20 protein-coding genes and 4 pseudogenes (1 of these 24 running past the window's edge) are annotated in these 57,671 nt (G+C 65.4%); 14 read left to right on the forward strand and 10 right to left on the reverse strand.

The window, feature by feature from the left end:
* The 4 genes from ACSVIK_RS10400 to ACSVIK_RS10415 all read left to right on the forward strand — a co-directional run.
* Positions 1-3,747: amino acid adenylation domain-containing protein (locus ACSVIK_RS10400; RefSeq protein WP_442444264.1), on the forward strand; the 3,747-nt coding region annotated here is incomplete at its 5' end.
* Positions 3,748-3,910: 163 nt separating this feature from the next.
* Positions 3,911-34,657, forward strand: a complete 30,747-nt coding sequence (locus tag ACSVIK_RS10405) for a non-ribosomal peptide synthase/polyketide synthase (RefSeq protein ID WP_442444265.1) — start codon at positions 3,911-3,913, stop codon at positions 34,655-34,657.
* Positions 34,658-34,717: 60 nt separating this feature from the next.
* On the forward strand, positions 34,718-35,890 hold the full coding sequence (gene macA, locus ACSVIK_RS10410) for a macrolide transporter subunit MacA (protein ID WP_442444266.1): 1,173 nt from the start codon (positions 34,718-34,720) through the stop codon (positions 35,888-35,890).
* A complete protein-coding gene (locus ACSVIK_RS10415; protein WP_442444267.1) occupies positions 35,887-37,848 on the forward strand; it encodes a MacB family efflux pump subunit in 1,962 nt (653 codons plus the stop codon). Before macA ends, ACSVIK_RS10415 begins: the two co-directional genes overlap by 4 nt.
* Before the next feature lie 211 nt (positions 37,849-38,059).
* On the opposite strand, the gene ACSVIK_RS10420 is transcribed toward ACSVIK_RS10415, so the two are convergent.
* From ACSVIK_RS10420 to ACSVIK_RS10435, 4 genes and pseudogenes are all read right to left on the reverse strand, one after another.
* A complete protein-coding gene (locus ACSVIK_RS10420; RefSeq protein ID WP_442444268.1) occupies positions 38,060-38,884 on the reverse strand; it encodes a helix-turn-helix transcriptional regulator in 825 nt (274 codons plus the stop codon).
* A gap of 691 nt (positions 38,885-39,575) precedes the next feature.
* A pseudogene (locus tag ACSVIK_RS10425) lies at positions 39,576-39,734 on the reverse strand (IS5/IS1182 family transposase); the annotation flags it as partial.
* A gap of 114 nt (positions 39,735-39,848) precedes the next feature.
* A complete protein-coding gene (locus ACSVIK_RS10430) occupies positions 39,849-41,249 on the reverse strand; it encodes an efflux transporter outer membrane subunit (RefSeq protein WP_442444269.1) in 1,401 nt (466 codons plus the stop codon).
* A 63-nt stretch (positions 41,250-41,312) separates the two neighbouring features.
* A complete protein-coding gene (locus ACSVIK_RS10435; RefSeq protein ID WP_442444270.1) occupies positions 41,313-42,104 on the reverse strand; it encodes a helix-turn-helix transcriptional regulator in 792 nt (263 codons plus the stop codon).
* A 405-nt stretch (positions 42,105-42,509) separates the two neighbouring features.
* On the opposite strand from ACSVIK_RS10435, the pseudogene ACSVIK_RS10440 reads away from it, so the two are divergent.
* A pseudogene (locus ACSVIK_RS10440) lies at positions 42,510-42,632 on the forward strand (DUF4113 domain-containing protein); the annotation flags it as partial.
* A gap of 311 nt (positions 42,633-42,943) precedes the next feature.
* Here the strand turns inward: ACSVIK_RS10440 and ACSVIK_RS10445 are convergent.
* Entirely contained in the window at positions 42,944-43,816 is an 873-nt protein-coding gene (locus ACSVIK_RS10445; RefSeq protein WP_442444271.1) for an AraC family transcriptional regulator N-terminal domain-containing protein, read from the reverse strand.
* 139 nt (positions 43,817-43,955) lie between these two features.
* On the opposite strand from ACSVIK_RS10445, the gene ACSVIK_RS10450 reads away from it, so the two are divergent.
* Positions 43,956-44,711, forward strand: coding sequence for an SDR family NAD(P)-dependent oxidoreductase (locus tag ACSVIK_RS10450; RefSeq protein ID WP_442444272.1), 756 nt, complete (start codon positions 43,956-43,958; stop codon positions 44,709-44,711).
* Between the two features lie 315 nt (positions 44,712-45,026).
* Here the strand turns inward: ACSVIK_RS10450 and ACSVIK_RS10455 are convergent, their stop codons facing one another.
* From ACSVIK_RS10455 to ACSVIK_RS10475, 5 genes and pseudogenes are all read right to left on the reverse strand, one after another.
* Positions 45,027-45,503, reverse strand: a complete 477-nt coding sequence (locus ACSVIK_RS10455) for a nuclear transport factor 2 family protein (RefSeq protein WP_442444273.1) — start codon at positions 45,501-45,503, stop codon at positions 45,027-45,029.
* A 34-nt stretch (positions 45,504-45,537) separates the two neighbouring features.
* Positions 45,538-45,777 carry a hypothetical protein gene (locus tag ACSVIK_RS10460; RefSeq protein ID WP_442444274.1) on the reverse strand — a complete coding sequence of 80 codons (240 nt, stop codon included), beginning with the start codon at positions 45,775-45,777 and terminating at the stop codon, positions 45,538-45,540.
* 15 nt (positions 45,778-45,792) lie between these two features.
* The gene (locus ACSVIK_RS10465; RefSeq protein ID WP_442444275.1) at positions 45,793-47,847 is read right to left on the reverse strand and encodes a pyridoxamine 5'-phosphate oxidase family protein; all 2,055 of its coding nucleotides are present in this window, start codon (positions 47,845-47,847) and stop codon (positions 45,793-45,795) included.
* Between the two features lie 50 nt (positions 47,848-47,897).
* On the reverse strand, positions 47,898-48,524 hold the full coding sequence (locus ACSVIK_RS10470; protein WP_442444276.1) for a glutathione S-transferase family protein: 627 nt from the start codon (positions 48,522-48,524) through the stop codon (positions 47,898-47,900).
* Between the two features lie 139 nt (positions 48,525-48,663).
* A pseudogene (locus ACSVIK_RS10475) lies at positions 48,664-48,780 on the reverse strand (LysR family transcriptional regulator); the annotation flags it as partial.
* 923 nt (positions 48,781-49,703) lie between these two features.
* Here ACSVIK_RS10475 and ACSVIK_RS10480 point away from each other — a divergent pair.
* From ACSVIK_RS10480 to ACSVIK_RS10515, 8 genes and pseudogenes are all read left to right on the forward strand, one after another.
* Positions 49,704-49,844, forward strand: a pseudogene (locus ACSVIK_RS10480) (HAMP domain-containing protein); the annotation flags it as partial.
* 141 nt (positions 49,845-49,985) lie between these two features.
* Entirely contained in the window at positions 49,986-50,699 is a 714-nt protein-coding gene (locus tag ACSVIK_RS10485; RefSeq protein ID WP_442444337.1) for a methyl-accepting chemotaxis protein, read from the forward strand.
* Positions 50,700-50,968: 269 nt separating this feature from the next.
* Positions 50,969-52,765 (forward strand): thiamine pyrophosphate-requiring protein, encoded by a 1,797-nt coding sequence (locus tag ACSVIK_RS10490; protein ID WP_442444277.1) that lies wholly within the window; start codon positions 50,969-50,971, stop codon positions 52,763-52,765.
* Positions 52,765-53,862 (forward strand): enolase C-terminal domain-like protein, encoded by a 1,098-nt coding sequence (locus ACSVIK_RS10495; protein WP_442444278.1) that lies wholly within the window; start codon positions 52,765-52,767, stop codon positions 53,860-53,862. Before ACSVIK_RS10490 ends, ACSVIK_RS10495 begins: the two co-directional genes overlap by 1 nt.
* A 9-nt stretch (positions 53,863-53,871) precedes the next feature.
* On the forward strand, positions 53,872-54,846 hold the full coding sequence (locus ACSVIK_RS10500) for a hypothetical protein (RefSeq protein ID WP_442444279.1): 975 nt from the start codon (positions 53,872-53,874) through the stop codon (positions 54,844-54,846).
* Positions 54,843-55,484, forward strand: a complete 642-nt coding sequence (locus tag ACSVIK_RS10505) for a gluconate 2-dehydrogenase subunit 3 family protein (RefSeq protein WP_442444280.1) — start codon at positions 54,843-54,845, stop codon at positions 55,482-55,484. Before ACSVIK_RS10500 ends, ACSVIK_RS10505 begins: the two co-directional genes overlap by 4 nt.
* Positions 55,474-57,132, forward strand: coding sequence for a GMC family oxidoreductase (locus ACSVIK_RS10510; RefSeq protein WP_442444281.1), 1,659 nt, complete (start codon positions 55,474-55,476; stop codon positions 57,130-57,132). The genes ACSVIK_RS10505 and ACSVIK_RS10510 overlap by 11 nt, the downstream gene beginning before the upstream one ends.
* 16 nt (positions 57,133-57,148) lie before the next feature.
* Positions 57,149-57,671, forward strand: partial view of a glycoside hydrolase family 15 protein gene (locus tag ACSVIK_RS10515; protein WP_442444282.1) — the start only. Its footprint extends 1,334 nt past the window's final position; 523 of the gene's 1,857 nt are visible here — the first part of the coding sequence; the start codon lies at positions 57,149-57,151; the stop codon falls past the right edge of the window.

Raw genomic sequence — 57,671 nt, forward strand, 5'->3', positions numbered from 1 at the left:
CGCAGCGACGCCAGCCTGGAGTTCCTCGGGCGCAACGACTTCCAGGTGAAGATCCGCGGTCACCGTATCGAGCTGGGTGAGGTAGAGGCCCAGCTCGCCGGCTTGCCGCAAGTGCGCCAGGCTGTGGTCGGCGCACGGCCTGATGCCGCAGGCGATCTGCAACTGGTGGCCTGGTACACCGGTCAGCCACTGGCCGAGGCCGCGCTGCGCGATACGCTGAGCCAGGTGCTGCCAGCCTTCATGCTGCCAACACGCTTCATGCACCTGGACAGCCTGCCGCTGACCCCCAACGGCAAGCTGGATTGCAACGCCTTGCCGCTGCCGGAGGTGGACGCGGTGACCGATTACGTGGCCCCGCAGGGCGAGCTGGAAACCCGCCTGGCGGAGCTGTGGGCGTCACTGCTGCAGGTGCCGCAGGTCGGCCGCGAGCATGACTTCTTCGCCCTGGGCGGGCACTCGCTGCTGGCCATGCGCCTGTTGGCCCGGATTCGCGAGCAACTGGGGCAGGAACTGAGCCTGCGCACGCTGTTCGAGCAGCCCACGCTCAAGGCCATGGCTCGCCAACTGGCGCCGCTGCATGGCGGGGCGACGCCGGTGATCATCCCCACCGAGCATCAGGGCCAGGCACCGCTGACCTTCGCCCAGCAGCGCCTGCTGTTCCTGGCCCGGCTGGAGGGGGCCAGTGCGGCCTACCACCTGCCGGTTGCGCTGCGCCTGGAAGGCGTGCTGGACGTGCCGGCGCTGGAGCGTGCGCTACTGCGTATCGTCGAGCGCCATGAGGTGCTGCGCAGCGTTTTCCGCGACCAGGGCAGGCAGCACATCATGTCGGCGCCGGGCGGCTTTGCCCTGCGCCAGCTCGACTGGAGCGCGCGCACCGACAGCCAGGCGGCGCTGGCCGCGCTCGGCGAGGAATACGCCTGCAGCCCCTTCGACCTGGCAAATGGGCCGCTGCTGCGTGCCTGCCTGGTGCGCCTGGAAGAGCGCCAGCACGTGCTGCTGGTCACCCTGCATCACCTGATCGCCGACGGTGTGTCGATGGGCATTCTGACCGAGGAACTCAGCGCCCTTTATCAGGCCTTCAGCCAGGGCCAGGCTGACCCGCTGCCAGCGCTGCCGGTGCAATACGCCGACTACGCCGTCTGGCAGCAGCGTCTGCTGCAAAGCGACGCCTGGCAGGCCCAGGTGCAGTGGTGGGAAGACACCCTGAGCCAGGCGCCGACGCTGCTCAGCCTGCCCACCGACCTGCCACGCCCGGCTACCCAGAGCTATGCCGGGGCACGCCTGCCGGTGTGCCTGGATGCGGCCTTGACCACGCAGCTCAAGGCCTTCAGTCAGCGTCATGGCGCCACCCTGTACATGACCGTGCTGGCGGCCTGGGCGGTGGTGCTGGGACGCCTGGCCGACCAGCGCCAGGTGGTGATCGGCTCCCCGGTCGCCAACCGCGTCAGCGAGCAGGTGGAGGGCGTGATCGGCCTGTTCGCCAACACCCTGGCGCTGCCCGTCAGGCTCGAAGACGGTGTCGACAGTGTCACGCTGCTGCAACAGGTACGCGCCCTGAGCCTTGAGGCCCAGGCCCGCCAGGCGGTGCCGTTCGAGCATGTGGTGGAGCGCGTCAAGCCATTGCGCAGCCTGGCCTACAGCCCGCTGTTCCAGGTCATGCTGGCCTGGCAGAACCAGGCGTCCGGCGAACTGGCACTGGGTGAGCTGCAGTTGAGCAACCTGCCGGCGCCGACCGGCACCGCCAAGTTCGACCTGACCCTTGAGCTGGGCGAGTTCGACGGTTGCCTGCAGGGCAGCCTGGAGTACGCCACCGCGCTGTTCCTGCCCGCCACCGCCGAGCGTCATCGGGATTATCTGCAGCGCGTCCTGCGTGCGATGGTCGCCGAGCCAGAACGTGCCCTGGACAGTGTGGCACTGCCAGGCGCCGCTGAACTCGAGCAACTCAACAGCTTCAACGCCAGCGCCATGCCCTGGCCGCAAGAGCAGACCATTCACGGCCTGTTCGAGGCGCAGGCGGCGCGTACGCCTGCGGCCCAGGCCGTGGCGCATGGCGGCCTGGTGCTGACCTATGCGCAGCTCAACGAACGTGCCAATCGCCTGGCCCGATACCTGATCACCCAGGGCGTGGTGCCCGATGCGCGGGTGGGCATCTGCCTGCAACGCGGTGCGCCGATGCTGCTGGCCATGCTCGCCGTGCTCAAGGCTGGCGGCGCCTATGTGCCGCTGGATCCGAACTACCCGGCCGAGCGCATTGCCTACATGCTGCAAGACAGCGAACCGGCGGCGATGATCGGCCAGGACGCCACCCTGGACCTGCTTGGCGACCGATCGCTGGTAAACCTGGATGCCTTTGACTGGACGGCAGGTGATGATCAGGACAACCCGCTGGTTCCAGGTCTGACGTCCTCCAACCTGGCCTACCTGATCTACACCTCCGGCTCCACCGGCTTGCCGAAAGGGGTGATGATCGAGCATCGCAACACGGTGAACTTCCTCACCTGGGCTCAGCAGGCCTTCGAGCCTGAAGTGCTGCAGAGCACACTGTTCTCCACCTCGCTGAACTTCGACCTGGCGGTCTATGAGTGCTTTGCGCCATTGACCACCGGTGGTTGCGTGCATGTGGTCGAGAATGCCCTGGCGGCACGCGAGGCGAATGTCAGCCTGATCAACACGGTGCCGTCGGCCTTGAAAGCGTTGCTGGAATCCGGTGGCCTGAACGAAGGCGTGCATACCGTCAACGTCGCAGGTGAAGCCCTCAAAGGCTCGCTGGTGGAGAAACTCTTCGCCGAGACTTCGGTGCAGCGCCTGTGCAACCTCTATGGCCCGTCGGAAACCACCACCTATTCCAGTTGGGTGGCCATGGATCGGGCCGATGGCTTTGCCGCGCATATCGGTAAACCGGTGGGCAATACGCAGTTCTACCTGCTCGACGAACACCGTCAGCCGGTGCCTTTGGGCGTGGCCGGCGAGTTGTACATTGGCGGTGCCGGCGTGGCGCGGGGTTATCTGAACCGCGACGAGCTGACTGCCGAGCGCTTCCTGGCCGATCCGTTCAACGCTGAAGCGGGCGCGCGCATGTATCGCACTGGCGACCTGGCGCGCTGGCTGGCGGACGGCAACCTGGAGTACCTGGGGCGTAACGATGACCAGGTGAAGATCCGTGGTTTCCGTATCGAGCTGGGCGAAATCGAGGCGCGTCTGGCGCAGCACCCCGGGGTAACGGATGTGGCGGTGATGGCCCGCGAGGATGCGCCAGGCGACCTGCGTCTGGTGGCCTACCTGCGTGCCGAGCAGCCCCTGCAGCCAGAGGCACTGCGCGCGTATCTGCACGGGCAGTTGCCACAGTACATGGTGCCTGCGGCCTATGTGCAACTGGCCAGCCTGCCGTTGACCCCCAATGGCAAGCTCGACCGCAAGGCGTTGCCCGCGCCGGACGCCACGGCTTACCCAAGCCGCGGCTACGAGGCCCCGCAAGCGGGAACCGAGACGCTGCTGGCGGAGCTGTGGAAAGAGCTGCTGAACCTTGAACAGGTCGGCCGCCATGACCACTTCTTCGAACTGGGTGGGCATTCGCTGCTGGCAGTGACGTTGGTGGAGCGGCTTGAACGCCAGGGCCTGGAGGTGGATATCCAGGTGCTGTTCGGCCAGTCCACCCTGGCCGCACTGGCGGCGGCCACGCGGCCCAGCCAGGGCTTGCAGGTGCCGCCGTCGCGCATCCCCGCGCTGCAACGCAAACGCCGCATCTGATTCCACCTGCTGCGGCATCCGAGCAAAAGCCACGCCCCCCTGCGGCGTGGCTTTTTTGTCCCGGCTTACGGTGACAGACAGCCCCCTGGCGATCCCTTAGTTTTTCGCCACTGATCGGGCATGCCGCCGATTTTCCAGGGACTTTCACAGCGCAGGTACTTCGATGCTCTTCAATGACTTGATGGCAGCCATTTCCGGCCACCCGATCCGCCTTCAGCACGAGGACGGCGACCTGGTGATCCTTGGCGATGACCAGGGCTTCGACGAGGCGCTGGTGGCAGGCCTGCGTCTGCACAAACCGCGCTTGCTGGAACTGGTCGAAGAGCACGGCGGCGACTGGCTGAGCCCGGCGTTTCGCATCACCCCGGACATGCTGCCGCTGGCCGAACTGACTCAGGAGCAGATCGACCTGATCGTGGCCCAGGTGCCTGGCGGTGCGGCCAACTTGCAGGACATCTACCCGCTGGCCCCGCTGCAGGAAGGCATGCTCTACCACCACCTGACCGCCGCCCAGGGCGACCCCTACATCCTGCATACGCTGCTGGCCGCCGACAGCCTGGAACGCCTGCAGCAGTTTGCCCGTGCCTTGCAGGCGGTGATCGATCGGCATGACATCCTGCGCACCGCGCTGGTCTGGGAAGGCCTGGATGCCCCCATGCAAGTGGTGTGGCAACGCGCGCAGCTGGCCGTCGAGGAAGTGGCCCTGGACGCGGCAGAGGGGCCGATCGAGGCACAACTGCGCGAACGCTTCGATACCCGCCATTACCGCATGAACCTGCAGCAGGCACCGCTGATGCGCCTGGCCTATGCCCACGACCCGGCTGCCGGGCGCTGGGTGGCGCTGCTGGCGTTCCACCACATGGTGCTGGATCACGCCGCGCTGGAGCGGGTACAGGCTGAGGCCCAGGCCTTCCTGGTGGGCGCCGAGGCCAGCCTGCCGCCCGCAGTGCCTTACCGCAATCATGTGGCCCAGGTCGCGCACATGGCGCAGCGCGGCGGGCGCCAGGCTCATGAAGCGTTCTTCCACGAAATGCTCGGCGACATCGACGAGCCGACCTTGCCGTTCGGCCTGACCGACGCCCAGGGCAGCGACGAGCCGATCGAAGAAAGCGTGCTGCCGTTGCCGACATTACTGGCGCAGCGCCTGCGCGGGCTGGCCCGCGATCATGGGGTGAGCAGTGCCAGCCTGGTGCACCTGGCTTGGGCTCAGGTGCTCGGACGCCTGACCGGCCGCGATGACGTGGTATTCGGCACGGTGCTGATGGGCCGCCTGCAGGGCGGCGAGGGCGCCGCACAGGCGCTGGGGGTGTTCATCAATACCTTGCCGCTGCGCATTCGCCTGGACGGTGAGGGTGTAGCGGGCAGCGTCAAGACCACGCACCGGCGCCTGACCACGCTGCTCGGCCATGAACAGGCCTCGCTGGCCCTGGCCCAGCGTTGCAGCGGCGTGGCCGCGCCTACGCCGTTGTTCGGTTCGCTGCTCAACTATCGCCACGGCAGCGCCGCGCAGAGTGCCAGCGCCCAGGCCCGTGAAGCCTGGCAGGGCTTGCAGGTGCTCGGCGGCGAAGAGCGCAGCAACTACCCGATCACCGTGTCGGTGGATGACCTGGGCAGCGAGATGATCATCAGCGTGCTGGCCCTGGCCCGTATCGGCAGCCAGCGTATCGGCGGGTATCTGCTCAACGCCCTCGAGCAACTGGCCGCTGCGCTGCAACAGCAGCCCGAGTCCACTCTCGAGGCACTGGACATCCTGTCCGATCAGGAACGCCAGCAGCTATTGCATGCCTTCAACGACACCCGGTGTGCCTACCCGCGTGACAGCAGCGTGCAGGCGCTGTTCGAAGGCTGGGCCCGACGTCAGCCCGAGGCTCCGGCTGCGGTGCTCGATGGCGTGGTGCTGAGTTACCAGGCGCTCAACAGCCGGGCCAACCGCCTGGCGCGGCGCCTGCTGGCCGAAGGGGTGGAACCGGGCGAGCGCGTGGCACTGGCGTTGGAGCGCAGTTTCGAACTGCTGGTGGCCCAACTGGCAGTCCTCAAATGCGGTGCAGCCTACGTGCCGCTGGACGTCAACGCCCCCGACGAGCGTGTGCAGGCGATGCTCGCGGACTGCCAGGCACGCCTGTTGCTCAGCACCAGCACGGCGTCGGCCAAGCAGGGCGTGCGCTGCCTGGTGCTGGATGACGCCTTGCTGCAAGAGGGTGACGACAGCAACTTGGCAGCGCAGGGCGATGGCAGCAGCAGCGCCTACGTGATGTACACCTCCGGCTCCACCGGCACCCCCAAGGGGGTAGTGGTCGCACACCGTGGCATCACCCGCCTGGTGCTCAACAACGGCTATGCACAGTTCCACCGCAGTGACCGGGTGGCCTTCGCCTCCAATCCGGCGTTCGATGCCAGCACCCTGGAAACCTGGGCGGCGCTGCTCAACGGTGCGTGCCTGGTGCTGGTGCCGCAACCGGTGTTGCTGGCCCGCGAGCGTTTCGCCGCCTTGCTGCAGGAGCAGGAGGTGAGCGTGCTGTGGCTGACCGCCGGGCTGTTCCATCAGTATGCCGCTGGGTTGTATCCGGTATTCGCCAGGCTGCGCTACCTGATCGTCGGCGGCGATGTGCTGGATCCGGCGGTGATCGCCGGCGTCCTGGCCAATGGTGCACCTGAACACCTGCTCAACGGCTATGGCCCCACCGAAGCCACGACCTTTTCCACTACCTGGAAAATCGATTCGGTCGGCCCTGGGGCGATTCCCATCGGCCGCCCGGTGGGCAATGGCCAGGTCTATGTGCTTGACCGCCACCAGCGCCTGGTGCCAGTGGGCGTGGTCGGCGAGCTGTACATCGGCGGCGACGGCGTGGCCCTGGGCTACCTGAACCGCCCGGAGCTGACCGAGCAGGCGTTTGTCGCCGACCCGTTCAGCAGCGAGCCCGGCGCGCGCCTGTACCGCACCGGTGACCTGGGCTGCTGGCGTGCCGACGGCGTGCTGGAATACCACGGACGCAACGACGAGCAGATCAAGCTGCGCGGTTTCCGCATCGAGCTGGGCGAGATCGTCAGCCAGTTGCTCAAGTGCGAAGGCGTGGCCGATGCCGTGGTGGTGGCGCGCCAGGGCGACGCCCCCGGCGAGCAGAAGCGCCTGGTGGCCTATGTCATCGCCCATCCGGGTACCACGCCGACGGCGCAAGGGCTGCGCGAGGCACTGCTGGGCCGCCTGGCCGACTACATGGTGCCGGCCGCCTTCGTCATGCTCGATGCCTTCCCGCTGAATGCCAACGGCAAGCTCGACCGCCGTGCCTTGCCGGCCCCGGCGGCCGAGGCTTTTGCCAGCCGCGCCTATGTGGCGCCACAAGGTTCGGTCGAGCAGACTCTGGCTCGCCTCTGGCAGGAATTGCTGGGCATCGAGGCAGTGGGCCGTTTCGATCATTTCTTCGAGCTGGGCGGCCATTCGCTGCTTGCCGTGAGTCTGGTGGAACGCATGCGCCAGGCTGGGCTGCGTGCCGATGTTCGGGTACTGTTCAGTCAGCCGACCCTGGCCGCGTTGGCCGCTGCGGTAAGCGAAGAGCAGGCCTTCAGTGTGCCGGCCAATGTCATTGCCGAGGGTTGCACGCACATTACCCCGGACATGCTGCCCCTGGCGCAGCTCAGCCAGGCCAGCCTGGATCGACTGCTGGCGCAGGTGCCGGGCGGGGTGGCCAACGTGCAGGACATCTACGCCCTGGCGCCCTTGCAGGAAGGGTTGCTGTACCACCACCTGGCCGCCAGCCAGGGTGACCCCTATGTGTTGCAGTCGCTGTTCAGCCTCGCCGACCAGGCCAGCCTGAAGCGCTTCACCCAGGCCTTGCAGGCGGTGATCGACCGCCATGACATCCTGCGCAGCGCGGTGTTCTGGGAGGGCCTCGAGCACCCGGTGCAGGTGGTGCTGCGTCACGCAGCGCTGCCGGTCGAACAGGTCGAAGCAGACCCGGCGGCGGGCGATGTGGCGGCGCAGTTGCAGGCACGCCTGAACCCGCAGACCCTGCGCCTCGACCTGCACGCGGCGCCGCTGCTGCAGCTCAAGGTGGCGCATGACCCGCAACAGCAGCGCTGGGTCGCCATCCTGCTGTTCCATCACATGGTGCTCGACCATGCGGCGCTGGAAAGCGTGCAGCATGAAATGCAGGCCTGGCTGCTCGGCGAGCAGGCGCAACTGGCGCCTTCCGTGCCGTATCGCAACTACGTGGCCCAGACGCGGCGCAGCGCCGGCGCCGCCGAGCACGAAGCTTTCTTTACCCGCATGCTGGGCCATATCAGTGAGCCGACGCTGCCGTTCGGGCTGGTCAGCGCCGCCAGCGAGGCCGACCCGGTGCAACATGCACGGCAGTTGCTGCCGGCCGCACTGGCCCGGCAACTGCGCAGCCAGTCCCGGCAGTTGGGCGTGAGCCTGGCCAGCCTGCTGCACCTGGCCTGGGGCCTGGTGCTGGGCCGGCTGGCCGGGCGCGACGAGGTGGTGTTCGGCACCGTGCTGATGGGCCGCTTGCAGGCGGGCGAAGGCGCTGACCGTGCCATCGGGCTGTTCATCAATACCTTGCCGCTATGCCTGGACGCCGGCAGCGGCGGTGTGGCCGAGCGGGCCCAGGCGACGCACAGGCTGCTTACCGAATTGCTCGCCCACGAGCACGCCTCGCTGGCCCTGGCGCAGCGTTGCAGTGGCGTACCGGCGAGCCTGCCGCTGTTCAACGCGCTGCTCAACTACCGGCACAGCGCCACGGGCCAGGCCAGCCAGGCCGCCCAGAATGCCTGGGCCGGAATCGAAGGCGTGGCCGGCGAGGAGCGCACCCACTATCCCTTGACCCTGAACGTCGATGATCTGGGTGAGGACCTGTTGCTGGGCGTGCTGGCCCAGTCGGGCATCGATGCCCAGCAGGTGGTGGATTACCTGCAAACCGCCTTGCACAGCCTGGCCCTGGCTCTGGAGCAGCGCCCGCAGGCGCCGCTGCATACCCTGGCTATCGTGCCCGCAGCGGAACGCGATCGGCTGCTGGAGCAGTTCAATGCCACGGCCATGAGCTACCCCGAGCAGCAGACCCTGCAAGGGCTATTCGAGGAACAGGCAGCAAGGTCTCCGCAAGCCCCGGCGGTTGCGCATGGCGACACCGTCCTGAGTTACGCCGAACTCAATGCCCGCGCCAATGCCCTGGCGCAGCACCTGATCGCCCAGGGCGTGGTGCCGGATGCGCGGGTGGGCATCTGCCTGCAACGCGGTACTTCGATGCTGGTGGCCATGCTCGCCGTGCTCAAGGCTGGCGGCGCCTATGTGCCGCTGGACCCGAATTACCCGGCCGAACGTATCGCCTACATGCTGCAGGACAGCGAGCCGGCGGCAGTGATTGGCCAGGACGCCACCCTGGCGCTGCTTGGCGAACGATCGGTGGTAAATCTCGATAGCTTCGACTGGATCTGCGATGTACAGGGCAACCCGGTGGTGCCGGGCCTGAACTCGTCCAACCTGGCCTACCTGATCTACACCTCCGGCTCCACCGGCTTGCCGAAAGGCGTGATGATCGAGCACCGCAACGCGGTGAACTTCCTGACCTGGGCACAGCAGGCCTTCGAGCCGGAAGTGCTGAAAGACACCCTGTTCTCCACTTCGCTGAACTTCGACCTGGCGGTCTACGAGTGCTTTGCGCCCTTGACCACTGGCGGCTGCGTGCATGTGGTCGAGAACGCCCTGGCTGCCAGGGAAGCCAATGTCAGCCTGATCAACACCGTGCCGTCGGCCTTGAAGGCGCTGCTGGAATCCGGCGGTCTCAATGAAGGCGTGCACACCGTCAACGTCGCCGGTGAAGCCTTGAAGGGTTCGCTGGTGGAAAAACTCTTCGCCGAGACCTCGGTGCAGCGCCTGTGCAACCTCTATGGCCCATCGGAAACCACCACCTATTCGAGTTGGGTGGCCATGGATCGTGCCGATGGCTTTGCCGCGCACATCGGCAAACCGGTGGGCAATACCCGGTTCTACCTGCTCGACGAACACCGTCAGCCGGTGCCGCTGGGTGTAGCGGGCGAGCTGTATATCGGTGGTGCCGGCGTCGCTCGTGGCTACCTGAACCGCGACGATTTGACTGCCGAGCGCTTCCTGGCCGATCCATTCAGCCGCGAGCCGGGTGCGCGCATGTATCGCACTGGCGACCTGGCGCGCTGGCTGGCGGACGGCAATCTGGAATACCTGGGGCGTAACGATGACCAGGTGAAAATCCGTGGTTTCCGTATTGAACTGGGCGAAATCGAAGCGCGCCTGGCGGCCTTTGACGGTGTTCAGGATGCCGTGGTCATGGCTCGTGAGGATGTGCCGGGCGATCTGCGCTTGGTGGCGTACTACACCGGTGCCGAGCAACTGGATATCCAGAGCCTGCGTGAGCACCTGCAAGGCCAGTTGCCCGAGTACATGGTGCCGGCGGCCTATGTCTATCTGGACGCACTGCCACTCACACCCAACGGCAAGCTGGATCGCAAGGCACTGCCGGCACCGGGTGCCGATGCGCTGATCAGCCGAGGCTATGAAGCGCCACAGACCGAGACCGAACGCACCCTGGCCAGGATCTGGCAGACCCTGCTGGGCGTGGAGCAGGTCGGTCGCCACGACAACTTCTTCGAGCTGGGTGGTCACTCGCTGCTGGCGGTAAGCCTGGTCGAGCGCATGCGCGAACAGGGCCTGAGCGCCGATGTGCGCGTGCTGTTCAGCCAGCCGACGCTGGCTGCGCTGGCTGCTGCCGTGGGCGGCAGTCACGACGTCCAGGTACCGGATAACCTGATTCCCGAAGGCTGCACGCAGATCACTCCGGAGCTGCTGCCGCTAGTCGAGCTGCAACAGGCCGAGATCGACCGCATCGTGGCGGTAATCCCGGGCGGCGCGGCGAATATTCAGGACATCTACCCGCTGGCACCACTGCAGGAAGGCATCCTGTTCCATCACCTGAGTGCCGAGCAGGGCGACACCTATGTGCTGCAGGCGCTGTTCCAGGTCGATAGTCGTGCGCGCATCGAGACCTTCGCCCAGGCCTTGCAGGCGGTGATCGACCGCCATGACATTCTGCGCACCAGCGTGCACTGGCAGGGTCTGGAAGCCCCGGTGCAGGTGGTCTGGCGCCAGGCACAGCTGGTGGTAGAAAGCTTCGACGCCGTCGCCGGCCAAGGGCCTGCCAGCGAGCAGTTGCGTGCGCAGTTCGACAGCGCCCGGCAACGCCTGGATCTGTCCCAGGCACCGCTGATGCGCCTGGCCTTTGCCCAGGACGCCGAGCATGGCCACTGGGCCTTGCTGCTGCGTTTCCATCACCTGGCACTGGATCACACCGCGCTGGAAATCGTGCGCGAAGAAATGCAGGCGCTGTTGCAGGGGCAGGGCGCGACCTTGCCGGCACCGCAGGCTTATCGCAATTACGTGGCGCAGGCCCGCGCCGGCCTGAGCCAGGACGCCCATGAGGCGTTCTTCAGGCAAATGCTGAGCGATATCGACCAGCCAAGCCTAGCGTACACGGCGGCGACCAGCGGCCAGGTCGAAGAAGCCAGCCTGGTTCTGGAACATGACCTGGCGCTGCGCGTACGCCAGCAGGCGCGCCTGTTGGGCGTGAGTGCCGCGAGCCTGCTGCACCTGGCCTGGGGCCTGGTGGCACGTACTGCCAGCGGCCAGGATGCCGTGGTGTTCGGCACCGTGCTGATGGGCCGCCTGCAGGGCGGTGCCGGTGCCGACCGCGCCCTGGGCATGTTCATCAACACCTTGCCACTGCGCCTGGATATCGACCGGCGCCCGCTGCGCCAGGCCGTCAAGGCCACGCACCAGCGCCTCAGCCAGTTGCTCGCCCACGAGCACGCGCCGCTGGCCGTCGCCCAGCGTTGCAGCGGCGTCGCGGCACCGGCGCCGCTGTTCAATACCTTGTTCAATTACCGCCACAGCGCCATCGCTCAGGCCGCTGACCAGGCCCAGCTTCAGGCGGCCTGGGAAGGTGTCGAGCTGCTGAGCAACCAGGAGCGCAGCAACTACCCACTGACCCTCTCGGTGGATGACCTGGGCGAAGGTTTTGCCTTCACTGCCCTGGCCCTGGAAGGCATCGGTGCACAGCGTGTCTGCGAGGCGCTGGCCTGCGCGCTGCAGAATCTGCTGGAGGCACTGGAACACGCCCCCGGCACGCCGTTGCAAGACCTGACGACACTGCCCGAGGCCGAACGCATGCACCTGTTGGGTTTCAACCCGGCAGCCAGTGACTATCCACGCGAGCAGACTCTGCACAGCCTGTTCGCAGCCCAGGCCCAGTCCACTCCGGATGCCTTGGCCGTGATCGACGGCGAGGTTCAGCTGAGCTATGCCGAGCTCGACACCCGTGCCAACCAACTGGCTCATCACCTGATTGCTCAAGGCGTTGTTCCAGGCAGCAAGGTTGCGCTGCTGCTGCCGCGCTCGACTGACCTGCTTATTGCACAACTGGCGGTGCTCAAATGTGCAGCGGCCTATGTGCCGCTGGACGTGCATGCGCCGGTGGAGCGCCAGTTGTTCATGCTGGAGGACAGCGACGCGATTTGCGTGCTGGGCTATGCCCGCGAGGCACTGCCGCAGGCACGCCAGTGGCTGGCCGTCGATGCGCTGAACCTCAGTGCTCAGCCGGCGCATGACCCCGGCCTTGAACAGGCCGCCGATACCCCGGCCTACGTGATGTACACCTCCGGTTCCACCGGTCAGCCAAAAGGCGTGGTGGTGCCGCACCGCGCCGTCGCCCGCCTGGTGCTGAACAACGGCTATGCCGAATTCAACGCCCAGGATCGCGTGGCCTTCGCCGCCAACCCGGCGTTCGATGCCAGCACCCTGGAAGTCTGGGCGCCGTTGCTAAATGGCGGCGCGGTGGTGGTGGTGGAGCAGAGCGTCCTGCTGGATCGTGCCCGCTTTGCTGCATTGCTCGATAAGCAGGCAGTCAGCGTGTTGTGGCTCACCGCTGGCTTGTTCCATCAATACGCCGCCAGCCTGTACCCGGCGTTCAGCCGCCTGCGTTATCTGATCGTTGGCGGCGACGTGCTGGATCCGGCGGTGATCGCCGGCGTACTTGAAAACGGCGCACCGCAACATTTGCTCAACGGCTACGGCCCCACCGAAGCCACGACGTTCTCCAGCACCTACGAGATCCGCGAAGCCGGGCAGGGCAGCGTGCCCATCGGTCGGCCGTTGGCCAATACCCAGCTCTATGTGCTCGATGCCCAGCAGCAACTGGCGCCGCTGGGCGTGGCGGGTGAGCTGTATATCGGCGGCGATGGCCTGGCCGTGGGGTATCTCAACCAGCCGGAGCTGACCGCCGAGCGCTTCATCCAGCACGCCGAACTGGGCCGCTTGTATCGCACCGGCGACCTGGTGCGCTGGCGGGCGGACGGCAATCTGGAATACCTGGGGCGTAACGACAGCCAGATCAAGCTGCGCGGTTTCCGTATCGAAATCGGTGAAATCGAAACACGTCTGGCGCAATTCCCCGGCATCCAGGCCAGTGCCGTGCTGCTGCGCGAAGACACACCGGGCGACAAACGCCTGGTGGCCTACTTCACCGCCGCGCAAGCCGTGGCCATCGAGGCGCTGCGCGATCATCTGCAAGGCGAACTGCCGGAGTACATGGTGCCTAGCGCCTATGTGCAATTGGACAGCCTGCCGCTGACCGCCAACGGCAAGCTGGACCGTAAAGCGCTGCCAGTACCTGGCACCGATGCGGTCATCAGCCGCACATACGAAGCGCCGCAGACCGACACCGAACGTACCCTGGCAGCCATCTGGCAGAGCCTGCTGGGCGTGGAGCAGGTGGGTCGTCACGACAACTTCTTCGAGCTGGGCGGCCACTCGCTGCTGGCGGTGAGCCTGGTCGAGCGCATGCGTGAGCAGGGCCTGAGCGCCGACGTGCGCGTGCTGTTCAGTCAGCCAAGCCTGGCCGCGCTGGCCGCTGCCGTAGGGGAAAACACCGATATCGAGGTGCCGGAGAACCTGATTCCCGAAGGTTGCACAGAGATCACTCCGGAACTGCTGACCCTGGTCGAGCTGCAACAGAGCGAGATCGACCGCATCGTCGCGGCAATTCCGGGCGGGGCGGAGAATATCCAGGACATCTACCCGCTGGCGCCGCTGCAGGAAGGCATCCTTTACCACCACCTCAGTGCCGAGCAGGGCGATCCCTATGTGCTGCAGTCGCAGTACGCCTTCGACAGCCGTGCGCGTCTGGAGGCGTTTATTCAGGCCTTGCAGCAGGTCGTGGCGCGCCACGACATCCTGCGCACCAGCGTGCACTGGCAGGCCCTGACCGAACCGGTGCAGGTGGTCTGCCGGCAGGCTGCGCTGGAACCGGAGTGGGTCAGCCTGAGCACCAGCGGCGGCACGGCCACGGAGCAACTGGCACAGCGTTTCGACGCTGGCCATTACCGCATGGATCTGACCCGCGCGCCGCTGCTGCACCTGGCCTGCGCCGAGGATGCCGACAACAGGCGTTGGGTACTGACGCTGCTGTTCCATCACCTGGTGCTGGATCACACCGCCCTGGCGGTGGTGCAGGAGGAGATGCAGGCCCTGCTGCTGGGCCAGGGTGACACGCTGGGCGCCGCAGCGCCGTATCGCAACTACGTGGCCCAGGCACGCCTGGGGGTCAGCGCCGAAGCCCATGAAGCCTTCTTCCGTGAGCAACTGGCGGACGTGACCGAGCCAACCCTGCCATTCGGCGAGCACGACGTGCAAGGCGACGGCCTGGGTATCGAAGAAGCCAAGCACTCATTGCCTGCCAGCTTGAGTGCGGGCCTGCGCGAACAGGCGCGCGAGCTCGGGGTCAGTGCCGCCAGCCTGGTGCACCTGGGCTGGGCGGTGCTGCTGGGGCGTGTGTCCGGCACCGAGCAGGTGGTGTTCGGCACCGTATTGCTCGGCCGCCTCAACGCCGGGCAGGGTAGTGACCGGGCCCTGGGCATGTTCATCAACACCTTGCCACTGCGCCTGAACCTCAGCGCTCTCAGTGTCAGCGCGGCGGTGCAAGACGCGCACCGGCGCCTGACGCAGCTATTGGCCCACGAGCATGCGCCCCTGGCGCTGGCCCAACGTTGCAGCGGTATCCAGGGCCAGGCGCCGCTGTTCAGCGCCTTGCTCAACTACCGTCACAGCGTCGCCGCCAGCGGCCAGCACGCCGAACAGGCCTGGGCCGGCATGCAAGCCCTCAGCGGGCATGAGCGCACCAACTATCCATTGACCCTGAACGTCGATGATCTGGGCGATGGTTTCGACATCACTGCCCTGGCCACTGGCGCAATCGGCGCGCAACGCGTCTGCGATTACTTGCAGAACGTTCTCGAGGCGCTGGTCGATGCTTTGGCCACGCGACCTGATCAAAGCCTTGAACACCTGAGCCTGTTGGATACTGCCGAGCGTCAGCGTCTGCTGGGGCTGGGCGGCGACACCCAGGCGTGCACCGATACTCCGGCGGTGCACCGTCAGTTCGAAGCCCAGGCGCTGGCCCGGCCGCAGGCCATTGCGCTGCGCTACGAGGAACAGAGCCTGACCTATGGCGAGCTCAACGCCCAAGCCAACCAGGTTGCCCATTACTTGATCGCCCAGGGCATCGGTGCCGACGACCCTGTGGCGCTGTGCCTGGAGCGCGGCCCACAACTGATCGTCGGCCTGCTCGGCGTACTCAAGGCGGGTGCCGGCTATGTGCCGCTGGATCCGAACTACCCGGCTGAACGCCTGGCCTACCAGTTGCAGGACTGCGCGCCGAAAGCTGTCCTGGTACAAGGCAGCACGGCGGGCCTGTTGCAGACGTCCGCGCCGTTGATCGACCTGGCGTCGCTGGGCGAACAGCCCACGGACAATCCGCAGGTGGCCGCGCCCAATCCGCAGCATCTGGCCTATGTGATCTACACCTCGGGTTCTACCGGTCTGCCCAAAGGCGTACAGGTGGAGCACGGCAATGTCAGCCGGCTGTTCAGCGCCACCCAGGCGCAGTTCAACTTCGACACCAGCGACGTATGGACCCTGTTCCACTCCGTGGCCTTCGACTTCTCGGTCTGGGAAATCTGGGGCGCCCTGGCCCACGGTGGCGAACTGGTGATCGTGCCCTATGCCGTCAGCCGCTCGCCGCAGGACTTCTACGAACTGCTCTGCGAACGCGGCGTCACGGTGCTGAACCAGACGCCAAGTGCCTTCCGCTCGCTGATAGCCGCTCAGGCCAGCAGTGAACGGTCGCACTCGCTGCGCCAGGTGATCTTCGGTGGTGAGGCGCTGGATACCGCGCTGCTCAAGCCCTGGTACGCGCAAGTGCGCAATGCGGGCACCCAGTTGGTGAATATGTACGGCATCACCGAGACCACGGTGCACGTCACTTACCGCGCCCTGACGCCCGCGGATGCCCAGGCTGGTGTGAGCCCGATCGGCCAGGCCCTGGCCGACCTGAGCATCTACGTGCTGGACGCCCATCGCGAGCCGCTGCCGGAAGGGGTGATTGGCGAGCTGTACGTCGGCGGTGCCGGCGTGGCGCGGGGTTATCTGAACCGCCCTGAGCTGAACGCCGAACGTTTCATTCAACATCCGACCTTGGGTCGCCTGTACCGCACCGGCGACCTGGCGCGCTGGTCGCTGGACGGCGAGCTGCAGTACCTGGGCCGTAACGACGACCAGGTGAAGATCCGTGGTTTCCGTATCGAACTGGGCGAAATCGAAGCGCAGCTACAGACCTGCGCTGGGGTGAGCGAAGCGGTGGTCATCGCCCGCGAGGACGTGCCCGGCGATAAACGCCTGGTGGCCTATGTGATGGGCGAGGGCGACCTGGATGCAGCCAGCCTGCGCAGCCAATTGCAGACGCGTCTGGCCGAACATTTGCTGCCTGCCGCCTACGTGGTGATGCAGCAGTGGCCACTGACCGCCAATGGCAAACTGGATCGCAAGGCGCTGCCGGCGCCGGATGCCGAGGCGCTGGCGCGGCGCAGCTATGAAGCGCCGCAAGGCGACACCGAACAGCAACTGGCGCAGATCTGGCAAGACCTGCTGAGTGTCGAGCGTGTCGGCCGCCACGATCATTTCTTCGAGCTGGGCGGTCACTCGCTGCTGGCGGTGAAGCTCATCGAACGCATGCGTCAACAGGGTCTGAGCGCCGATGTGCGCGTACTGTTCAACCAGCCGACCCTGGCCGCGCTGGCGGCGGCCGTCGGCGAACAGCAGCAGGTCAGGGTGCCGGCCAACCTGATCCCTGTCGGTTGTACACAGATCACCCCGGATATGCTGCCGCTGATCGAGCTGGATCAGGCCAGTATCGACCAGATCACCCAGGCGGTACCGGGTGGTGTCGCCAACGTGCAGGACATCTACCCGCTGGCACCGCTGCAGGAAGGCATCCTTTACCATTACCTGATCGCCGAGCAGGGCGACCCCTACCTGCAATACGCGCTGTTCGCCTTCGACAACCGCGCACGCCTGCAACAGTTCGCCGAGGCCCTGCAAGGGGTCATCGCGCGGCATGACATCCTGCGCACCGCAGTGCTGTGGGAAGGGCTCGATGAGCCAGTGCAAGTGGTATGGCGCGAAGCGCCGCTGCCACTGGAGCCGGTGACCTTGCCCGACGCACCGGGCAGCGTGGCCGAGCGACTGTGCGCCGCGCTGGATCCACGCCAGCACCGCCTGGATCTGACCCAGGCACCGCTGCTGCGTATCGACTACTGCGAAGACCCCGAACAAGGCCGCTGGCTGGGCCTGCTGCGTTTCCATCACCTGGTCGACGACGCCACTTCGCTGGGCCTGCTCAGCGCCGAGATCGGTGCGCTGATGGCCGGCAACGGCGCGCGCCTGCCGGCCCAGGTGCCGTACCGCAACTATGTGGCCCAGGCGCGCCTGGGTGTGAGCCGCGAAGCCCACGAGGCGTTCTTCCGCGAGCAACTGGGCGATATCGACGAGCCGACCCTGCCACTGGGTATCCGTGAAGTGCAGGGCAGTGGCCAGGGCATCCAGGAGGTTCGCGAGCCGGTCGCGCCTGCGCTCGGCCGGCGCCTGCGGGCCCAGGCCCGTTACCTGGGCGTCAGTGCCGCCAGCCTGTATCACCTGGCCTGGGCCCGTGTGCTGGGCACCCTGGCCGGACGTGAAGACGTAGTCTTCGGCACCGTGCTGCTCGGTCGCCTGCAGGCCGGCGAGGGGGCCGGCCGTGCGCTGGGCATGTTCATCAATACCTTGCCACTGCGTTTGACGCTGACCGGGCAGGGCGTGCGTGAAGGCGTGCGCCAGGCGCACGCACGGCTCAGCGCCTTGCTGGCCCACGAGCATGCCTCGCTGGTGCTGGCCCAGCGTTGCAGCGGTGTCGCCGCACCGGCGCCGCTGTTCAGCGCCTTGCTCAACTTCCGCCATCTGCAGGGCCAGCCAAGCGACGATCAGGCGGCCTGGGAGGGCATCCAGGCGCTCAGCGGCGAAGAGCGCACCAACTACCCGCTGAGCCTGTCGGTAGACGACCTGGGCCAGGACTTCACCCTGACCGTGATGGCCGATGCACATATTGGTGCTGCCCGCGTGTGCGGCTACATGCAACAGGTGCTCGAAGCGCTGGTCGAGGCCCTGGAGCACGCGCCTGACACCAGCCTTGAACAGCTGGGTCTGCTGGATACTGCCGAGCGTCAGCGTCTGCTGGCCTTGGGCGGCGACACCCAGCCGTGCGCCAATACCCCGGCAGTACACCGCCAGTTCGAAGCCCAGGCCCAGGCACGACCGCAAGCCATCGCGTTGCGCTACGAGGCGCAGAGCCTGACCTATGGCGAACTCAACGCCCGTGCCAACCAGGTCGCGCATCATCTGCTGGCCCAGGGCATCGGTGCCGATGACCGTGTGGCGCTGTGCCTGGAGCGCGGCCCACAACTGATCGTCGGCCTGCTCGGTGTGCTCAAGGCGGGTGCCGGCTATGTACCACTGGATCCGGACTACCCGGCTGAACGCCTGGCCTACCAGTTGCAGGATTGCGCACCGAAAGCCGTGCTGGTGCAGGGCGCTACGGTTGGGCTGCTGAATAACTCGGCACTGCTGATCGATATGGATTCGCTGGGCGAGCAACCGTTGAGTAACCCTGAGGTTCAAGTCGCTGCGTCGAACCTGGCCTATGTGATCTACACCTCGGGTTCCACCGGGCTGCCCAAAGGCGTACAGGTGGAGCACGGCAACGTCAGCCGCCTGTTCAGCGCCACCCAGGCGCAGTTCAATTTCGACACCAGCGACGTATGGACTCTGTTCCACTCGGTGGCCTTCGACTTTTCGGTCTGGGAAATCTGGGGTGCCCTGGCTCACGGTGGCGAGCTGGTGATCGTGCCCTATGCCGTCAGCCGCTCGCCGCAGGAGTTCTACGAACTGCTCTGCGAGCGTGGCGTTACGGTGTTGAACCAGACTCCAAGTGCCTTCCGTTCGCTAATCGCCGCGCAGGCCAGCAGTGAACGGTCGCACTCGCTACGCCAGGTGATCTTCGGCGGTGAGGCGCTGGATACCGCGCTGCTCAAACCCTGGTACGCGCAAGTGCGCAATGCCGGTACGCAACTGGTGAACATGTACGGCATCACCGAAACCACGGTGCATGTGACCTATCGTGCCCTGACGCCAGCCGATGCCCAGGCCGGTGTGAGCCCGATCGGCCAGGCCCTGGCCGACCTGAGCATCTACGTGCTGGACGCCAACCGCGAACCGCTGCCGGAAGGGGTGATCGGCGAGCTGTACGTCGGCGGTGCCGGTGTGGCGCGCGGTTACCTGAATCGCCCTGAGCTGAACGCCGAACGCTTCATTCAACATCCGACCTTGGGCCGCCTGTATCGCACCGGCGACCTGGCGCGCTGGTCGCTGGACGGCGAGCTGCAGTACCTGGGCCGTAACGACGACCAGGTGAAGATCCGTGGTTTCCGTATCGAGCTGGGCGAGATCGAGGCGCAGCTACAGACCTGCGCTGGGGTGAGCGAAGCGGTGGTCATCGCCCGCGAGGATGTGCCCGGCGACAAACGCCTGGTGGCCTATGTGATGGGCGAGGGCGAGCTGGACGCGGCCAACCTGCGCAGCCAGTTGCAGACGCGTCTGGCCGAACATTTGCTGCCGGCTGCCTATGTGGTGATGCAGCAGTGGCCACTCACCGCCAACGGCAAACTGGATCGCAAGGCGCTACCGGCCCCGGATGCCGAGGCGCTGGCGCGGCGCAGCTATGAAGCGCCGCAAGGCGAGATGGAGGAAAAACTCGCGCAGATCTGGCAAGACCTGCTGGGTGTCGAGCGGGTGAGCCGTCACGATCACTTCTTCGAGCTGGGCGGCCACTCGCTGCTGGCGGTGAAACTGATCGAACGCCTGCGCCAGCAGGGTCTGAGCGCCGATGTGCGGGTGCTGTTCAACCAGCCGACCCTGGCCGCGTTGGCGGCTGCGGTGGGTGAGCAGGAGCAGTTGAGCGTACCGGCCAACCTGATCCCTGAGGGTTGCACGCAGATCACCCCGGAGCTGCTGCCGCTGATCGAGCTGGATCAGGCGAGCATCCAGCGTATCGTCGACAGCGTGCCCGGCGGCGCGGCCAACGTGCAGGATATCTACCCGCTGGCACCGCTGCAGGAAGGCATTCTCTACCATCACCTGGCCGCCAGCGAAGGCGACCCCTACGTGCTACAGGTGCTGTTCGCCTTCGATAGCGAACAGCAGGTCGAGCGTTTCGCCCAGGCCTTGCAGCAGGTGGTGCAACGCCATGACATCCTGCGCACCGCGGTGCTGTGGGACGGGCTGGAGCAACCGGTGCAGGTGGTCTGGCGCGAGGCCAGCCTGAGTGTCGAACGGATCCAGCTGGAAGCGTCTGCAGGCGATGCTCTGCAAGCCCTTCGTGACCGTTTCGACCCACGGCAATTGCGCCTCGATCTGGCGCAGGCGCCGCTGATGCGCCTGGCCTGTGCCGCCGACGCGGCCAATGGCCGCTGGCTGGGCGTGCTGCTGTTCCATCACCTGGTGCTGGATCACACCGCCGTCGAGGTGGTGGTGCAGGAAATGCAGGCCTGCCTGCAAGGCCAGGCCGAGCAATTGAGTGCACCGGTGCCGTATCGCAACCATGTGGCCCAGGCTCGGGCGGGTTTGGGGTATGCAGCCCATGAGGCCTTCTTTACCGAGATGCTGGGTGATATCGACGCGCCCACGCTGCCGCTCGGCCTGGCCGATGTGCAGGGTGACGGGCGCGGTATCGAGGAAGCGCATCTGCCACTGGCGGCGGAGCTGAGCCAACGCCTGCGGGCTCAGGCGCGACAGGCGGGCGTCAGCGTCGCCAGCCTGGCGCATCTGGCCTGGGGGGCGATGGTCGGCGCCCTGGCCGGGCGCGAAGAAGTGGTGTTCGGCACCGTGCTGATGGGCCGTCTGCACGGCGGCACCGGCAGTGAGCGGGCGCTGGGCATGTTCATCAACACCTTGCCGCTGCGCCTGAGCCTGGGCCAGCACAGCGTTAAGGACACGCTGCGCCAGGCCCACCAACGGGTCTCTGCACTGCTCAGGCACGAGCACGCGTCCCTGTCGCAAGCCTTGCGTTGCAGCGGCCTGCCCAGCGGCGCAACGCTGTTCAGCGCCTTGCTCAACTACCGCCATAGCGCCAGCGATGCGCCCACGGCGCAGGCCACCGAGGCCTGGCAGGGCATCCAGACCCTGGACATGGAAGAGCGTACCAACTACCCGCTGGCGATGAACGTCGATGACCTGGGCGAGGACCTGGTACTCAATGCCCAGGCCGTGCCGGCGATTGGCGCCGAACGGCTGTGTCAGTACTTGCAGACGGCCTTGCACAACCTGGTGCAGGCGCTGGAGCAGGCACCGCAAACGCCGATGAACCGCCTGAGCGTGCTGCCTGCGGGCGAGCGCGAACAGTTGCTGGAGCAGTTCAATGCCACGGCCATGAGCTACCCCGAGCAGCAGACCCTGCAAGGGCTGTTCGAGGAACAGGCAGCCCGCACACCGACTGCATCGGCTGTGGTGCATGGCGACACCGTCCTGAGTTACGCCGAACTCAACGCCCGCGCCAACGTACTGGCCCAGCATCTGATTGCCCTGGGCGTGATACCGGATGCGAGCGTCGGTATTTGCCTGGAGCGCAGCCCCTCGATGCTGGTGGCCATGCTCGCCGTACTCAAGGCCGGCGGTGCCTATGTGCCGCTGGATCCGAATTACCCGGCCGAACGTATCGCCTATATGCTGCAAGACAGCGAACCAGCGGCGGTGATTGGCCAGGACGCCACCCTGGCGCTGCTTGGCGAGCGATCGGTGGTAAATCTCGATGGCTTCGATTGGATCTGCGATGTACAGGGCAACCCGGTGGTGCCGGGCCTTACGTCGGCGAATCTGGCCTACCTGATCTACACCTCCGGCTCCACCGGCTTGCCGAAAGGCGTGATGATCGAGCACCGCAACGCGGTGAACTTCCTCACCTGGGCACAGCAGGCCTTCGAGCCGGAAGTGCTGCAGAACACGCTGTTCTCCACCTCACTGAACTTCGATCTGGCGGTGTACGAGTGCTTTGCGCCGCTGACCATTGGTGGTTGCGTGCATGTGGTCGAGAACGCCCTGGCGGCACGCGAGGCGAATGTCAGCCTGATCAATACCGTGCCGTCCGCACTTAAAGCACTGCTGGAATCCGGTGGCCTGAACGAAGGCGTGCATACCGTCAACGTCGCCGGCGAAGCCCTCAAAGGCTCACTGGTGGAAAAACTCTTCGCTGAAACCTCGGTGCAGCGTTTGTGCAACCTCTACGGCCCATCGGAAACCACCACCTATTCCAGTTGGGTGGCCATGGATCGTGCCGATGGCTTTGCCGCGCACATCGGCAAGCCGGTGGGCAACACGCAGTTCTACCTGCTCGACGAGCACCGTCAGCCGGTGCCGCTGGGTGTAGCGGGCGAGCTATATATCGGCGGCGCCGGTGTCGCCCGTGGCTACCTGAACCGTGACGATCTGACCGCCGAGCGATTCCTGGCCGATCCGTTCAGTGCTGAAGCGGGCGCGCGCATGTACCGCACTGGCGACCTGGCGCGCTGGCTGGCGGATGGCAACCTGGAATACCTGGGGCGTAACGACGACCAGGTGAAGATCCGCGGCTTCCGTATCGAGCTGGGCGAAATCGAAGCGCGCCTGGCGGCTTTCGACGGTGTTCAGGATGCCGTGGTCATGGCTCGTGAAGACGTGCCGGGCGATCTGCGTCTGGTGGCGTACTACACCGGTGCCGAGCAACTGGATATCCAGAACCTGCGTGAGCATCTGCAAGGCCAGTTGCCGGAATACATGGTGCCTGCCGCGTATGTCTATCTGGACGCACTGCCACTCACGCCCAACGGCAAGCTGGACCGCAAGGCCTTGCCGGTGCCAGGCATGCAAGCCTTCGTCAATCAGGCCTACGAGGCTCCGCAAGGGCCGATCGAGACCGCTCTGGCGCAACTCTGGCAGCAACTGCTGGGGGTAGAGCAGGTCAGCCGTCACGACAACTTCTTCGCGCTGGGCGGCCACTCGCTGCTAGCGGTGCGGCTGATCTCCCAGATGCGCCTGCTGCTGGGCGTCGAGTTGAGCCTGGCCGAGCTGTTCGCCCACAGCCAGCTAAGCGCGCTGGCCGGCCGTGTCAGCCTGGCTGGCCGCAGCCAGTTGCCGGCCATCGTGGCGACGCCGCGCGAAGGCGACCTGCCGTTGTCATTCGCTCAGCAGCGCTTGTGGCTGCTGGCTCAGGTGGAAGGCGCCAGTGCCGCGTATAACATGCCGGCCGCCGTGCGTTTGCAGGGCGCGTTGGACATCACTGCCCTGCAGGCCGCGCTGGCACGTCTCGTCGAACGTCACGAGGCGCTGCGCACCTGCTTCGTCGTTCAAGGCGCTGCGCAAGACCAGGATGCCTTGCCGGTGCAGCAGATCCTGCCTGCCGGGCAGGGCTTCGAGCTGGCCTGCACGGACCTCAGCCATGCCGTGGATGCCGAACAGCAGGCCCTGGCCCTGGCCGGCGAAGAGGCGCTGGCGCCGTTCGACCTGGCCAGCGGCCCGCTGATGCGGGCACGCCTGCTGCGCCTGGGCGAACAGGATCACGTGCTGCTGCTGACCCTGCACCACATCGTCGCCGACGGCTGGTCGATGGGGTTGCTGACCGCCGAGCTGTCGGCGCTGTACAGCGCGCTGCGCGCCGGCCAGCCGGATCCGTTGCCCGCCTTGACGGTGCAGTACGCCGACTACGCCCTGTGGCAGCGCCGCTGGCTGGGCGGTGATGGCCTGGCCGAGCAGAGCGCCTATTGGCAGGCGACCCTGAGCGACGCACCGGCGCTGCTGACACTGCCTACCGACCGGCCGCGTCCGGCGCGCCAGAGCAACGCTGGCGCGAGCCTGGGGCTGCGTCTTGGCAAACCCCTGACCCAGCAGCTCAAGGCGCTGAGCCAACGCCATGGCACCACGCTGTTCATGACCGTACTGGCGGCCTGGGGCGCCTTGCTGGGCCGCCTGGCCGGTCAGGACGACGTGGTGATCGGCACGCCGGTGGCCAACCGTGGCCGCGCCGAGCTGGAGCCGCTGATCGGCATGTTCGTCAACACCCTGGCGCTGCGCCTGGATCTGGCCAGCGCTGCGGATACCGCCACCTTGCTTGCGCACACCAGGCAACAGGTGCTAGCGGCCCAGGCGCACCAGGATCTGCCCTTCGAGCGGGTCGTGGAGGTGGTCAACCCACCACGCAGCCTGGCCCACAGCCCGGTGTTCCAGGCCATGCTCAGCTGGCAGGACTTCGCTGGCACGCAACTGACGATGGATGGCCTGGAATTGAGCCTGCTCGGGGTGCCGAGCCAGGTGGCCAAGTTCGACCTGACCCTGGATATCGGCGAGCTCGACGGCGAGCTGGTGGGCAGCCTGGAGTACGCCACCGCGCTGTTCGATGCCAGCACCGTGCAGCGCTACATCGATTACTTGCAGCGCCTGCTGCAGGGCATGGTCGAGCAGCCGCAAGCGCAGGTCGCCAGCCTGCCGTTGCTCAGCGAACAGGAGCATCAGCACCTGCTGGATGGTTTCAACGACACCGCCGTGGCCTACCCGAGCCATGTCACCATCCATGCGCTGTTCGAGCAACGCGCGGCCGCGCAGCCCGATGCGCTGGCCGTGCAGACTGCCGACCAGCAACTGACCTATGCGGAGCTCAACATTGCCGCCAACACGGTGGCGCAGCGCCTGATCGAGATGGGCGTGGGCCTGGATGATCGCGTCGGCCTGTACCTGCAACCCGGCATCGACGTGCTGGTCGGCATGCTCGGGGTGCTCAAGGCCGGTGCGGCCTACCTGCCACTGGACCCGACCTATCCGCCGGAGCGCCTCAACTACATGCTGCGCGACAGCGCGGCCAAGGTGCTGGTGAGCCAGCGCCAGCTGTACCAGCGCCTGCCGCTGGCCGAACTGCCACTGCTGGCCCTGGACGAGCCGCTGCCAGCGCATCCGGGCAACCCGGTGGTGGCGGGCCTGGGCAGCCGTAACCTGGCCTATGTGATCTACACCTCCGGCTCGACCGGCAACCCCAAGGGGGTGATGATCGAGCACCGTGGCCTGGTCAACTACAGCCTGGATGCCGCCCGCCTGTTCGGGCTGCACCCGAGCGACCGCGTGCTGCAGCAGAACTCGCTGAACTTCGACCTGTCGGTGGAGGAAATCTTCCCGGCGCTGATGGCCGGTGCCTGTGTGTTGCCGGTGCGCGAAATCTTCGCCAGCGACGGCCTGCCCGGCGCCGGTGTGCCAGGGCCGAGCATGGTGCACCTGACCGCCGCGCACTGGCACAGCCTGGTCGGCGACTGGCAGGCGCAGCCCACGCTGGCGGCGCAGGCCCTGGCCGGCGTGCGCCTGCTGAACGTGACCGGCGATGCCCTGGCGGCGCAGAAGCTCGAACAGTGGAACCGTTTGCGGCCAGCCCATACGCGCCTGGTCAATACCTATGGCCCTACCGAAGCCACGGTTTCCTGCACCGCCGCCATGCTCGACGAGGTGGCGCAGGGCAGTGTGGTGAGCATCGGCCAGCCGATGGCCAACACGCGTATCTACCTGCTCGACGCCTATCGCCAGCCAGTGCCGTTGGGCGTGGCCGGTGAGCTGTACATTGGCGGTGACGGCGTGGCGCGCGGTTACCTGAACCTGCCGCAGGTGAATGCCGAGCGCTTCCTCGCCGATCCGTTCAGCGCGGCGCCTGACGCGCGCATGTACCGCACCGGTGACCTGGCGCGCTACAGCGTCGATGGCAGCCTGCAGTACCTGGGGCGCAATGACTTCCAGGTCAAGGTGCGTGGCTTCCGTATCGAACTGGGCGAGATCGAGAAATGCCTGGCCGATTGCCAAGGCGTGAAAGAGGCCGCCGTGCTGACCCGTGACGTGCAGGGCGAGAAACGCCTGGTCGCCTATGTGGTGGCCCAGCCAGGGCAGGTGCTGCTGGCTGCGCAGTTGCGCCAGGCCCTGGCCGAGCAACTGGCCGAGTACATGCTGCCCAGCGCCTGGGTGATGCTCGATGCACTGCCGCTGACCGCCAACCGCAAGCTCGACCGCAGCGCGTTGCCGGCGCCTGAGCAATGGCAGGCGCATGAAAGCTATGAAGCGCCGGCCGACGCCACCGAGCAGGCGCTGGCCAACATCTGGGCCGATCTGCTGGATCTGCCCCAGGTTGGCCGCAACGAGCATTTCTTCGAGCGCGGCGGCCACTCGCTGCTGGCCATGCGCCTGTTGGCGCGGGTGCGTCAGCAACTGGGTGTGGAGATGGACCTGGCCGAAGTGTTCGCCCACCCAGTGCTGTCGGCGATGGCCCAGCGTCTGGCACAGGCGGCGCGGCACGAACAGCCGGCCATCGTGCCGGTGTCGCGGCAGCAGCCGTTGCCGCTGTCGTTCGCCCAGCAGCGCCTGTGGTTCCTGGCCCAGTTGGAAGGCGACAGCGCCGCCTACCACATCCCCAGCGGCCTGCGCCTGCGTGGGCCGTTGCAGGTGCCTGCACTGCGTGCCGCCCTGGATGCGTTGGTGGCGCGCCACGAAGCGCTGCGAACCACCTTCGTGCAACAGCAGGGGCAGGCGGTGGAGCAACGCATCGGCGCCGCCGACAGCGGCTTCAGCCTGCGCGAGCACAGCCTGCAGGGGCTGCCGGATGTCGAAACCGCCTTGGCGGTACTCGCAGCCGAAGAGGCGCGCGCACCGTTCGACCTGGAAAACGGCCCGCTTGCGCGTGGCCAGCTGGTACGCCTGGGCGACGACGATCACGCCCTGTTGCTGACCCTGCACCACATCATCGCTGACGGCTGGTCCACCGACCTGCTCAACGCGGAACTGGCTGCGCTGTACCTGGCCCATAGCGGGCAGGGCCAGCCCGCGCTGGCGCCGCTGCCGGTACAGTACGCCGACTACGCCGTGTGGCAGCGCAACTGGCTCACCGCCCAGGTGCTGCAACAGCAAAGCGGTTTCTGGCAGCAGGCACTGGCCGGCGCACCGGCCTTGCTCAGCCTGCCGACCGACTACCCACGGCCGGCCCAGCAGCGTTATGAAGGCGACGCCGTGGGCCTGGTGCTGGATCGCGAGCTGACCGAGCGCCTCAAGGCACTCAGCCAACGCCAGGGCTGCACCCTGTTCATGACCGTGCTCGCCGCCTGGGGCGTGGTTCTGAGCCGCCTGGCCGGGCAGGACGACGTGGTGATCGGCACGCCGGTGGCCAACCGTGGCCAAGTGGAACTCGAAGGGCTGATCGGCCTGTTCGTCAACACCCTGGCCCTGCGTCTGGATCTGAGCGGCGAACCCCGGGGCAGCGAGCTGCTGCAGCGCGTCAAGTCCTGCGTACTGGAAGCCCAGGCGCATCAGGATCTGCCGTTCGAGCAGGTGGTCGAGATGGTCAAACCGCCGCGCAGCCTGGCCCACAGCCCGCTGTTCCAGGCCATGTTCAGCTGGCAGGCGGCAAACCCTGCCGCTGCTAGCGCGGCGCCTGGCGAGCTGAGCCTGGAAGGACTGAGCCTGGGCAATCGCAGCGCCAAGTTCGACGTGCTGCTGGACATGGCCGAGATCGACGGCTGCCTGCATGGCTCGCTGGAGTACGCCACCGCGCTGTTCCAGCGCAGCAGCGCCGAACGTCACCTGGGCTATCTGGAGCGCGTGCTGCGTGCCCTGGCCGAAGACGCTCAGCAGGTGCCGACGCACCTGCCACTGGTCGACGCTGCCGAGCGCCAGTTGCTGCTGGAAGACTTCAACGCCACGGCCAAGGCCTACCCACAAGGACTGACCCTGCAGGCGGCATTCGAGGCACAGGTCGTGCGCACGCCACAGGCCACTGCGGTGGTCTGCGAAGCGCAGGCCTGGAGCTACGCCACCCTCAACGCGCAGGCCAACCGCATTGCCCACGCCTTGATCGGCCAGGGCATCGGCGCCGATGACCGCGTGGCGATCTGCTGTGAGCGCAGCCTGGAGATGGTCGCCGGCCTGCTGGGGATCCTCAAGGCCGGGGCCGCCTACGTGCCGCTGGATCCGGATTACCCGCACGAGCGCCTGGCCTACATGCTGGAAAACGCCAGCCCGGTGGCGGTGCTGGTGCAACCGGGACTCGAGACCTGCCTGCCCGATGCGGGCGTCACGCGCCTGCCGCTGGTATTGCAGGCCTTTGCCGAGCAGCCCGATAGCAACCCGCATCTGACCGATCATGCAGCGACGCATCTGGCCTATGTGATCTACACCTCCGGCTCCACCGGGCAGCCCAAAGGCGTGATGAACGAACACGCGGCGGTGATGAACCGCCTGCTGTGGATGCAGGACGCCTATCAGCTGAGCGAGCAGGACGTGGTGCTGCAGAAAACCCCGTTCAGCTTCGACGTTTCCGTGTGGGAGTTCTTCTGGCCGCTGTTCAATGGCGCACGGCTGGTGATGGCACGACCTGGCGGGCATCGCGAGCCGGACTACCTGTGCCGCTTGATCGAAGCCGAGGCGGTGACCACGCTGCACTTCGTGCCTTCGATGCTGGAACTGTTCCTGGCCCACGAAGGGCTGGAGCGCCTGACCTCGATACGCCAGGTGATGTGCAGCGGCGAGGCCCTGCCCGGGCATTGCGTGCGGCGCCTGCAGGCACGCCTGCCAGCGGTGGCGCTGCACAACCTGTACGGCCCGACCGAAGCGGCGGTGGATGTCACCGCCTGGGCCTGCAACGGCCCGGACGCCCCGGACAACACCCCGATCGGTCGCCCGGTGGCCAATACTCGCCTGTACCTGCTCGATCCCGTCGGCCAGCCGGTGCCGCTGGGCTGTACCGGTGAGCTGTACATCGGTGGTATGCAGGTCGCGCGTGGCTACCTGGGGCGTCCGGAGCTTACCGAAGAACGCTTCATGGCCGACCCCTTCAACCCGGCGCCGGGTGCTCGCATGTACCGCACCGGCGACCTGGGCCGCTACCTGGCCGACGGTACGCTGCTGTACCTGGGGCGCAACGACGACCAGGTGAAAATCCGCGGCTTCCGTATCGAGCTGGGTGAGGTGCAGGCCTGCCTGAACCGCCATCCGCAGATCCACGAGGCCGTGGTGGTGGCGCGCGAGGAGGCGGGCGGCAAACGCCTGGTGGCTTACTACACCCTGGCCCACAATGCGCAGGCACCCACAGCAGAAGGCTTGCGCGCATTCCTGGGCGGGCAATTGCCCGAGTACATGGTGCCGGTCGCCTATGTGGCGCTGGCCGAGCTGCCGCTGAGCGCCAACGGCAAGCTGGCGCGCAACGCGCTGCCGGCGCCGGAGGCCAGCCACTACAGCCAGCGCGAATACGTCGCGCCACAGGGCGAGCTGGAAACCACCCTGGCGCAGTTGTGGGCCGAGTTGCTGAATGTCGAGCAGGTAGGGCGGCATGACCACTTCTTCGAACTGGGTGGCCATTCGCTGCTGGCGGTGACCTTGATCGAGCGCATGCGTAAAGCGGGCCTCAATGCCGACGTGCGCGTGCTGTTCGGCCAGCCGACCCTGGCCGCCCTGGCGGGCGCCGTGGGGCAGGGCCAGGAGGTGGCCGTACCGGCCAACCTGATTCCGGCCGAGGGCTGCGAGCGCATCACCCCGGCGATGCTGCCGCTGGTGACGCTGAGCCAGGACGAGCTGGATCGGCTGCTGGACAAGGTGCCCGGCGGTGCGGCCAACGTGCAGGACATCTACCCGCTGGCGCCGTTGCAGGAAGGCATCCTTTACCATCACCTGTCGTCCGAGCAGGGTGATGCCTACTTGCAACAGGCGCTGTTCACCTTCGCCGATCATGACCGTATGCAGGCCTTCTGCGATGCCCTTCGCGGGGTGATCGCGCGGCACGACATTCTGCGCACGGCCGTGCATTGGCAAGGGCTTGGCGAGCCGCTGCAGGTGGTACTGCGCGACGCGGCGCTGCCGATGCAGGTGCTGGCACTGGATCCGCGTGAGGGTGACCTGGGCACGCAACTGCGTGAACGTTTCGACCCGCGTGTGACACGCCTCGATGTACGCCAGGCCCCCATGCTGCAGTGGGTATGTGCCTATGATGACGAGCAGCAGCGCTGGATCGGCCTGTTGCTGTTCCACCACCTGGTGCTCGACCACACGGCGCTGGACACCGTGCGCGAGGAAATGCAGGCCTGGCTGAGCGGTAACCAGGCGCAGTTGCCCGCGCCAGTGCCGTATCGCAACTACGTGGCCCAGGCCCGCCTGGGCTCCAGCGCCGAAAGTCATCAGCAGTTCTTCGAGGCCATGCTGGGCGAAGTCAGCCAGGCCACGCTGGCCTTCGGTATCGAAGACGTGGCCGTGGACGCCAGCACCCTCGAACAGGCGCGCCGTGTACTGCCCGAGGCACTGAACCTGCGTCTGCGAGCCTGTGCTCGCAGTGCCGGGGTGAGCCTGGCCAGCCTGGTGCACCTGGCCTGGGCGCGGGTGCTCAGCGTGCTCAGCGGGCAGCAGTCGGTGGTGTTCGGTACGGTGCTGATGGGCCGTCTGCAAGGCGGCGAGGGGGCCGACCGGACGCTCGGGCTGCTGATCAACACCCTGCCTCTGCGTCTTGAAGCCGGCGCCCTGGGCACCGAACAGGCACTGCGTGACGCGCATGCGGCGCTGGCCGCGCTGCTGGGCCACGAACATGCCTCACTGGCGCAGGCCTTGCGCTGCAGTGCAGTGCAGGCGCCGGCACCACTGTTCAATACGCTGCTCAACTTCCGCCACACGGCGCTGGGCGGCGACGCGCAGAGCAGTGATGCCTGGACGGGTATCGAGGGCCTGGGCGGCGAGGAGTGGAGCAACTACCCGATCGTGATGAGCGTCGACGACCTCGGCGAAGGGCTGATGCTCAGCGCCCAGGCCTTGCCCCAGGCGGGCGCCGAACGTCTGTGCCAGTACCTGGAACATTGCCTCGAAGGGCTGGCCGAAGCGCTGCAGCATGCGCCGACGCAACCCGTGCACGATGTGCCGTTACTGCCGCTGGCCGAGCGTCATCAACTGCTGCTGGGCTTCAACCAGACGCAGGCCGACTACCCCGGCGAGCAGCCGCTGCACCGGCTGTTCGCTGCCATGGTGGCGCGCCAGCCGGAGGCCGTGGCCGTGGAGCACAATGGCCAGCTCACCCGCTACCGCGAACTCGATCAGCAGGCCAACGCCCTGGCGGCGCGCCTGCGCAGCGAAGGTGTCGGCCCGGGCGACCGTGTGGCGCTGCTGCTGGATCGCTCGCTGCACTGGCTGGTCAGCGCCCTGGCAGTGCTCAAGTGTGGCGCAGCCTATGTTCCGCTCGACCGCCATGCACCGCAGGCCCGCCAGCAGGCGATCCTGCAGGACAGCGGGGCGCTGCTGACCCTGAGCGTGGCTGGCCACGAGCTGCCCGCCGGCAGCCGCTGGCTGGATGTCACGCAAGACAGCGGCGCGCCGCAGGATTACCTCGAGCCGCAAGGGGTCGACGGCGACTCGGCGGCTTATGTGCTGTACACCTCAGGCTCGACCGGCACGCCCAAGGGCGTGGTGGCGCCACAGCGGGGTGTCAGCCGCCTGGTGCTGAACAATGGCTTCATGGCGTTCTCGCCGGATGATCGGGTGGCGTTTGCCTCCAACCCGGCGTTCGATGCCAGCACCCTGGAAGTCTGGGGGGCGCTGCTCAACGGCGGGCGGGTGGTGGTGATCGACCACGACTGCCTGCTGGCGCCCGAACGACTGGCGCAGGCGCTGACTGAGCAGCAGGTGTCGGTGCTGTTCCTCACCACGGCAGTGTTCAACCAGTACGTGAGCCTGATCGGCGCGGCGCTGGCCGGCGTGCGCGTACTGCTCAGCGGTGGCGAGCGGGCCGATGTGGCGGTGTTCCGCACGATGCGCAACCTGGCGCCGAGCCAGACCCTGATCCACGCCTACGGCCCGACCGAAACCACGACCTTCGCCACCACCCATCTCGTCACGGAGGTGGCACCGGAGGCCGTGAGCCTGCCGATTGGTCGGCCGCTGTCGAACACTCAGGTGTATGTGCTCGATGAGCGCCAACAGCCGGTGCCGGTGGGCGTGGCCGGGGAAATCTGCATTGGCGGTGATGGTGTGGCCCTGGGCTACCTGAACCGGCCGCAGCTCAGCGCCGCGGCATTCATTGCCGACCCGTTCAGCGAGCAGCCCGGCGCACGCCTGTACCGCAGCGGCGACCTGGGCTGCTGGGGGGCCGACGGCAGCCTGCATTACCTGGGGCGCGCCGACCAGCAGATCAAACTGCGTGGCTATCGCATCGAGCTGGGTGAAATCCAGGCCCGCCTGGCTATCCATGACGCCGTCGAACAGGCCACCGTCCAGGTGTTGCAACGTGAGGGGGGCGATCGGCAACTGGTGGCCTGGTTCACCAGCCAGCAGGCACCCACCCCGGCGCAATTGCGTGAGCACATGCGCGCTGCGTTGCCCGACTACATGGTGCCGGCCGCCTATGTGCAGGTGGCGGCCTTGCCGCACACCGCCAACGGCAAGCTCGACGTCGCCGCCTTGCCGGCACCGGCCGAGCCGGCCTTCAGCGGCCAGGGCTACGAGGCGCCGGCCGAAGGGCTGGAGAGCACCCTGGCGACGCTGTGGGCACAGGTACTGGGGGCCGAGCGCATTGGCCGCCACGAACGCTTCTTCGAAGCGGGCGGGCATTCGTTGCTCGCTGTGCGCCTGGTCGGTGCACTGGCCCAGGCGGATCTGCAAGTGAGCCTGGCCGAGGTGTTCGAACATGACAGCGTGGCGGCCATGGCCCGCCACTTACGCCTGCGCGTGGCACAGGCGCCGGCCATAGAGGGGGCAATAAAGGTGCGTAGTGGTGGTAATCAGGCGGCACTGTTCCTGGTGCACGAATTCAGCGGGCTGGATCTGTACTTCCCGGTACTGGGCAAGCACATCGGCGCGGACGTGCCGGTCTATGGCCTGCCGGCGCAGCCTTGGGGCGAGGCACCGCTGCAAACCCTGGAATGCATGGCCAGCCGCCTGATCGGGCTGATGCGCGAGGTGCAGCCGCAAGGCCCTTACCGGCTCGCCGGCTGGTCGTTCGGCGGCATCCTGGCCTATGAAATGGCCAACCAGCTATTGGCGCAGAACCAGCAGGTGGCCTTCCTGGGCCTGCTCGACAGCTATTACCCACGCCTGGTCGACCAGGGGCGGGCGCGCTGGAGCGGTCCTGCGGCCCTGGGCATTCACCTGCTGGACCGCTGCGAAGTGTTCCTGGCGGCGACCACCCAGGATGCCACCGAGCAGGCGCGCACCCGACAGGCCCTGGATGCTGGCAAGGTGCTGGCCCAGCAGGCTGACTTCGAGCAGACCCTGGCCTTCTGCACGCAGCAGCGCCTGTTGCCACCGGCGCTGGTCGAGCTCGATGAGCAGGCCCTGCGGCATTACCTGGCCAGGGAAGTAGCCCACGGCCACGGACTGGCGCATTACCGGCCGTATCCGTTGCCGCTGGCGGTGCACCTGTTCGTGGCCGCCGAACGTGCCGCCGATGCCCCGGCCCATGACGGCTGGCTGGGCTGGGACACCCTGTTGCCGCGCAACCAGCTACTTCGCGTCGAAGTGCCGGGCGACCACCAGAGCATGATGCTGACGCCGCAGGTTGAGGCGCTGGGCGCGGCCATCGACGCGGCCATGGCGAGCGCGCCGCAGCCGACCCCGGCGGCGCCGTTCCAGCCACTGTTGACGATCCAGTCGGGCCAGCCAGGCCAGGTGCCGGTGTTCTGTGTGCCGGGGGCCGGTGACAGCGTGACCGGGTTCATCGAGCTGGCCGGCGCACTGGGTGCGCAGTGGCCCTTGCACGGTCTGCAACCGCGCGGCCTGGACGGCGTCAGCGTGCCGTTCGGGACGGTGGAAACCGCTGCCACGGCCTACCTCACGGCGGTCGCTACGGTACAGCCGAATGGCCCGGTGCATCTGATCGGGCACTCCTTCGGTGGCTGGGTGGCCTACGAAATGGCCCTGCGCCTGCAAGCGCAGGGTCGCGAGGTGGCTTCGCTGACCCTGATCGACAGTGAAGCGCCCGGCGGCAACGGTGTGGTCGGGCGGCCCTATACCCAGACCCAGGCCCTGCGGCGCCTGATCGAGGCGATTCAGCTGGCCAGCGGCAAGGCACTGGGCATCGACCCGGCGCAACTGGAAGCCGCCGATGACCTGCAGCAGATGCGCCTGCTGCACGCGGGCATGGTGAGCGCCGGGATTCTGCCGGCGCGCTCACCGGCTACAGCCATGGAGGGGCCGATGCGTGCCTTCGCCACGGCGCTGCGCACCCGCTATCAGCCGAGCCAGAGCTATGACGGTCCGGTACGCCTGGTACTGGCCGAAGACCCCACCCTCGACAGCGCGCACAACCTGCGTGAACAACAGGCGATGCGGGACGGTTGGGCGGCGCGGGTGCCGAAGCTGACGGTATGGCACGGGCCGGGCAACCATTTCACCATGCTCAAGGGCGCCCATGTGCTGCGCCTGGCGCAGTGGTGGCGGGAGGGGCTTGAACAGTAAGGCGTTGCTACCTGGGCCCGGCCGCCGGCCGGGCACGTTCTCACACAAGCATGGTTCGATATGGCTAAGTTCAAATACCGAAAGAGCATCATCCTCACCGCCTTGCTGGTCATTGGCGGCCTGGTCTATGCCAGCACGCGCTCGGAAGAGAGCGCGCCGCAATACCTGACCGCACGGGCGGAGCGAGGTGACATCGAGAACTCGGTGCTGGCCACCGGCATTCTGCAGGGGGTCAAGCAGGTGGATGTCGGTGCCCAGGTTTCCGGGCAGCTGAAAAGCCTCAAGGTCAAGCTGGGCGACGAGGTGAAGAAGGGCCAGTGGCTGGCCGAGATCGACCCAGTGGTGCTGCGCAACTCGCTGCGCCAGGCGCAGGTGAATGCCCAGGAACTGGCGGCCAGGCGCGAGGCGACGCGCGCACAACTGGCCATGGCCAAGGCGGACTATGAGCGCGCACAGCGGCTGCTGCCCACCGAAGCGGTATCGAGGAAAGACTACGAAGCCGCCAGGTCCGAATTCCAGGTACAGCGCGCCAACCTGCACGTCCTGGATGCGCAGTTGCAGGATGCCAAGATCCAGATCGAAACCGCCCAGGTGAACCTCGACTACACGCGCATCAACGCGCCCATCGACGGTACGGTGGTGGGCATCGTCACCCAGGAGGGCCAGACCGTGATCGCCCAGCAACTGGCGCCGGTACTGCTCAAGCTCGCCGACCTGAGCACCATGACGGTCAAGGCCCAGGTCTCGGAGGCCGATGTGATCCACATCAAGCCGGGCCAGGAGGTGTACTTCACCATTCTGGGCGAGCCCGACAAACGCTATCACGCCACGCTGCGCGGTATCGAACCGGCGCCGCAGAACTTCCTGGAAACCCAGGCCAACAGCAGTTCTCGGCAGAACACCGCGGTGTTCTACAACGCGCTGTTCGACGTGCCGAACCCCGAGCAACGCCTGCGTATCTCGATGACCGCGCAGGTGCATATCGTGCTCGACAAGGCCCGCAACGTGCTCAGCGTGCCGGTGGCGGCATTGGGCGCACAGGGAGAGGATGGCCTTTATGAAGTACGGGTACTCGATGCCCAGGGCAAGCCGCAGACCCGCCAGGTGCGCACCGGCATCAACAACTATGTGCGGGTGCAGATCGAACAGGGCCTGGAGGAGGGTGACCAGGTGGTGATCGGCGAGGCAACGCCAGATACCGCGATCGCCAGCACGGCAGGGGGTGGCGCATGAGCGAGCCGCTGCTGGAACTGCGTGGCGTCACCCGGCGCTTCAGCGGTGGCGACACGGACTTCATCGCCCTGGACAACATCGACCTGACGGTGCAGCCCGGTGAGCTGGTGGCCATCGTCGGCGCTTCCGGGTCAGGCAAATCGACCCTGATGAACGTGCTCGGCTGCCTGGATCGCGCCGACGAGGGCAGCTACAAGGTGGGCGGCCGCGAGGTTCACAGCCTGGCCAACGATGAGTTGGCGGCGCTGCGCCGTGAGCATTTTGGTTTCATCTTCCAGCGTTACCACCTGCTCGGCCACCTCAGTGCGGTCAACAACGTCGAGATGCCGGCCATCTATGCCGGGGTGAGCGAGACCGCGCGTACCGATCGTGCCGAGGCACTGCTCAACCGCCTGGGGCTCGGCGGGCACCTGGCCAATCGGCCCAATCAACTGTCGGGTGGCCAGCAGCAGCGGGTGAGCATCGCCCGGGCGTTGATCAACGGTGGCGAGATCATCCTTGCCGACGAACCGACCGGTGCCCTGGACACGGCCAGCGGCCGGGAAGTGATGAATATCCTGCTGGAGCTCAATGCTGCCGGGCGCACAGTGATTCTGGTCACCCACGATGAGAAGGTCGCGGCGCATGCCCGGCGTATCATCGAGATCAGCGACGGGCGTATCGTCGCCGACCGCATCAACCCCGAGCCGATCCAGGCCCAGGCCCCGCAGCCCCAGGCGCTGCCCGACAAGAATCGGCGCAGCAGTCGGCTGATCGCGCGCCTGGAGCTGTTCCGCGAAGCCTTCAGCATGGCCTGGATCGCACTGGTTTCCCACCGCATGCGTACCTTGCTGACCATGCTGGGGATCATCATCGGCATCACCTCGGTGGTGTCGATCGTTGCCGTCGGCGAGGGCGCCAAGCGTTATGTACTCAACGACATCGCGGCGATCGGCAGCACCACCATCGAAGTGTTTCCCGGCACTGACTGGGGCGACAGTCGCTCGGCATCGATCGAAACCCTGTCGTTGGGTGACGTGGCGGCGCTGGCGAACGAGTACTACATCGACAGCGCCACGCCCAACGTCGGTCGCAACCTGCTGCTGCGCTATCGCAATCAGGATCTGACCGCGACGGTGAACGGCGTGGGCGACAACTACTTCCGCGTGCGCGGCATCAAGCTGGGCGAGGGGGTAGGGTTCACTGCACAGGACAGCCGACGCCAGGCCCAGGTGGTGGTGATCGACCACAACACCCGAGATCGGCTGTTCCCCAAAGGCACTAACCCGCTGGGCCAGGTGATTCTGGTCGACAACCTGCCGTGCACGGTGATCGGCGTGACCGAAGACAAGAAAAGCGTGTTCGTCACCAGCAAGAACCTCAACGTGTGGATGCCCTATGAAACCGCCTCGGGGCGCCTGTTGGGCCAGCGTTACCTGGACAGCATTACCGTGCGGGTCAAGGACGGCCAGCCCAGCAAGTTGGTCGAGGAGAAGGTCACCAAGTTGCTGGAGCAGCGCCACGGCACCAAGGACTTCTTCACCTACAACCTCGACACCATCCTGCAGACGGTGCAGAAGACCAGCCAGTCGCTGGCGCTGCTGTTGTCGCTGATCGCGATCATCTCGCTGGTGGTGGGCGGGATCGGCGTGATGAACATCATGCTGGTGTCGGTGACCGAGCGGACCCGCGAGATCGGTATCCGCATGGCGGTGGGCGCGCGGGCCTCGGACATTCGCCAGCAGTTCCTCGTCGAGGCGGTGATGGTCTGCCTGCTGGGCGGGGTGATCGGCATCGGCTTGTCGTTCGCGATCGGCTACCTGTTCTCGCTGGTGGTGAAAGAGTGGCAGATGGTCTTCTCGCTGGGCTCGATCATCACTGCGTTCCTGTGCTCGACCCTGATCGGCGTGGTGTTCGGTTTCGTGCCGGCACGCAATGCGGCGCGCCTGGACCCGATCAACGCGTTGGCGCGGGATTGATTGGCCGAAACCGGTAGCCGCTCCGCGCATAGGAGCGGCTTCAGCAGCGAGGACTGCAAACCCTTCATTGCCAGATGCGCGGGCTTGCCCGGCCTTTTGCGGCTGAATTCGCAAGCGGAGGAGGGGGGGGACAGGGAGCTTCAAGGTGGTGGCAGAACGGCTGAATCCAGCCGGCCTGCCACCACCTTGAATAGGTATCCGCAAAGGCCGATCAGGCGCCCCGCAGCAATTGGATGTTTTCTGCCGGGTCACTGGCATGCAGCCAGCGCAACAGGGCGCGGCGGCCATTGATGCTCATCTTCACCGCGGCACGCTTGAAATAGCTCTCCACGGTGCTGACCTTCAGCGCCAGGCGCTCGGCCAGCTCTGGCACCGTATGCCCCGCCAGCAGACCGATGCACACTTCGGTTTCACGCTCGGAAAGTTGCAGCTCGCAGGCGCACAAGCGCTCCTGGAAACGCTCGCGCAGGCCATTGAGGGCGGGAACCTGCGGAGTGCGACCATGCAGTGCCGTGACATTACCGGTGGACGGCGTGATGCTTGCGATGTGTTCTTCGATGATCGGCAGCAGCATCAGTGCCAGGTCTTTGAGCTTGGCACGCTCCTGGGCCGTGAAGGGTTCGCATGAGACATTGCGGAATACCGAAATCACGCAGCGATGACCATTCTTTTGCTGGTAGGACGCCAGATGCATCTGGCAATGCCCAGGAACCTTTACCAGCTCAATATCGGCCCGGCCCGCCATGACCCGAGCGTTGTCGCTGGCGCTTGCGTAAAGTTGCGCCGCCTTGAGTTGTTCCAGGCTCAGCACGATGGGTTCGGGAGGTGGGGCGTTATGAAGCGAAGCGTTGCCGATGCAGTTTCGGGGTACCGGGCCGGCTACCGGGATACCGGAGCTGGTTCGGTATTGGCTGACGTGCGTCACGTCCACTGGTAGCAAGGTATTGATCAGATCGTGAAGCAACCGTGTGAAATGTCGACTACCGGTGCCAGCAATCACTTTTCCCAAGTGCGGAAAGAGCTGTTGGATGTTCATCAAATCTCCCTTCTAAATTCGATAACCATGACTCAATAATCGAATTGAGTAATACCATTGCAATAAAAAGGCATTAATGAGCTCAGGCGAAAAAGGCGTGTGATTTTTAAGAAGGGGGGAGGCACTACGGCGATGAATTATTGGGCATAACCCTGATCTCCTGGATTCGACAGGCAGTTAACGCGTACAAAGCAAAGAGTTATTTGAATAGGGCTAAATGCTATCACTTACCGAGAAGACCAAGTTTGGATTCAAGGTCAGTGAGGCTGACATTATCTAGCACTACCACCGATATTTCTTCATCCCAGCTCACATTTTGTAGTCGGCCCGGACGTTGAAAATATTGACATCAATATGCTATCGCTTAAAACCGCATCCTTAAGTCTGCATCCATATAGCAATAGATATTTGTTTTTCAGCGACTTTTGCAACATGAAAAGCGACCACGAACAGCATGAAAAGCGACCACAAACAGTTGTTTGATTACACCAAACGCTTGTTTGAACTTAGCTAACAAGCGTTTGAATATGGCAAACGGCTGTTTGAATAAAATGACGCAGATGGATAATGGAAGCACCCGATAAAAAATCGACTTCGGTGGCTGCCGGTTTTGAAAGTGGTCATCTGATCAAAAGCACTCAGATCACCCGCTTGTTTCTCCGTTTCTGGCCTCCAGCCTGCGGAGGCCATTGCCTTCCTTGCTCTTGGTCGAACTGGCGCATGAATCAGCGTGGCGTCGACAATGGTGCCCTGGAGTAATGACTGTCCTCGGTCGCCCGAGGTCGCCATTGATGACACCAAGAATGCCGGCAGCCAGCTTATTCTTCTCCAGCAGTCGATGGAAATTGAGTCATGCGAAGATCATCTGTTTCATTGGGCTATCATCCAGGGGCTACCAGGCCGAGTGTTTCACCTGGTTCTGGAAGTTACATTCAGCGTTTCCCTAAGTAACCGCTCGATAAATCTATAACGCCCGGGGCGGCTGCCAATCGCCCCCCAGAGCCTTGTAAAGGTTGACCTCGGCTGTTAGCTGAGCGAGGCGAACATCAATCAACGAACTTTGCGAACTGTACAAAGAGCGTTGGGCATCCAGGAAAGTCAAGCTGCTGTCGAGTCCCTCTCGATAACGTGATTCGGCGAGCCGGTAGTACTTCTCGCTGGCCTTGACCAGTTCAAGCTGGGCGCTGACTTGTTGTCGGTAAGTCTGACGCGCGGCCAAACCATCGGACACTTCCTGAAACGCGGTCTGAATACTTTTCTCGTATCGCGCGACGCCCATGTCTTTCTGGATCTTGGCGTAATCGAGGCTGGCGCGCAGATTGCCGGCATTGAACAGCGGGATGTTGATCTGCGGCTGGAAGGTCCAGGCTTTGGAGCCTGCCTTGAACAACCCGGACAGCTCGCTGCTGGCCGTGCCGCCATTGGCGGTGAGGGTGATGCTAGGAAAGAACGCCGCCCGTGCGGCACCGATGTTGGCATCGGCCGCCCTGAGCTGGTGCTCGGCCTGCAGGATGTCCGGTCGGCGTTGCAGCAACTGCGAGGGCAGGCCGGCCGGCATCTGGGCGATCAGGCCATCACTGATTGGCTCGCTAGGGACGGTTACCTGTACGGGGGCGCCGGTGAGCAGTTGCAGGTTGTTCTGACCTTGCTCCACTTGTCGCTGATATTGCGCCACCCGTGCCCGGCCCCCCTCAACCTGGGTGCTGGCCTGGCTCTGGGCCAGGGCCGTGGCACCTCCGGCACTGAGCTGCTGAGTGGTCAGTAGCAGGCTCTTTTCGTAGGTCTCCAGGGTCTGTCGTGCCAGCGCCAGTTGTTCCTGGTCTGCCCGCCAGGTCAGATAAGCCGTGGCAACGTTGCCGATCAGGCTCAGCCGGGTGCTGCGCTGGGCCTGTTCCTGGGCCAGATACTGCTCAATCTTTTCCTGGCTCAGGCTGCGGTTGCGGCCGAACAGATCCAGTTCGTATGCGCTGATTCCCAGCCCGACCGAGTAATTGCCCCCTGTACTGCGTACCCCCAAAGGGGACAGATCCGGCGGTACGCTCTGGCGGGTGCCGGAAGCTTGCACTAAAACGCTGGGAAACAGCGCACTGCGCTGGATGCGGTATTGCGCCTGAAAGGCCTGCATATTGAGCAGTGCAACACGCAGATCACGATTGTTGGCCATTGCCGTGTCCAGTAGCTGCACCAGCGCCGGGTCGCGGAACACATCCTGCCAGCCGTATCCCGTTGCGTCGCCAGGACTCAGCGCTGCGCTGCTCTGAGCGTAGGTTTCAGGCACTGGTGAAGCAGGGCGATGGTAATCGGGAATCAGTGAGCAACCGCTGAGCAATGCGAGCGTCAGCCAAGCGGGGGAATAGCGAAACATGGGCACAACCTTTTCTGAACTACCTGCGAGCTTCGGTCAATGAAGGAGGCTTGGTAGCGGCGCTCAACCGCCCTGGCTCATTCCGATCATCCATTTGACCAGTCCGTGACGTCCCTTCACTCCCAGTTTGGCAGCCGCACGCTTCAAATAGGTTTCAATGGAGCTGTTTTTCACATGAAGTTTTTCAGCCATTTCCGGGACTGTGGCGCCGGCCAGCAAACCCAGGCAGATCTCGCGCTCACGCATCGATAGCTGAGTATCGGTGAGTTTGAGCTTCTCGTTGAAGTTGCGTTGCAGCTCTCGCCCTCCGGAAGTGTCGGGCGTCATCTGCGGCAGGTCACAGAGTTCCCGGGTCGCCTGGGCATGACGTTCGAGCAAGGGCAACAGCGTTTCTGAGAAATTTTTCAGAAACGAAAGCTCATGAATGGAGAAGTCTTTCTGCGGGGTATGGCGGTGTAGAGAAATCAGCCAGTAACGGTTGGACTTTCTGGAGGCGACGTTACAACACCAGGCATCAAGGCAGGGAGTCGGCTCCTTGATCATCGCGTTGGGGTACTTGTTATGTATGAGCGGGGCTTCTTCAGATTCGAGCAAGCGCCCCAGTAGCCAATCATGATCCTGTGGGCAAGTTCCAGAGACGGCTGGCGCAGTGCCGATAAGCCAGGTGTTGATCACCTTGCGCTCGTTTTCATCAATGGTCCATTCACTGATCTGGGTCAGATCAATGGGCACCGAATCATTAATCAGGTCGTGCATATGAGACACGAACTCATGGCTGCCTACACTTGATATCAAGCGCCCCAAGGCCAAGAAGTAGGCGGAACGCTTACCTGTTTCCTGTAGCTTGGAATTCATCGTTCCCTCTCGTCACAGGCTCCGGTACACCGCTGTCCGTAGCGCTTTACATTAAACGTCTACAGTGCCGAGCCATGCAGTGATTCGGCCATCTGATGCGTCGAAACTACAGAGTGAACCAAGGGGTGTCTGTCGCCGAAAACAGGGACAAAAGCTTATAGTCAATCCGCCAGTATCCTGCTAACTCCAGGACTTGTCCCGGTTTAAGGGGACAGGCGCCAAACCGAGCTCAGGCCTAGAGTAAATGGACTATTAGAAGAGTTTCACCGACTTTTTGTGCCCGAGCGTAATTCTGCGGGACGGCCAATTAAGGTTGGCTTTCTCGAGGCTGCAGTATGACTTGTACAGCCAGATGACCTGGCGTCCCTCATGCTCCTCGCGCTTCTTGGCGCCCGTATAAGCTGATGGGGTAGGGGGGCGCTCCGAACTGGTAGCGTGCCGCTGTCTCCCGCCAGGGCAATGAGACGGGGTTTAATGAGCCAGAGCTTCACCACATGCGTTGGCCAGCCTTGGACGGTTAGGCAACTTGAACGGACAGTATGGCATCGACTGTCACGCTTGATGGATCAATGGGCTAGGCTGTGTACGAAAAGTGCCTGCGCTCGGTGATGCTGCGTTGAAATCGCTCTGGTACGCCAGCCCGGTCAGAATGCTCGTTTACAACGCGTAAACTCCGCTTCTTCGAGCAATTTCGCCTTGCCTGACCTTCGCTCGACGACTTTTCGTACAGAGCCTAAGAGAGTTCTGACAGCGGAGCTTTCCACTCAAATCCCATTTCTAGGGCCTGTCGACGTTTCGACGTGAGCCGCGTTGCTGTACCAAGCGGGGGCTGCGCGTGGTCAGCAAGCGCCAGCCGTATGTCGGCCCGGCGGCATGCCGAACAGGCGGCGGTATTCGCGACTGAACTGCGACACGCTTTCATAGCCTACGGTGAATGCTGCAGTACTGGACGAGACTCCCTCCCCGATCATCAGGCGACGCGCCTCGATCAACCGTAGCTGCTTCTGAAACTGCAGTGGCGTAAGCGACGTGTGCTTGCGGAAATGATTATGGAATGAGGATGTGCTCATGCCGGCTATGGAGGCCAGATGCTCCACCGGCAAGGGGCGATTGAACTCGCTACGCAGCACGGTCACTGCCCGCGCGATACGCTGCGCATGGCCGTCCGGCCAGCCTAGACGACTGATTGCCGAACCATGTCGCCCAGCAAGTAACCAGTAATGCAGCTCACGCATCAACGACGCATGCAGCACCGTCGCTGAAGCCGGGCGATCCAGCAAGCGCATCAGCCGCAGTGCCGCTTCAGCGACCTCAGCGTCAGTCGGTTCGATCTTTATCGGTGCCGCTTCGGGGCCCGGAGTGGTCTTCATTTCCTCCATTAACTCGGTGAGCAAGCCGGGATTCAGATCGATCACCAGCGAAATGTACGGTGCCTCGGGACTCGCCTGAACAATCTGACTGACCGTCGGTACATCGGCGGTGATCAGCAGGGAATCTCCCGCGCTGAAGGTAAAGGTCTGAATTCCCATCATCACCTGTTTGCAACCTTGCAGGACGAGACAAGCGAGAGGCCGGGTAATGGCGTAATCCAGCCCACTGGGTTCATGCGTACGGATGATGGTCAACCCGGAAATTGGGTTTTGGGCATGTCCATTAGGGCCGACATGTCTATCCAGATACTCGCGAACGATCTTCAGCAGTGCTGCGCTCATCGGTGCTTCCTCAAGCTGAGCTTGGGCACGTAGCTCACCATTGGAGAAATAGGCAAAAAGCTTCGAGGTTCCGGTAAGGACGGGATTACCGCGTAGATCACAGAATGAAATCCCATTCACGAAGCAGAGGATTTTTACCATGACCAAGATCGCTATCGTAACCGGTTCCAGCCGTGGCCTCGGCCGTAACACCGCCCTGAGTATCGCGCGTCAGGGTAGCGACGTGGTTGTCACCTACCACAGCCAGGCCGACAACGCACTGGCCGTGGTCGCCGAAGTAGAAGCGCTGGGGCGTAAGGCTGTCGCGCTGCAATTGGACGCCGCCGACGTCACCACTTTCCCTGCCTTCGTGCAGCGCCTGCAACAGGCGTTGCGCGAGACCTGGCAGCGTGAAAACTTCGATCATCTGGTGAACAACGCCGGTCACGGGGACATGGCCTCGATTGCCGAGACCACCGAATCGCAATTCGATGCTTTGGTGAACGTGCATTTTAAAGGCGTGTTCTTCCTCACCCAGGCATTGCTGCCGTTGCTGGCCGACGGAGGTCGTATCGTCAATATCTCTTCGGGGCTGACTCGCATTTCCTATCCCGGCTTCTCCGCCTACTCGGCGGTCAAGGGCGCGGTAGAGGTACTTAGCCTGTATATGGCCAAGGAACTGGGTAGCCGGGGTATTGCCGTCAACACTGTGGCGCCGGGTGCAATCGAGACAGATTTTCTGGGCGGTGCGGTGCGCGACATGCCGGATCTGAACAAGGTGTTCGCAGACATGACCGCGCTCGGCCGCGTTGGCGTGCCAGACGATATTGGCCCGATGATCGCCAGCCTGCTCGGCGAGCAGAGTCGTTGGATTAATGCCCAACGTATCGAGGTCTCCGGCGGCCAGGCGATCTGAGCCGCCAAGCGCGCGCACTAGCGCGAAACCATTCGCAGGGTGCCCGAGTGGCGCCCTGTTCCTGACCGCAAGACGCGAGCAGAGCATGGAGCCGCTGGGCACTGCAGTTGAAACATCGCCTATGGCCTGAGAGAAAAGGTGACAGCATCATTCAGTCCACTCTTGGCCGACCTCTGCCTGTCATGATCGGCAGAGGTCGGCCAGAAGCAGTCTCTCGGAGCGGAGTAATTACGTCAGAACTATCAGCTCGTTCGATCAAGGCACCTTTAGCCCAATGGACTTAGAAATCCAGCCAGCTTGCCTTGGGGGCAACCACTACAAACCCAGGTCAGACAGCCCCGGATGGTCATCCGGGCGCCGGCCCAGCGGCCAGCGGAACTTGCGCTCTGCCTCACTTATGGGCAGGTCGTTGATGCAGGCGAAACGGTGGGCCATCAGGCCGTTGTCGGCGAACTCCCAGTTCTCGTTGCCGTAGGAGCGGAACCAGTTGCCGGAGTCATCGTGCCACTCGTAGGCGTAGCGTACGGCGATGCGGTTCTCGGTAAAGGCCCACAACTCCTTGATCAGGCGGTACTCCAGCTCCTTGTTCCATTTGCGTCGAAGAAAGGCTTCAGCCTCGGCACGGCTGGTGGCGAACTCCGCGCGGTTGCGCCATTTCGTGTCGGGCGTATAGGCGAGGGCGACCTTGCCGGCATCGCGGCTGTTCCAGCCGTCCTCGGCCAGGCGGACTTTGAGGATGGCGGTCTCGCGGGTGAAGGGCGGCACCGGTTGGCGGATTTCGGGCGTTGACATGAGCTTGCTCCTGTTGGTGAAGGTGATTGGCTGATCAGTGGCGCGCGGCGCCGGCCGCTGGCTGGCGAATGCTGGTGCGCAGCGCGCGCCACAGGTCGAGCAGGCGGTAGCTCGATGCGGCAGAGCAGGGGCGTTCCAGCGCCGCGGCCATCTGCGGCAGCAGCGGGGCGGCCTCCCACTCCATGACGTCACGGTCGCTCAAGGGAGAAATGGGCGCGTCGGGCCACTGCATGGGCGGCAGCACTTCCCTGTTAGGCAAATCGCTTCTGTTCATCTCGCAGTCTCCTCGTCAGATGTCCAGCACCAGGGGGTTCGGGCTGTCCTCGGTCTGCGCCGGCACGGCGCAGCAGATCAGCACCTTGTCGCCGTCCGGCAACTGCGCCGGCGGATTGGGGTAGTGCACGGCGCCGCTGACCAGCCTGGCAGCGCAGGTGCCGCAGGAGCCGCCGCGGCAGCTGAATTCGGGGCTCAGGCCACGGCTTTCGGCGAGTTCCAGCAGGCTGCCGCTGTCGGGCCTCCAGCGCGCTTCGGTGGCCGAGGCGGCGAAGTACACCGGCACTGGGACGCTGGCCGCCGGTGGCTGCTCCAGGCTTGGCGGCGGTTCACTCTGTGAGCGGCGCAGGGCGGACGGCCCGAAGGCTTCGGCGTGGATGCGCGGGTCGGCGATGTTGAGCCCGCGCAGGCCGTCGTACATGGCCTGCAAAAACCCGCTGGGGCCGCACAGGTAAAAGTCGTAGTCGTCCAGCGGCAGGCGCGCCTTGACCTGGGCGAAGCTCAAGCGACCGGCCAGTTGGTAGTCGCGCTCGAGCTGCGCCTCGGCCTCGGGGCTGCTCAGCGCGCGGTGGATATGCAGCAGCCCGTCCGCCTGTTGCTGCAGCGCGTTCAGCTCCTCGCGGAAGGGCAGTTCGGCCAGGCTGCGGGCGCTGTGGAACAGGTGGATGTGCCGCGCGTGCGGGTGCTGGCGGTTCTGCGCCACCAGCTCGCGGGCCATGGAAATCATCGGCGTGATGCCGACGCCGGCACCGATCAGCACCACCGGCCGCTCGCTGTCATCCACCAGGGTGAAACTGCCCAACGGCGCGCGTACTTCCAGCAGATCGCCGACCTGGACGCTCTCGTGCAGGTGGCGCGAGGCCTTGCCCTGCCGTTTCACGCTGATGCGGATAAGCCCGTCGGACGGCGCGCTGGAAACGGTATAGGTTCTGACCAGCGCCTCGTCGCCGGCCTGCAGGCGCATCGGCAGGTGCTGTCCGGCGGCGAAGGTCACGCTGGCGTTGTCCAGCGGGGCAAGAACCAGCGAGCGGATGTCGCGGCTCTCCTGCTGTACCTGCGTTACCCGCCACTGCAGCCATTGCTTTCGCTGTTCCTGCATGCGCACACGCTCTTCGGCCTCCGCCCAGGTGCCGGTGGCCAGGCTGGTCGGCGCGTAGTCGTGGAACTGCCAGCGAATCCCCACGGCGGCCGGGCGCAGCACCACGTGCTCGACCTCCACCGTCCACAACCGCTCGGCGCCTTCGAAGGCCTTGATCAGCGGGCTGTCGAGCAGCAGCTCGGTGCGCCCGCTGAGCTGCAGCACATCGCCGGTGGCGAAGTCGACGAACAGCAGGCCGGCGATGGGGTTGGTCTGCAGGTTGCCCAGGGTGTTGAAGAACAGGTTGCCGGCGTAGTCGGGAATGGTCAGGCGATTGCCTTCGACCCTGACGAAGCCGGCGCGGCCGCCGCGGTGGGAAACGTCCACCGAGCGGCTGTGGTCGGCGTGCTCGACGTAGCTGGCGATGAAGAAGGTGTCGGCGGCGCGGATCAATGCGCTGGAATAATCGTCCAGGCCGGTGAAGTCCTGGCGCGCTGGCTTGCCGCCGACCGGCGTGGTGACGCGGGTGTAGGCGCGTTCCTGGATGTACTTGGGGCAGTTGCCGTAGGAATGCTCGACCTCCACCGCGAAGCCGGCTGCCGAGGCCTGCTGGATCACGCCGTTGATGCGGTTGCGCCGGCGCGTATGCAGCTCGATGCCGAGCATGCCGATGGCGTTGCCAGCCTGCAGGCCGGCGGCTGCCGGGTCCTGCGGATCGGGCAGGGCGGCGAGGAACAGATGCTGCGGGTCGGCGGAGGTGACGAAGCCTTCCGGCCCTTCGAGCAGCGTCGCCCAGGGACGGCCATCGCCATCCACCGCGCCGACCACCATGAACGGCAACTGGTGATAGAACTCGCGGTGCTGGTCGGGCATGTAGTCGCGAATGACCTTCTGCCCGATCACTTCCATGCGTTCGGTGACGTGCACGGCTTCCTGCAGCCGGCGTTCACCGGCATGCCAGGGCGATTTACGGTGCTTGGGCAGATGGTCCATGACGTGCTCCTAGAAAGGGGCTGCCGGAAACCCAGCAGCCTGATCGACACTCAGCTGGCTTGCAGACCTGCGGCGGTACGTTGCATCGGCACGAAGCCGGGTAGGGCCTCGATGCGTTGCAGCCAGGCAAGCACGTTCGGGTAGGCCTCCAGCGAGACGTTGCCTTCCGGGGCATGGGCGATGTAACTGTAGTTGGCGACATCGGCAATGCTCGGCTCGCTGCCGGCGAGATACGGGGTGTTCGCCAGTTCGGTCTCCATCACCTTGAGCAGGGCATGGGCGCGGGTGATGACCTCGTCGGCATTGAAGGCCGCGCCGAATACCGTGATCAGCCGTGCGGCGGCCGGACCGTAGGCAACCTGGCCGGCGGCGACCGACAGCCAGCGCTGTACGCGAGCTTCGCGCAGCGGATCGTTCAATTGCCAGCTGCCGCTGCCGTACTTCTTAACCAGGTAGACCAGGATCGCGTTGGAGTCGCTGAGCAGGGTGCCACTGTCATCGATCACCGGCACCTGGCCGAAGGCGTTAATGGCCAGGTACTCGGCCTTCTTGTGCGCACCGTTGGCCAGGTCGACGAACACCAACTCGGTGGGCAGGTTGAGCAGCGAGAGCATCAGCTCGACGCGATGGGCATGGCCGGACAGCGGGTGACGGTAGAGTTTGATGGCGTTGGTCATGATCGAGGCTCCGTGACAGGGTGGTCAGCGCGGGGTTGGGGGGCGCTGTTGGAACCATGCTGCGCCCATACAAGGAGCAGCAGAATCACCACGACGGGCAATCCATAATTCCGGTTTTTGAAATAGTGGCGTGCGCCGCTCAACCGTAGAAGGCTGGATGGGCACGTAGTCGTGGGGTCGAAAAGTCGACAAAACTACGTACCCGCGCCTCGGCACGACGGCCGTGGTTATAGATCAGCAGAGCGGGCAACCCAGGCTCTAACCAAAACTTCGACAGAGCTCTGACCGCGATTCGAAGCCGTGCAGCGGCACAGGGCACGTGCTAGCTCCAAGGAGAAGAAGTAAATCTCCTATAAGCGGGGAGAAATCCCGCAGTCGGGTACTAGAAGAGTAGGGAAACTTGAATGCGGCTCGCGGACATGCCTCGCATGTTATTTAACATAATATACATTATGCGAACATTAGAGCCTGACCGTTAGGATCAACCACCCCAGCCTATCGGTAGGATCATTTCCCGGCGCTTCGTCTAGACTGATCACCAAATGCCATCAGAACTCGAGTGAATTCATGAAGATTCGACACAAGATGATTGCCAGTGGCGTGATCAGTATCCTCAGCGCTGCGCTCTTGGGCGGTGTCGGCTTCTGGGGACAGACGCGGCTGGCTGCGGCATTGGAAGAAAACGAGCTGAGCGTCACCGCGCTGCGTAACCACCTCGAGGGCGACATGATGCATGACGCGCTGCGCGCCGATGTGCTCGCAGCCTTCACCACCAAACCAGGTGACGCAGCCGCCGTGCAACAGGTGCGTGACGACCTGGCCGAACACAGTGCCTGGTTCCAGAAAGCCATGGACGCCAACGCCAAGCTGCCGCTGCCCGCAGACATTCGCAGTGCCATCGATCAGTCGCAACCGGCGCTGGCTGCCTATATCACCCAGGCCAAGAGCATCGTTGACAAGGCCCTGGCCGATCCTGGCGCGGCCGAAGCCGAGATGCCGGCATTTCGCGACAGTTTCACTGCGCTGGAGGAAAAGAACGAGGCCCTCAGCAGCCTGATCGAAGCCCACAGTGCCGGGGCGCGCGATGCCGGTCAGGCCGCCGTGAGCCAGGCTGCGATCATGTTGGTGCTGGGTATCGCCCTGACCTGCGCCCTCCTCGGCCTGATCACCTGGCATCTGATGCGCAGCATTCTGCGCCCCCTGGACAAGTCAGTGACGGCCGCTCGTGCCATCGCTCAGGGCAACCTGAGCGGGCGAATCGACATCGACAGCGACGACGAAAGTGGCCAACTGCAACGCGCGCTGGCTGACATGCAGAGCAACCTGCGCCAGATGATCGACAGCATCCGCCAGCAGAGCGAACAGCTACAGCAAACCGTTGGCACCCTCAACAGCACCTCACGGGACATCCTGCAAGCCACTGGCGAGCAATCGGAGGGTGCCACCAGCATTGCGGCCGCCATGGAGCAGATGATCCAGAACATCGCCCAGATCGCCAACCATACCCGCGATGCGCAGAGCATCTCCGCTCATTCCGAGCGCATGGCCGACGGCGGTGGCCAGGTCATCCTCGACGTGGTCGAAGGCATGAACCGCATCGCCACGGCGGTCAATCAGTCCTCGACCACCATCACCGCCCTGGGCCAGTCCTCCGAGGAAATCCATTCGATCATTCAGGTCATCAAGGGCATCGCCGAGCAAACCAACCTGCTCGCGCTCAATGCTGCCATCGAGGCCGCACGTGCTGGCGAGGCTGGACGTGGTTTCGCCGTGGTGGCGGATGAAGTACGAGGCCTGGCCGCACGTACCGCGCAGTCGACCCAGGAAATCACCGCCATGATCGAGCGCATCCGTAACAGCACGGCAGACGCAGTGGCCAGCATGCAAACCGGCGTCGACAGCGTTGGCGAAGGCGTGGCCCTGGCGCGTCAGGCCGGCGACTCGATCAACGAGATACGCAGCGGCACGCAACGCGCCGCCCAGGTGGTCGAGGAGATCTCGCACAACATCGACGAGCAGAGCAAGGCCAGCAACGAAGTGGCACAGCGCATCGATCACATCGCCCAGATGTCGCAGCACAATACCCAGACCGCTAACGAGCTGGCAGCGGCAGCACAAGATCTGGCTCAGGTGGCTCAGGGCATGCAAGGCGCGGTGCAGCGCTTCCGAACCTGAAGCCGGACTCGAGCGGCATGTTGCCCACCCTATCGCCGCCAGGCTTTCAGGGTCTGCTGCCGCTGCGCACCTTGCCCCCCTCCTCGATCCATTCAGGCCACTTGCACCTGAGCCCTGCCTGAACACAGGTCAATCAGTAGAAACTTCCCAGCGCCTGTTCCAGTCCACCCTACTCCACCAGTCATGCAGGACGGTAGCTGCCGGGCGCGCTTCGTTCGTCAAGCCACTGTCTTGTCTGGCCCACGTCGCGATTACAAGGGAGGATTTCCATGGCCACGACAGTCAGTGACTTCATCGTCGAGCGTCTTTATCAGTGGGGTGTTCGACGTATCTATGGCTACCCTGGAGACGGCATCAACGGGGTGTTCGGCGCACTCAACCGGGCCGATGGCAAGATCCGCTTCATCCAGGCCAGGCATGAGGAAATGGCTGCCTTCATGGCCGCAGCAGACGCCAAGTTCTCCGGCCAGCTCGGTGTATGCATCGCCACTTCTGGGCCGGGAGCCGCCCACCTGCTCACCGGTCTCTACGATGCGCGTATGGATCACATGCCGGTGCTCGCAATCGCCGGTCAGCAAGCGCGCACCGCGCTGGGCGGCCATTACCAGCAGGAAGTGGATCTGCTATCGCTGTTCAAGGATGTCGCCGGCGCCTTCGTTCAGCAGGCCAGCGCACCTGCGCAAGTGCGCCACCTGGTGGATCGCGCGATCCGCACCGCACTCGGCGAGCGACGGGTCACCGCGATCATCCTGCCCAACGACCTGCAGGAGGCCGAGTACGCCGAGCCACCGCGCAAGCACGGCACGCTGCACAGCGGTGTCGGCTACACGCGGCCGAAAGTGCTGCCCTATGACGAAGATCTGCGCCGCGCCGCCGAGGTGCTCAATAGCGGCAAGAAGGTGGCGATGCTGGTGGGAGCCGGCGCGCTCAACGCCAGTGACGAGGTGTTCCAGGTGGCCGAGAAGCTCGGTGCCGGGGTGGCCAAGGCGCTGCTCGGCAAGGCCGTGCTGCCGGACGAACTGCCCTGGGTCACCGGCTCCATCGGCCTGCTCGGCACGGTGCCGAGCTACAAGATGATGGAGGAATGCGACACCCTGCTGATGGTCGGTTCCGGCTTCCCCTATTCCGAATTCCTGCCCGAGGAGGGCCAGGCTCGCGGCGTGCAGATCGATCTGCAGCCGGACATGCTCAGCTTGCGCTACCCCATGGAGGTCAACCTCGCCGGCGACGCCGCCGAGACCCTGCGTGCGCTGCTGCCGCTACTGGAGAACAAACAGGAGCGTAGCTGGCGCGCCAGCATCGAAAACTGGCGCAGCGATTGGGAAAAGACCCTGGAGGAGCGTGCCCTGGTTTCAGCCAAGCCGATCAACCCGCAGCGGGTGGTCTACGAGCTGTCGCCCCGTTTGCCGGATCGCGCCATCGTCACCTGCGACTCCGGTTCCTGCGCCAATTGGTATGCCCGCGACCTGAAGATTCGCCGCGGCATGCTCTGCTCGCTATCCGGCGGCCTGGCCTCCATGGGCGCGGCGGTGCCCTATGCCATCGCCGCCAAGTTCGCCCACCCGGATCGACCGGTGCTGGGCCTGGTCGGCGACGGCGCGATGCAGATGAACAACATGGCCGAGCTGATCACCGTGGCCAAGTACTGGCGTGAATGGGAGGATCCGCGCTGGATCATGGCAGTGTTCAACAACCAGGATCTGAATCAGGTCACCTGGGAACAACGGGTCATGGAAGGCGATCCCAAGTTCGAGGCCTCGCAGAACATTCCTGACGTGCCCTACCACGCCTTCGCCGAATCCATCGGCCTGCAGGGCATCCTCGTCGAGCGCGAAGAAGACGTCGGCCCGGCCTGGGAACGCGCCCTGGCCGCCGAACGGCCGGTGTTGCTGGAGTTCCGAACCGACCCGGACGTACCGCCGCTGCCACCGCACATCAGCCTGGAGCAGGCGAAGAAATTCGCGTCCACCCTCCTCCATGTCGACCCCGAACAGCGCGGCATTCTCGCCCAGACCGCCAAGCAGGTGTTCGGCTCGCTGCTGCCGGGCCAGCACAAGGACAAGTGATGGCGCCGCCCATCAGTCAACTGCGCGTCAGAGCCTTTCGCGTGCCCACCGATGCGCCGGAGGCGGACGGCACCCTGGCCTGGAAGGCCACCACCCTGGTGCTGGTGGAAGTGGATGGCGGTGGCCAGACCGGGCTCGGCTACACCTATGCCGATGCAGCACTGGTGCAACTCATCGACGGCCACCTGCGCGAACAGGTGGTAGGTGCCGATGCCTTCGCACCGGTACGCATCGGCGAGCAACTGTGGCGGGCGGTACGCAACCTGGGCCGTTCCGGGCTGGCGGCCTGTGCCATCTCGGCCATCGACTGCGCGCTGTGGGATCTCAAGGCGCGCCTGCTTGGCCTGCCACTGGTACAACTGCTCGGTGGTTTACGCGAATGCCTGCCGGTGTATGGCAGTGGCGGTTTCACCAGTTACCCCGACCAGCGCCTGGCCGAGCAACTCGGCCGCTGGGTGCATGAGAGTGGCTGCCTCTGGGTGAAGATGAAGACAGGCGCCGACAAGGAACGCGACCTGCAGCGCCTGGCGGTGGCCCGCGAGGCGATTGGCAGCGCCGGGCTGTTCGTCGATGCCAACGGCGCCCATGACAGCCGTAGTGCCATCGCCTTCGCCGGGCAGGCCGCCGAGCTGGGTGTCGAGTGGTTCGAGGAACCGGTCAGCTCCGACGACCTGCGCGGCCTGCACCGGGTGCGGAAGGCCATGGACGCCGCCGGCCATGGCATCGACATCGCCGCTGGCGAGTATGCCTACACCCTGGATGACGTGCGCCAACTCCTGGAGGCCGGCGCGCTGGACGTGCTGCAACTGGACATCACCCGCTGCGGCGGCGTCACCGGCTTCCTGCGGGCCAGCGCTCTGTGCCAGGCGTTTCATATCGACTGCTCCGCTCACTGTGCGCCGGCCCTGCACCTGCACGCTGCCTGCGCGGTGCCGCGGCTGCGTCACCTGGAATGGTTCCATGACCATGTGCGCATCGAGTCACTGCTGTTCGAGGGCGCACCGGCTCTACGCGACGGCCATATCGCCTGCCAGCCCGAGCGTGCTGGCCATGGCCTGTGCCTGAAGGAGGCCGAGGCCCGCCGCTACCAGATCTGAGGAGGAAAGATGAATACGAGCAACCGACTCGGCCTGCTCGCCGTTACCGCCAGCGCCGCCCTCGGCGCTGGTGCGTTGTTCTGGCAGAAGCACGAACGACGTGCCCGCGGCCTGCTGCTACGGCCGGACAACGACAGCCTGGTGGACGCCGCCCGCACCCTGAACCGAGGCGCCAACCTGCTGGCCCTGGCGGTGGTCAGCGACAGCGCCGTGGAGCATTACCGTGGCGACTTCCGCAACCGCGCCATGTACACGCCGCTGCTCGTCTCCACCCTGCAACTGCTGGCCGGCCTGCATGGCGTGCGCGACCGCCTGCCACGGGCACACCGCCTGCGCGACGGCATTGCCGCCAGCGCCATTGCCAGCGGCGTGGCCGGCACGGCGTTGCACCTGTACAACGTTGGCAAGCGCCCAGGAGGCCTGAACTGGAGCAACCTGTTCTACGCCGCGCCCCTGGGAGCACCCAGCGCCCTGCTGCTGTCCGGTGTGCTGGGGTTGTACGGCGAGCGCCTGCGTGGTGCCAGCGACGAGATACAGCCCCAGGTGTTCGGCCTGCCTGCCGGTCGCGCCGTCGCGCTGATGGTCTCGGCTGGCCTGCTCGGCACCGCCGCCGAGGCCGCCCTGCTGCATTTTCGTGGCTCGTTCCAGAACCCCAGCATGTACCTGCCGGTGACCGCAGCGCCCTGCACCGCCGCGCTGCTGGCTGCCTGCGCGGCGAGCCGCTACGACCGCCCAAGGCTGCGCTGGTGGTCACGCCTGGGGCTGCGCTTCACCACCCTGATGGGCCTGGTCGGCAGCGCCTTCCACGGCTTGGGCGTGGCACGCAATCACGGCGGTTGGCGCAACTGGCGGCAGAATCTGCAGGTTGGCCCGCCGTTGCCGGCACCATCGGGCTTCACTGGCCTGTCGCTGGCCGGGCTGGCTGCCCACACCCTGATCGAGCGGCACAGGGAACTGGCCGATCCGCAGGGTAAGCCGCGATGAGCGCGCGCTATCCTGATTACGACGTGCAGCGCAAACGCCAGGGGCCGTCGTGGAACGAGCCAACCCGGCAAGTGATCGACGCACGACTGATGGTGCCGCGTGAGCCACGCTTCTTCGAGGCTGCAGAGTGGCGCACCCTGGAGGCGATTTGCGCGCGCATCGTGCCGCAACCGGCGAATCGCCCGCCGGTGCCGCTGGCCGCGTTGATCGACGGCAAGGCCGGCTCGGGCCATGGCGACGGTTATCGCGACGCCCGCATGCCGCCGCTGGCACAGGCCTGGCGCCTGGGCCTGGCGGCAGTGGATGCGGAAGCCTTGACGTTGCACCAACGCCCCTTCGCCGAGCTCGAAGCCAGCGAGCAGGACGCCCTGCTCGCCGCCATGCAGCGTGGTGAACTGCACCATCCGGCCTGGAACGGCATGCCGGCCAAGCTGTTCTTCAGCAATCGCCTGGTGCATGACGTCACCACCCTCTACTACAGCCACCCACAGAGCTGGAACGACATCGGCTTCGGCGGCCCGGCCAGCCCGCGCGGCTATGTGCGCCTGGCGTCCGACCGGCGCGATGCCTGGGAGCCCGCCGAGGCCCATCCAGGCCAGGAACGACGCGCCAGGGAGCTCAACCGTGATGTCCGTTGAAGCCTATCTCGATGCCCTGCGCAGCCCCCGTGGCAGTGCTGGCCGGGCACCGGACGTGCTGCATGTCGGTGGCTGGGTGCCGATGCGCCAATGGCGCCCGGACGAGCCGGTGGACTTCGCCATCGTCGGCACCGGTGCCGGCGGCGCCACCCTGGCCTGCAAACTGGCCGAAGCCGGCTTCTCGGTGGTGGCCTTCGATGCCGGCGCCTGGTGGCGGCCGCTGGAGGAATTCGCCTCGGACGAAGCCCACCAGCAGAAGCTGTTCTGGACCGACGAGCGCCTGTGCGACGGCGCCAACCCGCTCAAGCTCGGCAGCAACAACAGTGGCAGGGCGATCGGTGGCAGCACCGTGCACTTCGCCATGGTGTCGCTGCGCTTTCGCCCCGAATGGTTCAAGAGCCGCAGCCTGCTCGGCTACGGTGCCGACTGGCCGCTGGACTGGCGCGAAATGTGGGGCTACTACCGGGAGGTGGAACAGGCGCTGCGGATTGCCGGCCCGCTCACCTATCCCTGGGGGCCGCCACGGCCGCGCTATCCCTATCGCCAGCATGAGGTGAACGCTTCCGGTCTGGCCCTGGCTCGTGCCTGCGAGGCCCTTGGCGTAGCCTGGACGCCAACACCGCTGGCGACCCTGTCGGCACCGCGCGGCGATGCACCGCCCTGCGTCTACCGTGGCTTCTGCGTCACTGGTTGTTCCACCAATGCCAAGCAGAGCGCGCTCACCACCTGGATTCCGCGGGCCCTGGCCGCCGGTGCGGAAATCCGTGACCTGGCCATGGTCGGGCGCATCGAGCTAGGCGCCGACGGGCGTGCCAGCGGCCTGCACTTTCACCGCGAAGGGCGCTGGCAGTTTCAGCGTGCACGCCAGGTAATAGTCGCCGGCTACGCCATCGAGACGCCACGGCTGCTGCTCAACTCGGCCTGCGCACGCCATCCACACGGTCTGGCCAACAGCTCCGGCCTGCTTGGCCACAACCTCATGGTGCATGCCAACCAGGCCGTATGGGGCCGGCTGAACGAGGAAATCCGCTGGTACAAGGGGCCGCCCTCCATGGCGCTGTGCGAGCACTGGAACTACGAGGATCGCGGCAAGGATTTCCACGGCGGCTACGCCATCATGAGCCAGGGCCCGCTGCCCGCCGCCTGGGCCGCCACCCAGACCGGCAACCACGGCCTCTGGGGCCAGGCCTTGCTCGACGAGATGGAGCAGTACAACCACCAGGTCGGCCTGAAGATAGTCGGCGAAACGCAGCCGCAGGCAGGCAACCGCGTCACCCTGGCCGAAGAATGCGACGCGTATGGCCTGCCCGTCGCGCGGGTGACCTTCTCCTACTGCGACAACGACCAGCGCCTGATCGAACACGCCCAAGCCTTCATGCGCCATGGCCTGGAGGCCATCGACGCCCGCGACATCTGGGCCGAAGCCGACAACACCGCGCACCTGATGGGCACTGCGCGCATGGGCTTCGACCGCGACAGCAGCGTGGTCAATGCCGACTGCCGTAGCTGGGACATCCCCAACCTGTGGATCTGCGATGGTTCGGTGTTTCCCACCGCAGGCGGGGTCAATCCGTCGCTGACCATCCAGGCCATCGCCTGCCGTACCGCCGAGCGCATCCGCCAACTGGCCGGGCGTGGCGAACTCTGAATGGAAGCCTGAAAACATGCCCTGTAATCCTCTGCGCCATCAGCCCTACCCTGACCTCGGCAGCCTCGCCGCCCTAGGCGACGGCCGCTCACTGGCGCTGGTTTCAACCGACGGCGCGGTGGAGTGGTTGTGCCCCAACCGCTTCGACGCCGCGCCTTTGTTCTGGAGCCTGCTGGATCGCCAGCGAGGTGGCTTCCTGCGGCTGCGCCCATGCTCTGCTCAGGCCCGGGTGCACAGCCGCTATCGCCAGGACAGCGCAGTGCTGGAGCAGGACTGGCATACCCCGCAGGGTGCCTGTCGGGTGACGCTGTGCATGCAGTGGCCACCCGCTGCCGGTCGCCAGTCGTTGCTGTGGTTGGTCGAGGGGTTGGCCGGGCAACTGACGCTGGATCTTGCGTTCGCCCCGCGCGCCGACTTCGGCCGCGCTGCCAGCCCCGCGCAGGCGGTCGATGGCGCGTTGCAGATGCGCTGGAACGCGCGCTGGCTGTGCCTGCAGGCGCCGGGCGAGTGGCAGATGCACGACGGTGACTGGCACAGCC

Origin of the sequence: Pseudomonas sp. NCHU5216, from assembly GCF_052156495.1 — a bacterium.
GTDB lineage: Bacteria > Pseudomonadota > Gammaproteobacteria > Pseudomonadales > Pseudomonadaceae > Aquipseudomonas.

What these genes read in the sequence shown, in the direction of transcription:
- ACSVIK_RS10405 (WP_442444265.1), top strand. Translation starts at nt 3,911, where the DNA reads ATGCTCTTCAATGACTTGATGGCAGCCATTTCCGGCCACCCGATCCGC.
- macA (WP_442444266.1), top strand. Translation starts at nt 34,718, where the DNA reads ATGGCTAAGTTCAAATACCGAAAGAGCATCATCCTCACCGCCTTGCTG.
- ACSVIK_RS10415 (WP_442444267.1), top strand. Translation starts at nt 35,887, where the DNA reads ATGAGCGAGCCGCTGCTGGAACTGCGTGGCGTCACCCGGCGCTTCAGC.
- ACSVIK_RS10420 (WP_442444268.1), bottom strand. Translation starts at nt 38,884, where the DNA reads ATGAACATCCAACAGCTCTTTCCGCACTTGGGAAAAGTGATTGCTGGC.
- ACSVIK_RS10430 (WP_442444269.1), bottom strand. Translation starts at nt 41,249, where the DNA reads ATGTTTCGCTATTCCCCCGCTTGGCTGACGCTCGCATTGCTCAGCGGT.
- ACSVIK_RS10435 (WP_442444270.1), bottom strand. Translation starts at nt 42,104, where the DNA reads ATGAATTCCAAGCTACAGGAAACAGGTAAGCGTTCCGCCTACTTCTTG.
- ACSVIK_RS10445 (WP_442444271.1), bottom strand. Translation starts at nt 43,816, where the DNA reads ATGAGCGCAGCACTGCTGAAGATCGTTCGCGAGTATCTGGATAGACAT.
- ACSVIK_RS10450 (WP_442444272.1), top strand. Translation starts at nt 43,956, where the DNA reads ATGACCAAGATCGCTATCGTAACCGGTTCCAGCCGTGGCCTCGGCCGT.
- ACSVIK_RS10455 (WP_442444273.1), bottom strand. Translation starts at nt 45,503, where the DNA reads ATGTCAACGCCCGAAATCCGCCAACCGGTGCCGCCCTTCACCCGCGAG.
- ACSVIK_RS10460 (WP_442444274.1), bottom strand. Translation starts at nt 45,777, where the DNA reads ATGAACAGAAGCGATTTGCCTAACAGGGAAGTGCTGCCGCCCATGCAG.
- ACSVIK_RS10465 (WP_442444275.1), bottom strand. Translation starts at nt 47,847, where the DNA reads ATGGACCATCTGCCCAAGCACCGTAAATCGCCCTGGCATGCCGGTGAA.
- ACSVIK_RS10470 (WP_442444276.1), bottom strand. Translation starts at nt 48,524, where the DNA reads ATGACCAACGCCATCAAACTCTACCGTCACCCGCTGTCCGGCCATGCC.
- ACSVIK_RS10485 (WP_442444337.1), top strand. Translation starts at nt 49,986, where the DNA reads ATGGAGCAGATGATCCAGAACATCGCCCAGATCGCCAACCATACCCGC.
- ACSVIK_RS10490 (WP_442444277.1), top strand. Translation starts at nt 50,969, where the DNA reads ATGGCCACGACAGTCAGTGACTTCATCGTCGAGCGTCTTTATCAGTGG.
- ACSVIK_RS10495 (WP_442444278.1), top strand. Translation starts at nt 52,765, where the DNA reads ATGGCGCCGCCCATCAGTCAACTGCGCGTCAGAGCCTTTCGCGTGCCC.
- ACSVIK_RS10500 (WP_442444279.1), top strand. Translation starts at nt 53,872, where the DNA reads ATGAATACGAGCAACCGACTCGGCCTGCTCGCCGTTACCGCCAGCGCC.
- ACSVIK_RS10505 (WP_442444280.1), top strand. Translation starts at nt 54,843, where the DNA reads ATGAGCGCGCGCTATCCTGATTACGACGTGCAGCGCAAACGCCAGGGG.
- ACSVIK_RS10510 (WP_442444281.1), top strand. Translation starts at nt 55,474, where the DNA reads ATGTCCGTTGAAGCCTATCTCGATGCCCTGCGCAGCCCCCGTGGCAGT.